Annotated in this window: 36 protein-coding genes, 1 tRNA gene, 1 pseudogene and 1 riboswitch (1 of these 39 cut by a window edge); of the genes and pseudogenes, 7 read left to right on the top strand and 31 right to left on the bottom strand. The window is 42.2% G+C overall.

Annotation, left to right across the window (positions count from 1 at the left end; all coding sequences use genetic code 11):
• The first annotated feature begins 270 nt into the window (after nucleotides 1-270).
• Complete coding sequence (locus ACTNC0_RS09935) at nucleotides 271-561, top strand: nucleotidyltransferase family protein (protein ID WP_441087239.1); 291 nt, start codon at nucleotides 271-273, stop codon at nucleotides 559-561.
• The gene (locus tag ACTNC0_RS09930; protein ID WP_441087238.1) at nucleotides 548-958 is read left to right on the top strand and encodes an HI0074 family nucleotidyltransferase substrate-binding subunit; all 411 of its coding nucleotides are present in this window, start codon (nucleotides 548-550) and stop codon (nucleotides 956-958) included. Before ACTNC0_RS09935 ends, ACTNC0_RS09930 begins: the two co-directional genes overlap by 14 nt.
• A 196-nt stretch (nucleotides 959-1154) precedes the next feature.
• Here the strand turns inward: ACTNC0_RS09930 and ACTNC0_RS09925 are convergent, their stop codons facing one another.
• The 7 genes and pseudogenes from ACTNC0_RS09925 to ACTNC0_RS09895 form a co-directional block, all read right to left on the bottom strand.
• Nucleotides 1155-3419: a glucose PTS transporter subunit IIA gene (locus ACTNC0_RS09925; RefSeq protein ID WP_441087237.1), complete on the bottom strand. Its 2265-nt coding sequence runs from the start codon at nucleotides 3417-3419 to the stop codon at nucleotides 1155-1157.
• 394 nt (nucleotides 3420-3813) lie between these two features.
• A complete protein-coding gene (locus tag ACTNC0_RS09920; protein ID WP_441087236.1) occupies nucleotides 3814-4320 on the bottom strand; it encodes an ATP-binding protein in 507 nt (168 codons plus the stop codon).
• Nucleotides 4321-4404: 84 nt separating this feature from the next.
• The gene (locus tag ACTNC0_RS09915; RefSeq protein ID WP_441087235.1) at nucleotides 4405-5634 is read right to left on the bottom strand and encodes an MATE family efflux transporter; all 1230 of its coding nucleotides are present in this window, start codon (nucleotides 5632-5634) and stop codon (nucleotides 4405-4407) included.
• Nucleotides 5627-6376 (bottom strand): hypothetical protein, encoded by a 750-nt coding sequence (locus tag ACTNC0_RS09910; protein WP_441087234.1) that lies wholly within the window; start codon nucleotides 6374-6376, stop codon nucleotides 5627-5629. The genes ACTNC0_RS09915 and ACTNC0_RS09910 overlap by 8 nt, the downstream gene beginning before the upstream one ends.
• 11 nt (nucleotides 6377-6387) lie before the next feature.
• Nucleotides 6388-6894, bottom strand: a pseudogene (locus ACTNC0_RS09905) (GH3 family domain-containing protein); the annotation flags it as partial.
• A gap of 267 nt (nucleotides 6895-7161) precedes the next feature.
• The gene (gene ppdK / locus ACTNC0_RS09900; protein ID WP_441087233.1) at nucleotides 7162-9792 is read right to left on the bottom strand and encodes a pyruvate, phosphate dikinase; all 2631 of its coding nucleotides are present in this window, start codon (nucleotides 9790-9792) and stop codon (nucleotides 7162-7164) included.
• Nucleotides 9793-10143: 351 nt separating this feature from the next.
• A complete protein-coding gene (locus ACTNC0_RS09895) occupies nucleotides 10144-11400 on the bottom strand; it encodes a 6-phosphofructokinase (protein WP_117677056.1) in 1257 nt (418 codons plus the stop codon).
• A 558-nt stretch (nucleotides 11401-11958) separates the two neighbouring features.
• Here ACTNC0_RS09895 and ACTNC0_RS09890 point away from each other — a divergent pair.
• Nucleotides 11959-12837, top strand: coding sequence for an aldose 1-epimerase family protein (locus ACTNC0_RS09890; RefSeq protein WP_441087232.1), 879 nt, complete (start codon nucleotides 11959-11961; stop codon nucleotides 12835-12837).
• Between the two features lie 165 nt (nucleotides 12838-13002).
• On the top strand, nucleotides 13003-13875 hold the full coding sequence (locus tag ACTNC0_RS09885; protein WP_441087231.1) for a homocysteine S-methyltransferase family protein: 873 nt from the start codon (nucleotides 13003-13005) through the stop codon (nucleotides 13873-13875).
• A gap of 166 nt (nucleotides 13876-14041) precedes the next feature.
• On the opposite strand, the gene ACTNC0_RS09880 is transcribed toward ACTNC0_RS09885, so the two are convergent.
• The 13 genes from ACTNC0_RS09880 to ACTNC0_RS09820 all read right to left on the bottom strand — a co-directional run bounded on the left by ACTNC0_RS09880 (nucleotide 14042) and on the right by ACTNC0_RS09820 (nucleotide 31372).
• Nucleotides 14042-15175, bottom strand: a complete 1134-nt coding sequence (locus tag ACTNC0_RS09880) for a DUF362 domain-containing protein (RefSeq protein ID WP_441087230.1) — start codon at nucleotides 15173-15175, stop codon at nucleotides 14042-14044.
• Nucleotides 15176-15318: 143 nt separating this feature from the next.
• Nucleotides 15319-16947: a phosphoenolpyruvate--protein phosphotransferase gene (gene ptsP / locus ACTNC0_RS09875; RefSeq protein ID WP_441087228.1), complete on the bottom strand. Its 1629-nt coding sequence runs from the start codon at nucleotides 16945-16947 to the stop codon at nucleotides 15319-15321.
• A gap of 10 nt (nucleotides 16948-16957) precedes the next feature.
• Entirely contained in the window at nucleotides 16958-17992 is a 1035-nt protein-coding gene (locus ACTNC0_RS09870; RefSeq protein WP_441087227.1) for a polyamine ABC transporter substrate-binding protein, read from the bottom strand.
• Between the two features lie 89 nt (nucleotides 17993-18081).
• Complete coding sequence (locus ACTNC0_RS09865; protein ID WP_441087226.1) at nucleotides 18082-19926, bottom strand: extracellular solute-binding protein; 1845 nt, start codon at nucleotides 19924-19926, stop codon at nucleotides 18082-18084.
• Nucleotides 19927-19937: 11 nt separating this feature from the next.
• Entirely contained in the window at nucleotides 19938-20753 is an 816-nt protein-coding gene (locus tag ACTNC0_RS09860) for an ABC transporter permease (RefSeq protein WP_022381260.1), read from the bottom strand.
• Entirely contained in the window at nucleotides 20753-21799 is a 1047-nt protein-coding gene (gene potA / locus ACTNC0_RS09855) for a spermidine/putrescine ABC transporter ATP-binding protein (protein ID WP_020993963.1), read from the bottom strand. Before potA ends, ACTNC0_RS09860 begins: the two co-directional genes overlap by 1 nt.
• Before the next feature lie 99 nt (nucleotides 21800-21898).
• Nucleotides 21899-22672 (bottom strand): ABC transporter permease, encoded by a 774-nt coding sequence (locus ACTNC0_RS09850; RefSeq protein ID WP_008703473.1) that lies wholly within the window; start codon nucleotides 22670-22672, stop codon nucleotides 21899-21901.
• Nucleotides 22669-23532 carry an ABC transporter permease gene (locus tag ACTNC0_RS09845; RefSeq protein WP_441043392.1) on the bottom strand — a complete coding sequence of 288 codons (864 nt, stop codon included), beginning with the start codon at nucleotides 23530-23532 and terminating at the stop codon, nucleotides 22669-22671. Before ACTNC0_RS09845 ends, ACTNC0_RS09850 begins: the two co-directional genes overlap by 4 nt.
• Nucleotides 23519-24727: an ABC transporter ATP-binding protein gene (locus tag ACTNC0_RS09840; protein ID WP_441087225.1), complete on the bottom strand. Its 1209-nt coding sequence runs from the start codon at nucleotides 24725-24727 to the stop codon at nucleotides 23519-23521. Before ACTNC0_RS09840 ends, ACTNC0_RS09845 begins: the two co-directional genes overlap by 14 nt.
• Nucleotides 24728-24729: 2 nt before the next feature.
• Nucleotides 24730-25974: a glycosyltransferase family 2 protein gene (locus tag ACTNC0_RS09835; RefSeq protein ID WP_441087224.1), complete on the bottom strand. Its 1245-nt coding sequence runs from the start codon at nucleotides 25972-25974 to the stop codon at nucleotides 24730-24732.
• Nucleotides 25975-26002: 28 nt separating this feature from the next.
• Entirely contained in the window at nucleotides 26003-28342 is a 2340-nt protein-coding gene (locus ACTNC0_RS09830; RefSeq protein ID WP_441043396.1) for an FtsX-like permease family protein, read from the bottom strand.
• A gap of 5 nt (nucleotides 28343-28347) precedes the next feature.
• On the bottom strand, nucleotides 28348-29106 hold the full coding sequence (locus tag ACTNC0_RS09825; RefSeq protein WP_441034326.1) for an ABC transporter ATP-binding protein: 759 nt from the start codon (nucleotides 29104-29106) through the stop codon (nucleotides 28348-28350).
• Between the two features lie 67 nt (nucleotides 29107-29173).
• Nucleotides 29174-31372 carry a glycoside hydrolase family 36 protein gene (locus ACTNC0_RS09820; RefSeq protein ID WP_441087223.1) on the bottom strand — a complete coding sequence of 733 codons (2199 nt, stop codon included), beginning with the start codon at nucleotides 31370-31372 and terminating at the stop codon, nucleotides 29174-29176.
• A 231-nt stretch (nucleotides 31373-31603) separates the two neighbouring features.
• On the opposite strand from ACTNC0_RS09820, the gene ACTNC0_RS09815 reads away from it, so the two are divergent.
• On the top strand, nucleotides 31604-31726 hold the full coding sequence (locus ACTNC0_RS09815) for a hypothetical protein (RefSeq protein ID WP_441087222.1): 123 nt from the start codon (nucleotides 31604-31606) through the stop codon (nucleotides 31724-31726).
• 192 nt (nucleotides 31727-31918) lie between these two features.
• Nucleotides 31919-32112, bottom strand: a riboswitch (cobalamin riboswitch).
• A gap of 167 nt (nucleotides 32113-32279) precedes the next feature.
• On the opposite strand, the gene ACTNC0_RS09810 is transcribed toward ACTNC0_RS09815, so the two are convergent.
• Nucleotides 32280-32352, bottom strand: a tRNA-Thr gene (locus tag ACTNC0_RS09810).
• A 60-nt stretch (nucleotides 32353-32412) separates the two neighbouring features.
• Complete coding sequence (glgB, locus tag ACTNC0_RS09805; RefSeq protein WP_441087221.1) at nucleotides 32413-34677, bottom strand: 1,4-alpha-glucan branching enzyme; 2265 nt, start codon at nucleotides 34675-34677, stop codon at nucleotides 32413-32415.
• Nucleotides 34678-34930: 253 nt separating this feature from the next.
• On the opposite strand from glgB, the gene ACTNC0_RS09800 reads away from it, so the two are divergent.
• Entirely contained in the window at nucleotides 34931-35905 is a 975-nt protein-coding gene (locus ACTNC0_RS09800; protein WP_062807758.1) for a carbohydrate kinase family protein, read from the top strand.
• 353 nt (nucleotides 35906-36258) lie between these two features.
• Here ACTNC0_RS09800 and ACTNC0_RS09795 read toward each other — a convergent pair whose 3' ends face one another.
• The 9 genes from ACTNC0_RS09795 to tgt form a co-directional block, all read right to left on the bottom strand.
• Nucleotides 36259-37422, bottom strand: a complete 1164-nt coding sequence (locus ACTNC0_RS09795; RefSeq protein WP_441087220.1) for a phosphoglycerate dehydrogenase — start codon at nucleotides 37420-37422, stop codon at nucleotides 36259-36261.
• The gene (serC, locus tag ACTNC0_RS09790) at nucleotides 37422-38504 is read right to left on the bottom strand and encodes a 3-phosphoserine/phosphohydroxythreonine transaminase (protein ID WP_118586458.1); all 1083 of its coding nucleotides are present in this window, start codon (nucleotides 38502-38504) and stop codon (nucleotides 37422-37424) included. The genes ACTNC0_RS09795 and serC overlap by 1 nt, the downstream gene beginning before the upstream one ends.
• On the bottom strand, nucleotides 38488-40179 hold the full coding sequence (gene ilvB, locus ACTNC0_RS09785; RefSeq protein WP_441087219.1) for a biosynthetic-type acetolactate synthase large subunit: 1692 nt from the start codon (nucleotides 40177-40179) through the stop codon (nucleotides 38488-38490). The genes serC and ilvB overlap by 17 nt, the downstream gene beginning before the upstream one ends.
• A gap of 178 nt (nucleotides 40180-40357) precedes the next feature.
• Complete coding sequence (locus ACTNC0_RS09780) at nucleotides 40358-41521, bottom strand: RNA-guided endonuclease InsQ/TnpB family protein (protein ID WP_441087218.1); 1164 nt, start codon at nucleotides 41519-41521, stop codon at nucleotides 40358-40360.
• Nucleotides 41484-42128, bottom strand: coding sequence for an IS607 family transposase (locus tag ACTNC0_RS09775; protein WP_227218858.1), 645 nt, complete (start codon nucleotides 42126-42128; stop codon nucleotides 41484-41486). Before ACTNC0_RS09775 ends, ACTNC0_RS09780 begins: the two co-directional genes overlap by 38 nt.
• Nucleotides 42129-42288: 160 nt before the next feature.
• Entirely contained in the window at nucleotides 42289-43962 is a 1674-nt protein-coding gene (gene ilvD / locus ACTNC0_RS09770) for a dihydroxy-acid dehydratase (protein WP_118521614.1), read from the bottom strand.
• Nucleotides 43963-44070: 108 nt separating this feature from the next.
• Entirely contained in the window at nucleotides 44071-45153 is a 1083-nt protein-coding gene (gene leuB / locus ACTNC0_RS09765; protein WP_118410587.1) for a 3-isopropylmalate dehydrogenase, read from the bottom strand.
• A gap of 165 nt (nucleotides 45154-45318) precedes the next feature.
• Complete coding sequence (gene yajC / locus ACTNC0_RS09760) at nucleotides 45319-45618, bottom strand: preprotein translocase subunit YajC (RefSeq protein ID WP_117844208.1); 300 nt, start codon at nucleotides 45616-45618, stop codon at nucleotides 45319-45321.
• Between the two features lie 248 nt (nucleotides 45619-45866).
• The gene (gene tgt / locus ACTNC0_RS09755) at nucleotides 45867-47018 is read right to left on the bottom strand and encodes a tRNA guanosine(34) transglycosylase Tgt (RefSeq protein WP_008703492.1); all 1152 of its coding nucleotides are present in this window, start codon (nucleotides 47016-47018) and stop codon (nucleotides 45867-45869) included.
• A gap of 295 nt (nucleotides 47019-47313) precedes the next feature.
• On the opposite strand from tgt, the gene ACTNC0_RS09750 reads away from it, so the two are divergent.
• On the top strand, nucleotides 47314-50951 hold the 5' portion of the coding sequence (locus ACTNC0_RS09750) for an acyl-CoA dehydratase activase-related protein (RefSeq protein ID WP_441087217.1). The gene runs 604 nt beyond the window's last position; 3638 of the gene's 4242 nt are visible here — the first part of the coding sequence; it begins with the start codon at nucleotides 47314-47316; its stop codon lies beyond the right edge, outside the window.

The following is a 50951-nucleotide window of genomic DNA, read 5'->3' as shown; positions in this document are numbered from 1 at the left end:
CCAGAAGTAAACATATGTTCTTTCTTTTAATAAAAAATTTGCGCGTCTAACTCATCACTAAAGTAACGAGAATGCGACGCGCAGTTATTCAAAATTTATTTGATTTACCTTATACAAGCATAAGTGTACCATATTTTCATCAGGAATCCTACCTGTCTGTTTCATTTACTTTATTTTTCTGGTTAACTTTCCTGTCATGGATTCCTTATAAAAGATTGTTAATTATCATAAAATATGCTATTCTAAGAGAAAATCGGGAGGTGACAGGACATGAAGCATAATCTTCCAGAAAGAGTTTTAAGAGAGATTTCTTCATTTGCCAGAAAGCACTCTGTTACAAAAGTTGTCCTCTTTGGTTCGCGTGCCAGAGGGACCAACACTGAAAGAAGCGATATAGATATAGCCGTATATGGTGGAGATTTTGATTCTTTTTACTGGGATATCAAAGAAAATGTACATTCTCTTTTAATGTTTGACGTGATTGATGCTGATTCCACTATTTCAGAAGAATTAAAAAAAGAAATCGAAAAGGATGGTGTCGTGCTCTATGAAAAAGCTTGATAATTTTTCAAATTGCCTTGCTATACTGAAAAGTGCAGATTTCAAACTTGCAGATAACAACGAAATATACAGAACAGGTATTATCGGGCAGTTTAATCTGACCTTTGAACTTGCATGGAAAGCTTTACAGGAAACATTAAAATTACATGGCGTAGAGGAGGCTTCTACCGGTTCCCCCCGTGAAATTTTACAATTAGGTTATAAAGTTGGTTTTGTAAGCGATTCATCCGTGTGGCTGCTCATGTTAAAAAAGCGCAATACATCCGTTCATATTTATAACGAGGACGAAATTGATGAAATGATTCTTCTCATACGCGACACTTTTCTTCCTGCTTTCACTATACTCGAAGAAACCTTAAAAGCTAAATTAAAAGAGGTCGAAAACGATTGGAATTGATTTTTTGTTTTTGCGGCATATAAAGAACAGCCAGATAATTCAGATGTTCTATATTCTCTGATTATCTGGCTGTTTTTTTATTTGTTCTGCGAATATCCGATTGACTTACTGAATCTGTATCTTAATTTACTGTAAACAGATATTTTCATTCAATGCAAGACATCTGTTTGCTTCAGTTTTCTCAAAACTATACTTATTATTCCAGTGTTTCTACCGCAAACAACGGTTCACCCGCTTTGATCTCACCGTTTGCGAGAAGTCGGATTCTCTGGTTGTCTTCCGGTTCGGTGTCAAGAATCGGGGAAACAAGGGATGGTGCATTGGCTGATAAGAACTCTAAATCAAGTTTCATCATCGGTTCTCCCATCTTTACTTTCTGACCTTCTGTTACCAGAATTTCGAATCCTTTTCCTTCCAGTTTCACAGTGTCAATTCCCATGTGAAGAAGCATTGGAATGCCGGAATCTGTCTGGAATCCGATGGCGTGTTTGGTGTCAAAAATGAACTCTACTTCACCGTCTGCAGGTGCATATACAGTTCCTTCTGTCGGTGTTACCACTGCACCGTCACCCATCATTTTTCCTGCAAATCCTTCATCCGGAGCGGTGGAAAGATCTGCCGCGATACCATTTACCGGGCTGTAAATGATGGCTGTTTTTCTGATTTTTTCCTCTTTTACAGGTGCTGATGTCTGTGCTGTATCGCTCTCATTTTCAGTTCCTGCAGCCTGATTCTTAGTTGCATTGCTGTTAGATCCGTTTGCAGTTTCTGCTGTATTATTTCCAGAATTTGCCGTATCATTTTCAACAGTATCTGCTGCAAATTCATTCGGAGCAGTTTCCAGATATTCTTCCAGTTTTGCTTTGATAACAGTTACATGAGGGCCATAAATGACCTGCACACCCTGTCCTTTTTTCACGATTCCTCTGGAATCTGTCTGTTTGAGGAGATCATCACTGACTCTCTCCGGCTCTGCAACTGTGACACGAAGTCTTGTCGCACAGCAGTCAACGTCTACGATATTTTTCTTTCCGCCAAGTCCCATTGTAATCAGTTCGCTTACCGGATCATTAGAAGTTGTTACAGTTGCACTATCTGTCTTTCCGGCTTCTTTTCTGGCGTTTACGTCAGCTTTTGTATAGAGCTTGGTTTCTGTATCATCATCCTCACGTCCCGGGGTCTTGAAATCAAACTTCTTGATCATAAATGTAAAGATTACATAGTACAGAATGAAATAAATAATACCAACCGGAATAATTCTCAGCCAGCTTGTCTTTTCATTTCCCTGCAGAATACCAAACAGGAACAAGTCAAGGAATCCACCGGAGAAGGTAAGTCCTACTGCGATATTTAACATATGTGCGATCATGTAAGCCGCACCAGCCAGGATTACCTGTACAACAAACAGTGCCGGAGCTACAAACAGGAATGAGAATTCCAGAGGCTCTGTAATGCCCGTAAACATACATGCAAGGGCTACTGAAAGAAGAAGTCCGCCTGCTGCTTTTTTCTTCTCAGGCTTTGCACAGCGATACATCGCAAGTGCCGCACCCGGAAGACCAAAGATCATAAAGATAAACTCACCGGAGAAATATCTGGTCGCATCAGCACTGAAATGTGCTACATTTGCAGAATCAGCAAGCTGTGCAAAGAAGATATTCTGTCCGCCCTGTACCATTTGTCCCGCAACTTCCATAGTACCGCCAACAGCAGTCTGCCAGAAAGGCATATAGAATACATGGTGAAGTCCAAATGGAATCAGTGCACGTTTGATAATACCGAAAATAAGAGTTCCAATGTATCCGCTTCCTGTTACCAGCCCGCCAAGGGCGTAAATACCATTCTGAACTACCGGCCAGATAAAGTACATCAAGATTCCCACAAACATATATGTGATTGTGGAAATGATCGGCACAAATCGGGAACCGCCAAAGAACGACAATGCATTCGGAAGTACGATCTTATGAAAACGATTGTGAAGTGCCGCAACACCAAGTCCTACAATGATACCGCCGAATACGCCCATCTGTAAAGACTGGATTCCACATACAGAAGTAATGGTTCCTTCCAGTACATCTTTTGCAATCTGTCCGTCAGCTGTAATCTCACCGTTGATAAGAAGCATGGCGCTGATGGCTACGTTCATAACGAAATATGCGATCAATGCTGAAAGAGCCGCAACCTCTTTCTCTTTTTTTGCCATACCTATGGCAACGCCAACCGCAAAGATCAGCGGCAGGTTGTCAAATACCGCACTTCCAACCTTATTCATAATGATCAGAAGGGAATTAAGTAAAGTACCACTTCCAAGGATTTTCTGTAATCCATAGGTTGCGATGGTTGTCTCATTTGTGAAGGAACTGCCGATACCAAGCAGCAGACCTGCGACAGGGAGGATTGCAATCGGAAGCATAAAGGATCTTCCTACACGCTGCAAAACTCCAAAGATTTTGTCTTTCATGTTTCTTTGTTCTCCTTTTCCTGATAGTGTTGGCATAGTTATCCGTGATAACTGCCGGATTTCTCTGGAGATTAAAACCTTCTGACAACTTATTATTCGGAATTTTCCACAAAAAATACATCAAAAAAAGGCACTAACCCCCATAAATATTAAAAAATAACATTTATGACCGGTTAATGCCTGCCTGTCCAGTAACACACCAAATCTGTACTTAAATATAAACGATTTTTTGCTGTTTGTCAATCCTGTTTTTTTCAAAAGTAACGTTCTTCTGTTTCTGTTGTTGCTGTTCACTCCGTGCCCAGTAACACGCTTCTCTCTATTTAACCAAATCAAGTAAGTCCCCTGCTTCAATTGCGAAGAGCAATAAGCAGTGGGTGGGGACTTGCTTGTATCAGAAGGGGTACAAGCCCCTTCTGATAAACTGCGAAGCAGTTATTTGGTTATGAGCAAGTAGCGAAAGCGGATTGAGAATATCCGATTGACTAGTCAGATTCAGACAATTCATAGAAGCAACATAATGGTACTCTGCTTTTTCCGTAATTCCCCGTATAATGGTAATTCCATATTGTGTATTTTTATTCTTATATTCCAGTGGATTAAATTTTATCCCATTATCCCGAAATGACAGAATGCCGCTCCCGTTTTTGCTCAATGTGAACCGGATATCAATAAAACATCTTCCCTTTTTATTTGCAAACCCATGTTCCACAATATTTCCGGCAATTTCCTCTGTCGCAAGACAAATGCGAAATGATTTGCGATAATCAAGGTTTTTACTTTCACAAAATCCACGCAGTTTCCGGGTTGCTTGCATAACAGCTTCCGGATTTCCTTCAACAGAAATTTCATAATTTCCAATGATGGCATCTTCCAGATCTGTATTAATCGCCGCCCACATATCCCATCTGCTCTGCTCCCTGTATTTATGCAGGAAAGGAAGCATAACAAATAATGGCAAAAAACCGCTTACAAACCAGGAAAATCAAATTCCATTCAAACCCATAAACGCACTTAATATATACGCCGGAACAATGAGGAATACAAAATTATGTAAAACACAAATAAGACTTGAAAGTCCTGGTTTTCCTATTGAGAGATACTGATACAGTAAAATCTGTGCAAATATTTCTCCCGGAAGTGAAATTGCAAAAAAGCGAAGGCAGGTTGCGGCAACAGCCAGCGTTTCACTGTCGGCTTTCAAAATACACTCTGCCAGTTGCGGAGCAAAAACGAAAAGGATCAAACCACATCCGCCCGCAAGAAGCATTCCATATTTGCATGCCGTTTTAAAGGAAGTACGAACGGCATTTCTGTTTTGCTCACCATAAAACATACCACTGAAGATAGAAATTGTACCTGTCACTCCCATAAAGATGGCATCTACAAAATTTCCCAGCGTATTTCTTACCGAACAGGCGGATACCGCCATTTCGCCGGCACAAGACGTAAGTAGATGATTTAACACGATTGCAGCTGCACAATAACATATACGGCTGACCGCACTAGGCATGCCTGCCAATATGAGAGAAAAGCTTTTGTCAATCTGACATTTATATTTTACAAGGCGAAAAAGCCTGTTCGTCCTCTTAAAATACGGTAATTGGATCAAAACTGCGGCAAGATAACTAACAGAAGTGACAAGAGCCATTTCAAAAAGTCCGCCATGCCATACCAGGCCAACCATAAGATCAAAGCAAACATTAACAACTGACATAATGATTGCCCCGAAAAAGCCAAATATCTCCGCACCGTCAAGTCCAAGATATCCGGTTATTACCTGAAGAAGGATAATCGGTACGGCACCTGTCGCAAGCCCCAGGATATATTCAGCTGTCAGCGAAATCAATGCACCCTCAGCTCCCATAAAAGCGGCAAGACTTTCGGCTGACAAAAGGCACACGATCATAATCAGAATGCCAGCTGCTACCGACATCAAAAAAGCTCCGGTAAAATTCTCCCTTGCCTCTTCATAATGTCCCTTTCCCGTAAGAACTGCACACTGAGCCTTTCCGCCATTGGCGAAAACACCTCCAACAGCCGCCAGAAAAATAAAAACCGGCGAGGCATAGCCAAATGCTGTCATACATTCCGAAGACAGACAGTTTCCGATAATCACTCCGTCAATGACAGATCCGCACATAGCGACAACTCCGGCAAAAATCATCAATGTCATCATAGAACTGAACGATTTTGAAATAAGTTTATCATTCATGCTGATTTTCCCACTTTTCCTCAATCAATTTTGAAAAGAATCTGTAATGAAACTCATTTGTAATAATATGAACCGGTTTAATCTGTGCAGGATTTCGTCCCTTTAAGATCATAATATCCTGATATAGCATATAGGTTTCAGGCTGCAAAATATGAAGTTCTGTCGGTGCGCCGATACCTTTTTTACGATATGATTCTATATCCGGAGAGTATTTTTCAAGGTTATTATGTAATACAGAACGAATCTGCTCCTTTGTCATTTCATCAGGAATATCAGCCAGTTCCAGGAAAAAAACATATCTTGGCAGATCAGCGTCCCTGTCAGGATAAACTGAACAATCGACAAGATCCAGTCCAAGCTGCGAAACTGTATCAAGCACAGTCTGTGTAAAGTCAGCTTCTTCTGTATGGTCATCTATAATATCTGCGACCTGATCTAAACGATACTGAAACTGAATCAGCGGAAGTTCATTATACTTATCCATAATTCTGATGCAGTCACGCATACGGTAACGATACAATTCATTCAGATTCGTCATAATGATTTCATAGTCTTTTCCAATTTCTACTTTATCCAGTGTTACGATCTGTGAGAAATCATCATTTGCATCCACCTGAAGAAATTCATAAAACATACTCTCCGGAACGATTGCACTTTTCTTATCATCCATTGAAAGCGAAACAGAAAATAATCCTTCTGTGGAATTAAGTCCGGAGAAGTAAAATTTTACACTGTCGTCCACATAACGCCCTTTTATTTTTTCTCATAGATTTCAAATGCACCAGTACCCACACCACTAATCATTTCAAGGTTTTTCCATACCCTTGTTGCAAAAGGTTTATCAAAACCTTCCTTGAATATCCCGCGTAGTTCGGCAGCTCTCTCTGGCATTGGCACAATTTTTTTCGTAAGGCTCTCCCTTACTTCATCCGGCATTCGGATTTCACTGTTAATCGTTCCTTTTTCAATATCATCCACAATCATACGCCAATGATTTTCTATGTAACGAAGAAGCTCAGCTGCAAAACTTAAAAATGAACTTGCAATCTGCACCAAATCTACTGTGGCAAGTCCAAATCTCGCCTGAAGATATCTTGTATCGATATCTCCACTTGGAAAAATCGCTTCAATCGATGTACAGGAAATGAGCGGAAGAACATCTTTTGACTCCTGCATAAAAATTGCAGAAAGACTCCCATATTTTTTCCCTTTTTTCATTTCTACCATTTTCGATTCGAGTAATGTCAGAACGCGCCCTTTTTTCCATTCAGGACGAAGTGATTATTCTTTAGTCGCATCGCAAATTGAAGAATTAAAATAAGCAAGATTCTTTATTCCGGCACGAGTTGCGCACACAAGGTATGAAATGAACTTCCGCCTGTTTTTCTGATATAACAAAAAAGACCTCGAAGAACTGTATTTCTACAATTCTCCAAGGTCGATTTTTATGTTTGGACACTTTGGGGCTGGTTGGCTATTTTACCCCATCAGAGGATATTTCGCTTTGCCCCCTTGACAATATATTAATTATGCATTCTTCTCAGCGATAGCTGCCTGTGCTGCTGCAAGACGAGCGATCGGTACACGGAATGGTGAGCAGGATACATAGTTCAGACCAATCTTATGGCAGAATTCTACAGAAGACGGATCTCCACCATGCTCGCCGCAGATACCTACGTGAAGGTTCGGGTTAACCGGTTTGCCGAGTTCGATAGCCATCTTCATCAGCTTGCCAACGCCAACCTGATCCAGTTTTGCAAATGGATCGTTCTCGAAGATCTTAGCGTCATAGTATGCATTGAGGAATTTACCTGCATCATCACGGGAGAAGCCGTATGTCATCTGAGTAAGGTCGTTTGTACCGAAGCAGAAGAAGTCTGCTTCTTTAGCGATCTCATCAGCTGTAAGAGCTGCTCTCGGGATCTCGATCATTGTACCAACTTCATACTGAAGGTCAGAGCCAGCGGCTTTGATCTCAGCATCAGCTGTCTCAACTACGAATTTCTTAACATATTTAAGCTCTTTTACATCGCCAACAAGTGGGATCATGATTTCCGGTTTGATTGTCCAGTCCGGATGAGCTTTCTTAACTTCGATTGCTGCGCGGATAACTGCTGTTGTCTGCATCTTAGCAATTTCAGGATATGTTACAGCAAGACGGCATCCACGATGTCCCATCATCGGGTTGAACTCATGAAGAGAAGCGATGATAGTCTTAATCTGCTCTACAGTTTTGCCCTGAGCATCTGCAAGTTTCTTGATGTCAGCTTCATCTGTAGGAACGAACTCATGAAGAGGCGGATCCAGGAAACGGATAGTAACAGGGTTACCTTCCAGAACTTCAAAGAGACCTTTGAAGTCATCCTGCTGATATGGAAGAACTTTTTCAAGTGCTTTCTCTCTCTCTTCTGCTGTTTCGGAGCAGATCATTTCACGGAATGCATCGATACGTCCCTCACCGAAGAACATATGCTCTGTACGGCAAAGACCGATACCTTCTGCACCAAGCTCTACAGCTTTCTTAGCATCTGCAGGAGTATCTGCGTTTGTACGAACTTTCATTGTTCTGTACTTGTCAGCCCATGCCATGATGCGTCCGAATTCACCAGCGATAGTAGCGTCTACTGTCGGGATGATTCCGTCATAGATGTTACCTGTTGTACCATCGATAGAGATGAAATCTCCTTCGTGGAATTCTTTGCCAGCAAGTGTGAATTTCTTGTTTTCTTCGTCCATAGCGATATCTCCGCATCCGGATACACAGCACTCACCCATACCACGGGCAACAACTGCTGCATGAGATGTCATACCACCACGAACTGTCAGGATACCCTGAGCAGATTTCATACCTGTGATATCTTCAGGAGATGTCTCAAGACGTACAAGTACGACTTTCTCTCCTCTTTCAGCCCATTCAACAGCGTCATCAGCTGTGAATACAATCTTACCGCAAGCAGCTCCAGGAGAAGCGCCAAGGCCTTTGCCCATTGGTGTAGCAGCCTTAAGAGCAGCAGCATCAAACTGTGGGTGAAGAAGAGTATCAAGGTTACGTGGGTCGATCATAGCTACAGCTTCTTCTTCTGTTCTCATTCCCTCATCAACAAGGTCACAAGCAATCTTTAAAGCAGCCTGAGCTGTTCTCTTACCATTACGTGTCTGAAGCATATACAGTTTACCATGCTCTACAGTAAACTCCATATCCTGCATATCTCTGTAGTGTTTCTCAAGTGTTTCGCAAACCTGTTTGAACTGTACGAATGCTTCCGGGAATTTCTGTTCCATTTCGGAAATGTGCATAGGTGTACGAACACCGGCAACAACGTCTTCACCCTGTGCATTTGTAAGGAATTCACCAAACAGACCGTTAGCTCCTGTAGCAGGGTCACGTGTGAAGGCAACACCTGTACCACAGTCATCACCCATGTTACCAAATGCCATCATCTGTACGTTAACTGCAGTACCCCAGGAATATGGGATATCGTTGTCACGACGATATACATTTGCACGTGGGTTGTCCCATGAACGGAATACGGCTTTGATAGCACCCATTAACTGTTCCTTAGGATCAGTTGGGAAATCAGCACCGATTTTTGCTTTATATTCAGCTTTGAACTGTTCTGCTAACTCATGAAGGTCTTCTGCTGTAAGTTCAACGTCCAGCTTAACACCTCTGTCAGCTTTCATCTTATCGATAAGTTCTTCGAAATATTTCTTTCCGACTTCCATAACTACGTCAGAGTACATCTGGATGAATCTTCTGTAGCAGTCCCATGCCCAACGAGCATTGCCGGATTTTTCAGCAAGTACGTTAACAACGTCTTCGTTTAAACCAAGGTTCAGGATAGTATCCATCATACCTGGCATAGAAGCTCTCGCACCAGAACGAACGGAAACAAGCAGAGGATTTTCTTTGTCACCGAATTTCTTTCCGGTAACTCCTTCCATTTTGGTGATTGCTTCCATGATCTGAGCCATGATCTCTTCATTGATCTGTCTTCCGTCTTCATAGTACTGAGTACAAGCCTCTGTTGTGATTGTGAAGCCCTGCGGTACAGGAAGACCAAGGTTTGTCATTTCAGCAAGGTTAGCACCTTTACCACCCAGAAGGTTTCTCATAGTAGCGTTACCTTCTGTAAACATGTAAACCCATTTTGCCATTTTACATTTTCCTCCTAATTATTGTTCTTTCTTTCACACATAAGTAAATATATTAAATATGTTTCTTATACGCACATAATTATTTTATAGAGTTTGTGTCATTTCGTCAAGGTTAATCTGCTAAAATCAGGCATTTTTTTTATACATTCTGCATAATATGATTTATTTTGTCATTTCTATTATTGTCAAAGTTTTTACTGTCCTTTATTCTGGTCTGTATTTTTATCTGTAAAATTTTTTCATTTTATTAACAGATATCTTTCGCCCTCTGTATTCTGGCAAGATTCTGATAACGTAAAACCAGGCAGCCAAACACATATGCGCTTCGCTGCCTGATTGACTTTCAATTATTTATCTTTTTCTGCCCTTCTTCAGATTCAGTACCAGATGTCTCGGCATACCATTTACCATGATAGGCTGATAGTCTCCCTGGATCAGTGGTTTGATGTAATCTACAAAGTCTTTCGTTACATTTGTGGCATCTTTATTCATCCATTCTCTCGGAACGAGTTTTTCTTCGTTTGCGATTCTGTGTACATCATAAATACCAGTAGCTGCCATATATGGATCATCGGAAACACGATCGATAACAACCATCTTTCCTGTATCTCCTTCGTCAGCCGCTTTGACTGCTGCACCACCAACCATAAATGCTTCGTCAATATCTACTCTGGATGCCATGTGGGAAGCACTTCTCTGTAAAGTAGAAAGTTCTACTGCTCTTGTCTTGCAACCACATTCTGCTGCCAGGAAGTTTGCCAGATATGTTGCTGTTCCCTGAAGCTGCTTATGACCAAATGCATCCACATAATCACCTACACTTCCAAGTTCGCATACGTATCTGCCGTCTGCCAGCTTGATTCCTTCTGAAACTGCGATTACGATAGATGATTTCTTATTCAGAAGGTCTTTTACCTTTGCAAGGAATTTATCAACATCGAAAGGAACTTCCGGAAGATAGATCAGATCCGGTCCGTCACAGTCTTCGGATTTCGCAAGGGCTGTGGCACCTGTAAGCCATCCGGCATTGCGTCCCATGATTTCCATGATCGTGATCATATTTTTCTTATAAGTAAGTCCCTGCGCATCCCGGATTACTTCTTTTGTGGAAGCACCGATATATTTAGCTGCGCTTCCGAATCCTGGTGTATGGTCTGTCAGAGCAAGGTCATTGTCGATTGTTTTCGGAACACCGAGGAATTTCTGTGTCTGTCCGGTAAGAATCGCGTAATCAGATAATTTCTTGATGGTATCCATGGAATCATTTCCACCGATATAGATAAATGCGTAGATGTCTAATTTATTCAGAATCTCAAAGATTTTCTCATAGATTGCTTTATCTTCATGAATTTCAGGAAGTTTATAGCGACAGGAACCTAAAAATGCTGATGGGGTTCTCTTCAATAATTCAATGTCCAGTTCTGAATGGATCTGTGTAGATAAGTCAATATACTGTTCATCTAACAGCCCCTGAATTCCATGAAGCATTCCATATACTTTGTCAAATCCACGTTCAATGGCATTCTTATAAACTCCGGCAAGACTGGAATTGATTACTGCAGTAGGTCCTCCTGATTGTCCAACAATGATATTTCTTTTTTTCGCCATAGTAATGACCTCCTTGTTTTCATGTTCTATTTTTGGATTTTATTTATCATGTTTTATATCCATAAGACTTATCGAGGTAAATTGTAACAAAATTTATTTGTTTAGTCAATATTTTATTGTCATTTTTATACATACGTTTTTTATTAAACATTATCTTGTTTTTGCATTTTTCGTTTTATATTTATCTATTTCCATCGTTTTTTGTACAAATAGCTCATTTTGTTATATTTTTATGCCTGTTTATATCTGTAATCTGCTCTTGGCCAATGGTTCTACATCAAATAACTACTCTATTTTTATCAAAAAATGTTCACGCTTTCAAAAGCGCAAAAGGACTCAGATACGAGAAGATACGTGAATTAATAGCGTTCTTCTTTATCTGCATTTGTACTCCTTTATACATTGTGATATACTTATAGCAACGATGTCAATTGCAGATATTTCCTTTTACTGAAAACGAAATAGTTACTGTTGACTCCATTTTCAGTAATACGAAATAAGAATAACTGTTTTCTTTCATGGCATCCTGTCAATATTTATATCAAGGAGGACACACTTATGATTCATACAATTGAAAACGACTATCTGAAAGTATCCGTAGATGATCACGGTGCTGAACTATGCAGCATTTTTGATAAAGTACATAACAGGGAAGTAATCTGGCAGGCAGATCCGGCTTACTGGAAACGTCATGCTCCTGTTCTTTTCCCCAATGTAGGACGTCACTTTGAGGATCACTATCGCATCAATGGCACTGAATATCCTTCCAAACAGCATGGTTTTGCCAGAGACAGTGAATTTACCTGCGTAGATATGACTGCGGATTCTATTACACACAAATTAAAATCCTCTGATGCTACAAGAGAAAATTATCCATATGATTTCGAATTAAAGATCAAGCACGTTCTGGATAAAAATCAGGTCAGCGTATGCTGGGAAATCGTCAATCACAGCAATGAGCCAATGTACTTTACAATTGGCGGACATCCGGCATTCAATGTTCCTGCTGACGGCAGCACTGACAATAAAGAAGATTACCTGCTGACTTTTGACGGACAGGAATCTCTTACTTATCTTCTTCTGGATCCAGCTTCCGGAACTGCTCTTCCTGATCAGACACAGACACTTGAACTTACGGATGGTACCTGCAAAATCGATGCACACATGTTTGACCATGATGCGCTGATCTTCGATAATCAGATTGAAAAAGCCGGCATTGCTTTCCCGGATGGAACTCCATATCTGGAGCTTACCTGCCATCGCTTCCCGAACTTCGGCATCTGGTCCGTACCTGGTTCCTCTTTCGTATGCCTGGAGCCATGGATGGGAAGATGTGATGACTGCGGATTTAAAGGTGACCTTTCAGAAAAGACAAATATTAATGTATTGAATGTGGATGAGATTTTTAACGCCTCTTATGAGATAAAAATTTATTAATTTTTTCCACTTCTTCTGATAGTTGTGCTATAATGTTGGGTAGCATTTGTCCGATGGTTAGCCAGATGCAGATTGCCGGAAATGGCAGTCGTATTGTAAGCTGTATGAATCAGTAATACAACATGTTTATAACCATACGAAACAACTAAACAGGAGGAAATTCCCATGACAAAAGAAGAATTTCAGAAGCTGACACAGAATGTGGTATTGCTTGACGGTGCTACCGGTTCTAATCTGATGGCATCCGGTATGCCGAGGGGAATCTGTACGGAAGCATGGATCATGGATCACAAAGCAGTTCTGCAGAATCTTCAGAAAGCTTATGTAGAAGCAGGAAGCCAGATCGTATATGCCCCTACTTTTGGCGGCAACCGTTACAGTCTCGGACTTCACGGATTGCAGGATAAGCTTGAAGAGATGAACCATGCACTGGTAAATATTTCCAGAGAAGCCGTAGGACACAGCGTCTATGTTGCCGGTGATATTACCACAACCGGAAAGATGATGGAGCCTGCCGGTGATCTCACTTATGAGATGGCATACGAAGCATACTGTGAGCAGATCAAGGTTCTTGAGGATGCAGGTGTTGATCTGATCGCTGCGGAAACTATGATCAATATCGAAGAAACTCTGGCTGCACTGGATGCCGCCGCATCTGTAAGTTCTCTTCCTGTAATGTGTACAATGACCGTAGAAGCTGACGGAAGCATTTTCAGCGGAGGGAATGCTGTGGAGGCTGCGATTGCCCTTGAGGGTGCAGGTGCCGTAGCAGTTGGTATCAACTGTTCTGTAGGACCTGACCAGCTGATATCCGTTGTCCGCAATATCAAAGAGAACGTATCTATTCCTGTCATCGCCAAGCCTAATGCGGGCATGCCGACAATCGATGAGCAGGGTAATGCCATTTACAACATGAATGCACAGAATTTCGCAGAGCATATGAAGGTTCTGATTGAGAACGGTGCATCTGTCGTCGGAGGATGCTGTGGCACGACTCCGGAATATATCAGAGAAGTAAATAAAATTCTGGGCAGATAAAACAATCTAAAGAAGCACATGGTCAGGAAACTGAGAACTTTCTTAGTTTCCTGTCATGTGCTTTATTGATTGCAGAAAATCACTCTATACTATTCCCACGATATACCAGAATGTATTTGTCCCTACGGGCAAAACCATACTGTAATAGAGAAAACTATAATATTTTCTACTTCACTTTAATGGCTTTCTTCGGACACATTTCCTGACAGCAGAAACATCGGATGCATTTCTTATAGTCGTATACCGGCGGTTTGTCTTTTCCCTTTCGGAAATCTACGGCTTTACCCGGAACCGGACAACTCTGTACACATATTCCACAGTGAACGCACTTGTCATTTTCTATATACGGTTTTTTCCGGAAAATATTTAATGCTCCGGCCATTCTCGTCCAGATATTCTTTCTCACTTCTGTACGATCTACATTAAATTGGGGATTCCCATACCTTTTTACTGCCTCTGACATGGAGATTTCTCCATCTGGAGTAAGAAGAGTAATCCCCTCTTCTTTCCATGTTCCAAGCCCCATTTTCTCACCATGATAGTTTGTTGGAACCATCTCTGGTTTCAGATAAACCAGACGGCTGAATACACTATCCAGCGCAACAGGATCTGTGGACATAAGCATTACATTCATCTGAACAGGATCCCCTGAGCCGGGGCCGTTTCCTTCCATCGCTACAATACCGTCCATCACATACAATTTCGGGGCAACGCATTTGTTCAGATCAATCAGCATTCTGGCAAAGCTGTCCGCACTCGGGTACTGTGTGTGACCTTTCGCTTTGTGAAAGCCATACACAAATCCATAACTATTCTTAACCGCACCTGTGATTCTCTCCAGGGCATGAGTTTTCATTTTACTCAGAGAAATCACGCAGTTCTGCTCCAGCAATTCCTTTGGCAGAATAAATTCTTTTGCCTGAATTCCCTGCGGGTAGTCCACTTTTATCCCCTCTGAATAGTCAATCGCCGGAATCTGATATTTTTCCAGATAAGTATCCATTCCTGTTCCGCGAATCACTGCCTGAGTCGTCCCATGTCCGCAGGAATCAGCAAGAACGATCTGCTCATATCCATTTTCTCTCAGGATTCTGGCGAACGCACCGACCACTACCGGATGCGTGATAACTGCCTTCTCCACTTCCGCTCGTTTCAGCAGATTGGGTTTCAGCAGAATCTTCGCATCTTTTGGAATCAGAGCTTCCACTCCACCCACCAGATACAGTCCCTGCTTCAATAATGTATAAACTTTTTCCTCATCATATTCTCCGCAAGGAAGTAATACTACTTTACTTTTCATTAAATTTCTCCTCAATACAAGCACTCCATCCACAGTTCATTACTCTTCATAATCGAAGCAGACGGCTTGCCTGATTCAATAAAAAACTCTAAATATGCCAAAAAGCCATTCGCATTCTTACGATATGGCTTTCTGACTACTTTTTATTTCTTCTCCTGGGACAGATCAACCTGCCTCAATGCTTTTCTTACTGGCAGAATACATGCCGGAACGACTGAAAGACAATCAACTCCCATTTTCAGGAACTCTTCTGTCAGAGCAGTATCAGCTGCAAGTTCTCCACAGATACAGACACGTTTATTCTCCGCATGTCCCGCTTCAACGACCATTTTGATCATACGCAGTACTGCCGGATGATGATCATTGTATTTATTTCTCAGCAACGGATTCTGTCTGTCCATCGCAAGCGTATACTGACTCAGGTCATTCGTTCCCAGACTGAGGAAATCCACTCTTCTGGCAAGTTCCCGGCTGATCATTACTGCAGCCGGTGTTTCGATCATAATGCCCGTCCTGATATTTTTATATGGAATTCCTTTCTCCTCCAGCCCCTGGACAACTTCCCGGATAATCGTTTCGATCTCATCCATCTCTTCCTCCGAAGTGATCATCGGATACATCAGCGCCAGATTTCCATAAGCGCTTGCCCTGAAAATCGCACGAAGCTGTGCCTTAAACATCTTCTTTCTGTCAAGGCAGAGACGGATTCCTCTGTTTCCCATGATTGGATTCGTCTCATCAGGAATGTTCAGGTATTCTGCCTGTTTATCAGCTCCCAGGTCTGCAGTACGGATCACTGCCAGCCTGTCACCCATCGTCTCCGCAATTTTCTTATATGCCAGAAACAGTTCATTCTCACGAGGATAATTCTCTCTTCCAAGATACTGAAACTCACTTCGCAAAAGCCCGATTCCTGCAGCGCCATAATAAAGAACACTGTTTAAATCATCCATGTTTCCGATATTGGCATAGATTTCAATTCTTCTGCCATCTTTTGTAACATCTGGCTTCTCTCTTAATTTCAGAAGTTCTTCCCGTTCTTCCATATCGGCCTGCCTGCGGATCTCATATTCTTTTCTTACTTCTTCATCAGGGTTAATATACAGACATCCTGTATATCCGTCCACAATCCCCTGTTGTCCATCCCATTCTGAATCCGTGTCAATCTCAATCAATGCCGGAATATTCATAGTCTTTGCCAGAATCGCAGCATGGGAAATATCGGAACCATGGTGTGTAACGATCGCCATCAGTTTATCTTTGTCCATCTCCATCAGCTCCGTCGGCGTGATACTCTCTGTGACAAGAATCACTGGCTCATCACCAAGATCGATTCTCGGGGAAATACCCCCAAGTTCACTGATCAGACGGTCAGAAATCTCACGTATATTTTCCAGTCTCTCCTTGATCGCAGGCTCCTCCAAAGTTCGAAAAGTAGAAACCATCTCATCTCTTGTAGTCATTACTGCATAGGCAGAATTTACTTTTTCATTCTGAATGATACTCTCAATCGCACGCTGGAAAGTCTTTCCATCCAGCAGATTCTTCTGCCGGAGGAAAAGTTCCGCCTGGGATTCCTGAATCGTGCAGTTTTTCTCATAAAGTTCCGTCAGCTGTTCCATCACTCTGGCACGCGCCTGGCGAAAAACATTCAGTTCTTCCCTGACATCTGTGATCTCATATTGACGTATCTGATATTCACTCTTGTGGTAATAGAGTATTTTACCGATGGCGATTCCGGAAAAGGCACCGGTTCCCTTGTAAATATCCATGTTAAACTCCTTAGTCGCAGGCAGCCTTAAATTCAGTCCAGTTCTTCTGATACTGTGCGTCTGCGTCCTGGCTTACATTCTGGACGATCTCGCCCTTTGTAACGTCATCCGGAACAACAAGATCCGAATTTACCAGTTCATCTGCTGCTTTATTTGTACTGTAATATCCGATATAATCTGTGCATTTTGCCGCAACTTCCGGCTGCATGATATAATCCATAAAGGAATATGCTGCATCCTTATCCGGTGCTTCACTCGGAATAAACATTCCCATAATTCCAAATCCGAGTCCTTCTTCCGGATATACTACCTTCAGGTCCGGGTTCTCTGCGAGAGCTGCCGTTACCTGAGAAGTATAAAGAAATGCAACACTTGCCTCTCCGTTAAGAAGTGCATTCTGTGTGTTATCATCCTGAATCAGACGTACATTCGGAGCAAGCTCCAGAAGCTTCTCTCCTGTTTTCTTGATCACGTCCACGTCCTCTTCATTCATGCTCTCTCCCATGGAAAGCTGAGTGATACCATTGATCACACGATAATTGGCAGTCAATGCAATGCTATCCTCCAGAGACGGATCCCAGAGATCTTTATATCCTTTAATATCAATATCTACCTGCTCCGGATCATAAACGATCAGAGGAATACCTGCTCCATACGGAACTGTGTATTCATCATCCGGGTCATAAAACTGTCCCTGATATAAAGGATTGATATTTCCGATATTCTCCAGAGAATCCTTATCCAGTTTCTCAGCCAGTCCGTCTGCAATGGCAGTTTCCAGAATATAATCATCTGCGATTACAATATCGTAATCACCACCTTTTGCCATGGAGAGTTTCTCAAGCATAGTTTCGTCCGTATCAAAGTTTGAATAGACAACCTTAACACCTGTCTCTTTTTCAAAATCGTCCAGAACTTCCTGTGGGAACATTCCTTCCCATGTAAAAAGTACAAGTTCTTTATCATCTCCTGCATCCTTAAATCCGGTAAATACAGATCCGGCCATTAATGCACACATCACTACTGCAAGTACTCTTTTTTTCATAAATGATCTCCCTTCTTATGCTCTGCATTGTTGTCTGTATCAGTCACTGTCCACCTTCCACTGTATCGGCAGACAGCGGCTGTCCTTTTTTACTTTGCTTTTACTTTTGTCCAGAGTTCCGCAAATTTCTGCTTGATCTTTGGTTGCTGATAAGCAAAGATTTCGTTATTCGGGTTGGTTGTATCCGGAATATAAGAACTGATCCCGGCATAGTCCCCCTCCTTCATGGTTTCAAAAGCACTCTTCACTGTAGAAGTATACCCTACTTCTTCCGTATTGGAAAGAGCAGATTTATCACTGATCATAAAATCAATAAATTCATGGGCAAGCTGTACTTCGCTGCAGTCCTTTGTGATAACCATTGCATCATACCATCTGTTGGTTCCCTGTTCCGGTGTAAAGTAGTCCAGATTCGGATTTTCACTGATAATGTAAGATGCATCTCCGGAGTACACAACTGCCAGCGCTTTGTTTCCTGAAATCATGTTGTCGATCACATCATCGCCTGCATAGATCGGATCCATAGTGTCACGTTGATCGATCAGCCACTGATAAGCCTCCTCGATCTCAGACTCATTTGTAGTATTCATGGAATACCCAAGTGCTTTTAATGCTATCATAAAGGAATCTCTCTCAGAATCATACATGTAAATATTTCCTTTATATTTCGGATTACACAGAAGATTCCAGCCATCTTTCAGATCAGCCTCTTCTACTACTGTCTTATCATAAAGAATTCCTACTGTTCCCCAGAAATACGGACAGGAATAACGGTTGCCCGGATCATAGCTCTGGTTCATGACATCATTCAGCAGATTTTTCTTATTCGGAATTTCTTTCCAGTCAAGTGCCTGCAGATATTCTTCTTTGATCAGTCTCTCAATCATGTAATCAGACGGGATCAGCACATCATACGTCTCACCGCTTGAAAGCTTGGTGTACATCATCTCATTTGACTCAAAAGTCTCGTATACGATGGTACAATCATATTCTTTTTCGAAATCCTCCAGCAGGGAAAGATCCATGTACTCTCCTGCATTGTAAACTTTCAGCACATGAGTGGACTGTGCCACGAATCCCCATTTTATCAGCCCTGCCGTAACAGCAACAATCAGAACTGCAGAGACAATTTTTACTGCTTTCCTGTTCAGCTTCCTGGCTTTATTCTTAAACTTCGGAAGCAGATTGGCCAAAAGCAGTACCACGATAATGACTACGATCACGATAGTTGACAAAGCATTGATCGTCGGATTGATACGCTTTGTCATATTATATACAACAATAGAGATATTCTTTACACCATTTCCTGATACGAAATAGGAAATAACAAAATCATCAAATGACATGGTAAATGCAAGCAACGCACCTGCAAAAATACCCTCTTTGATCATGGGCACGATAACCTTTGTCAGAGCCTGAAAAGGAGTTGCCCCAAGGTCCATGGCAGCATTTGCCATATTCGGATCCAGAGCCCTTACCTTCGGATAAACGCTGGTAATTACATACGGGGTACAGAACGCAATATGTGCCAGCAGCATAGTCAGATATCCTTTTCGAAATCCCAGAGAAGAGAACAAGAGCATCAGACTGATGGCAGTTACGATCTCAGGATTCAGGATCGGGATATTATTAATATTCAAAAGCAGTTCCTTGATTACCTTCTTTGATTTGGATAAACCGATCGCTGTAATGGTTCCAAGTATTGTAGAAACAATGGTCGCAATGATCGCAATGGTAACAGATACATAAACTGCCTTAATTACTTCCCCGTTACCGAGAAGTTCCTGATACCAGCGCAGAGAAAAGCCTGTAAATCTGGTCAGTGACTTGGATGAGTTAAAGGAAAAGATCATCGTCACCAGAATCGGCAGGTAAAAGAAAGCAAGGCAGAGTACTACATATAACATTGAGAAAAATTTATTATTACGTTTCATGCCGTCCTCCCTTATTCATCTTTATCCATCTTCTTCATCAGGCTCATAAAGATCAGAATGAGCACAGCCAGAATCAGAGAAATCGCACTTCCGAAGTTCCAGTCGCCAACAGAGATAAACTGAGACTCGATCAGGTTACCGATCAGCATGTACTGTCCGCCTCCGAGAAGTTTCGGAATAACGAATGTGGAAATAGACAGCAGGAATACCATCATGATTCCATTAAGCACACCGGGGATGGACAATTTCCAGATAACCTTTGTAAAGGTCTGGAATTTATTTGCCCCCAGGTCATAGGCAGCCTCGATAAAGGATTTATCCATTTTGCTCAGGGATGTATGGATCGGGATGATCATAAACGGCATAAAGTTACAGACCAGACCAACCACTACGGAAAAGTCCGTATACATCATTGTCACCGGGGAAATCCCCAGTAATCCAAGCAAATGGTTGATGATACCATTGTCCGACAGCAGGTTCATCCATGCATAAGTACGCAGAAGCATATTGATCCATTCCGGAATAGTTACCAGCAGGATCAGAAGACTCTGGGATTTTTCCGGACATTTGGAAATAATATATGCCAGCGGATAGCCAAGTCCCAGACAGATGACCGTCGTCAGGATTCCAAGCTTAAAGGACTTGAAAATAACGCTCATATACGTAGCTTCCAGGAATTTGCGGAAATTCTCCAGGGTAAAGGAGAACGTCAGCACCTCGTTTCCATCTTCTGTAAATGCATATAATGCGATCAGTATCAGCGGGATGACAATGACCACAAATGCCCACACAAGATATGGTTTGATAAGATTTCTGTACTGTTTCATCAGTAGCTTCCCATCTTACACATAACATGGATGTCTTCAGGCCCGAATTTCAGTCCCACTTCCCTTCCGACTTCCGCATAATCTGTGGTATGAACCATATAAGTACGAAGCTCTGTCTCGATCAGGATCTCATAATGCACGCCCTTGAAGGTAATATTGCGCACGATTCCCCTGATCTTTGCCTGACCGGGATCTACGATATCCAGATCCTCAGGTCTTAATACAACTTCAATCTCTTCATTATCCTCAAATCCCTTATCCACACATTCAAACTCAAATCCGTCAAAAGCAACCAGATAATCACGGATCATGGTTCCCTCGATAATATTAGATTCACCGATAAAGCCTGCAACAAAACGGTTTTCCGGCTCATTGTAGATATCTGTAGGAGAGCCAATCTGCTGAATCTCACCGTTATTCATAACAACAACCGTATCTGACATGGACAGGGCTTCTTCCTGGTCATGGGTAACATAAATAAAAGTGATGCCGACTTCCTGCTGGATCTTCTTTAATTCTACCTGCATCTGTTTACGGATCTTTGCATCCAGTGCACCCAGGGGCTCATCTAAAAGCAGAACCTTCGGCTCATTTACCAAAGCTCTGGCAATGGCCACTCGCTGCTGCTGTCCACCGGAGAGCAGAGTTACATCTCTTTTCCCAAAGCCTTCCAGACCAACCATCTTCAGCATACGCTCCACCTTCTGGGCGATGACAGTTTTATCGACCTTCTTCAGGTTCAGCCCGAAACCGATGTTCTCCGCCACATTTAAATGAGGAAAAAGAGCATACTTCTGAAACACAGTATTAACCTCTCTCTTGTACGGGGGAAGCTTGGAAATCTCAATCCCGTTAAACAGTACTTCTCCGTCACTTGGTTCTTCAAAGCCTGCAATGATTCGAAGAGTGGTTGTCTTTCCACATCCGCTGGGTCCCAAAAGCGTCAGGAATTCCTTTTCGTAAATATCCAGATTGATGCCGCGCAAAACCTGCTGATCATCAAAATTCTTGGTCAGATTTTTTAACTCAATCAGTTTGTTCATCATCTTTTCCTTCCTCTGAATGTATTTTTCTCTGTTTTTTATAATCCGGCTGTTCCAAAAGCATTGACCGGCTGTTCAGAATGTTCCTAAAAGCTATATCATTTATTTTTTCTTCTTTGTTATCAGTGAATAAACAATAAAAATAACCAGTGTAGCTGCCAGCAGAATGGTACACAACGCATTGATCTCCGGCGTTACTCCTGTCTTCAGCTGTGTATACACCTTGATCGGCAGCGTAGACAGACGCGGTCCGTTTACAAAGATACTTATTACCACATCATCCATAGACATGGCAAACGCAAGCAGCGAACCTGAAATTACCGCCGGCATAATTAAGGGCAGCGTAATATCCCGGAAAGCCCGGAAAGGTCCCGCACCCAGATCTCTGGCTGCCTCTTCCAGTGCCGGATCCATGCCTGCCAGTCTTGCCTTCACTTCCATCAGAATATAAGGCACACAGAATACCGTATGACCTATTAACAGTGTCAGCATGCCAAAGGGCAGGTTCAGCATATAAAAGAACGCCATCAGCACCATACCAAGGATGATCTCCGGTATCATTAACGGCAATATGGAAATGTATTCCAGCGCCCCTTTTGACTTCCAGTGAATCCTTGATAACCCAACTGCACCCAGAGTACCGATCACTGCACTAACCAGACAGCTTAATACCCCAAGGATCAGACTGTTCACCAACGCTTCCAGCATTGCCCTGTCATGGATCAGTTCCTGATACCATTTCAGGGAAAAGCCCGTAAATTTCACCGGCAGTTTGGATTCATTAAAGGAGAAAACGATCACTACCGCGATAGGGAGATACATCAGAAAGAAAATCAGCCCCATATAAAATCCGGCAAATCTTGAATTCTTTTTCATCCGATTCCCTCCAGTTCTCTGGCATTTGTCACTTTCCTGTAGATCATGATCAGTATAGTTGTAAGTACCATCATCACCACAGCAAGTGCTGCTGCAAAGGGCCAATTACTTCCTCTTGTCATCTGATCCTGGATCAGACTTCCCACAAGTACCACTTTATTTCCACCCAGGATATCTGCAATAAAAAACAGTCCCATGGATGGCACGAAAGTCAGAATCACACCCGAAAGCAGCCCGGGCAGTGTAAGTTTCAGTGTTATGGTAAAAAATGCCTGCAGTCTGGATGCCCCAAGATCTCTGGCAGCCTCCACATAAGACCAGTCCAGCTTCTCTGCGCTGGAGTATACAGACATGATCATAAACGGGAGAAGTACATAAATCATACCGATTACAATTGCCGGGTAGCTGTACAGGATAGACAGAGGTTTCTCAATGATCCCAAGTTTCATCAATACAAAGTTCAAAAGTCCTTTTTTCTGCAGAATAATAATCCAGCCATACAGACGGATCAGGGAATTTACCCAGAACGGCGTAGACAACAGAAGCTGTGCCTTTTTCTTTCTGTGCTCCGGCAGCCTCGCCATGAAATACCCGAACGGATAGCCGATCAAAGCGATCACTATCGTACTGGTAAATGCCAGCTTCAGTGATTCCACAAATGTATTCAGGTATACAGGTTCCAGAATATTTCTGTAATTGTCCAGCGTAAATTTCCAGGTCACCCCAAATCCTCTGGAGGGCGTAGCAAAACTAAGCGCCACCATATAGATAAGGGGGCATACAACAAACACAATGGTAAAAATATACAGTGGAAGTGCCATCCATGCAGAACTGTCAGAACGGTTTCTACGCTTCTTCATGAATATCCTCCCTGTCTACCAGTACTGCATCTGTCGGCAGAAAACTGCATCTTACTGTCTGGCCTTCTGCGACGGATGCGTCGATTCCGTATCTGCTGGCGATCAACTGTGTACCATCACTCAGCTTCAGAGTTACACGAAGCTGACCTCCTGCGAAATTCTTCTCTGTAACAGTCGCCTGTAAACCTGATACACTATTCTTATTATGTGCATCCAGACTTCCGTCTGCCACACTTATATCAACAGCGTCTCTGTAATCTGTACCGGTATCACCGATTACAACAGTTTCCTGTAACAATATATTTTCGCTTCTCACAGCCAGAGTTACTTTCTCTCCTGCTGACAGGTATTGTTTTCCCCCTGTATCCTCTGTATTCTGCTGACTTGTTTCAAGCTTTACAATTACCCTGTCATTTCCAATCTTTACGATTGCATTCTCTCCCTGAATACTCTCTGCAACCCCATGCAGGATATTGGCATTTCCTACAAATGTTGCTACATAACTGGTTTTTGGATGATTATAGATCTCATCCGGTGTTCCGATCTGCTCAATACGTCCGTCCTTCATCACCGCAATCCTGTCAGACATGTTGATAGCTTCTTCCTGATCATGAGTGATATAGATAAATGTAATTCCCAGCTTCTTCTGCAGATGCTTCAATTCTATCTGCATCGCACGGCGAAGCTGCAGATCCAGTGCTCCCAGCGGCTCATCCAGAAGCAGTACTTCAGGATTATTCACCAGTGCTCTTGCAATGGCAACTCTCTGTTTCTGACCACCCGAGAGTTCGGAAGGCTTTCTTTTTTCATATCCTTCAAGCTGTACCAGTTCCAGCATCTGAGAAACTTTTTTCCTGATCTCACTCTTTGGAACTTTTTTCAGTTTCAGGCCATAGCCAATATTCTCCGCAACATTCATATGCGGAAAGAGCGCATAATTCTGAAATACCGTATTCACATTCCTCTGGTTCGGCTCCAAGCCTGTCACTTCTCTGCCGTCCAGCCAGACACTTCCTGCATCGGGCTGTTCCAGACCGGCAATGATCCGAAGTGTAGTAGTTTTGCCGCATCCAGATGATCCCAGCAGTGTAATAAACTCACCCTTGCTAATTTTGAGACTGATATTGTCCAGAACGGCTTCCTCTTCTGTAAAGCTCTTTTTTATTTCTTTTATTTCAAGTGAAATCTCTGCCAACTTTACTCAGCTCCTTTCATGTCCTCAATCTTTTTACTGCTGTTTCTTTTGGTCGGTTTCCATTCTATATCATGCTTAAGTACTGACACTATTGCCTCCCAACCGGATAATAACACCCAAAACGGAAACAGCAGCATTGCTTTCACACCAGGCCTGATCTGTAACGATTCTTTTTTTAATAAAAATAGTGCCATTAATTCAAATACCAGATATGTAATGATAAGTGCAATGGCACCATAGATCACCTGTCTCACCCGGATACCATGTAATATGGCATCCAGTATCCATAAAACCAATCCAAATGCTGTCAGAAGAACAACCGGATTCATCACCAGATCCATATACTGTTTCAGTCCAGACATTCCATGTGTAACAATTGCCTTACGAAAATCGTGTCTGTACTTTCGATAACACTGGGTATCACCAAACGCCCATCGTTGTCGCTGGATCAACGCATCTTGCATTTTTTCAGGCATTTCCGCATAAATCACAGCTTTCGGTGCAGCAACCAGTTTTGCCCGATTCAAAACCATAAGACATGAAAATTCAAAATCATCCACAATTGTATCAATCTGATGAAATAATCGCCGCCATGGGAATTTGAATGCATACCCACTTCCATAAACATTTACCGGCAAATTCAGCCGGTTATCGGCCATAGAATTACAGCACATAAGCACATGGTACAACATCCCTGACAACTGGGAAATTATATTCGTATCAAAATTTTTTGATGCATAATATCCGGAAGCGCAATCAGCTTGTGTACCATCCAGCACATCATTTATCTCTGCCAGAAAATTTTCATCCACAAGTGCATCTGCATCAAATACCGCAACATATTCAAACGCATCTCCATAACGTTCTTCCACTATATCAAGGCCATAGGATAACGCATGAATCTTAAACTCCCCATCTGCATTTCGAATGATTACTTCTGCCCCCGCATTTTCTGCCATTTCTGCCGTTTTATCTGTACAGTTATGAGCAACTACAAATATTTTATAGCATTCCTGTGGATATTTCTGTCTGTTCAGGCTATCAATTAACTGTACAATGACCTTTTCCTCATTTCTTGCCGGAATAATAACTGCAAAAGTATGTGGTCTGGCATGCGGATAGCTTTTTTCCGGAATCAAATTCCCGAATATTGCAATAGCTCCCAGCCATAGAGCATATAATGTAACCATAGAGGTCAATACCATTGCCGTAATGCGAATTACAAATAATATAATACCTACATCCATCTGCTTACCTCCAATACTTATTCCCACACTAATTTGAAAGCAAATCCCTGACTTCAATTCTTTTTATTTTTCCTGAAACAATCATTGTAAAAATACAACAAAAAATCACAACAGCTAATCCTATGCCGGCAATTAAAAGCCAGGGGATTTCAAAATTACATTTCTGAATACCAATCCCCATTAACAGACAACTCATAATTAAATTAAAAGTCAGACCTGAAATAACACTGCCAATCACAGTGGCAATTATAATTCCCGGCAAATAAGTCAATACAGTATGAAGCATCAAAGTTTTCGAAGAATATCCAAGCGCTTTCATAATACCATAATCATCTTTTTTACGTTCCAGCAGATTCTGGATTAAAATATACAAAATAAGAAAAACCATCACCAGGCTAATGGTAATCATCATTCCACAGAGCCATTTTATTCCTGAAAAATAAATTTGCTTAAGCCCTTCAAGATTAGATCGCATATCAGACAAAAACAGAATTGGATTATCTCTGGCAAGTTCTTTATTAAAATGCGCCACATCTGTATCCTTATCTAAATAAATATAATATCGATATGTCTGTAACGGGATAATTTGTTCACAACACTCTTTGGTAAGAGCAATATCATATCCAAGATACATGGCACTTTGAAGAAAACCACAAACTTTAAGTTTTGCCTGCTTTCCTGCTATGCTTACGGAAACAGTATCCCCTATCTCTATTCCATTTTCTTTTGCAAACTTCCCGCCAATTGCAGCTTCTCCTATAGAAGATGGCATTTTACCAAGATAACAATAGGCGGTATTGGTGAGCCGTTCTGCATCCTCTATCACAACTGCCGAAAGATATTCTCCTTCCTCACTGCCAGCCTGAATCACCTGATAACCGACATAATTTTTCACTTCCGGATTTCTATCAAGATTGCTGCAAATCTCTACACAGTCCCGATCAGAAATAACAATAGAGGAATCCGCAAATTCTCCCAGGACAAAGCTGGCAATTGTAACATCATTTATCAGAATATTCTGCAAAAGTGATGCACCAAATGTACATAAAAACACCGACAAAAACACAGCCACAAAAATTAATATATTCTGACTCCTGTTCGCACACATTGACTGTACCGGAATTGCGAGATTTAAGGGCAATCTCAGATTTCTGACTGTAATCTTATTTTGTGTCGAGTGAGAAGACGCTTTTGCCGAACGAATTGCATCAAGGGGTGTAATTTTATGAAGTTTCTGCATGGACAGAAATACCGAAAATGAAACACTGAAAAGCAACGTACCAATAGTAATTAACGCTGGAAGTAAAATAAAATGTTCCCGATAAGGCATACCTGTCTGAGTTTCCAAAATATGATTGAAAAGCGGAAAAAACAAATACGATGCGGCAATTCCCAAAACAGTCACAAAAAATACCAATAGTATGACTGCAGGAACAACAGAAAGAATCATGTCATGGCTGGTATATCCAATTGCTTCCAGAATTCCAAACATTGATTTATGATCCGAAATATACAAAGCTATATTAGATGAAACAATAAATACAGTCAGAACGATCAACAGTACAACCATTCCACCTATGATCGCCATACTTATTGTTTCCATAACATACCGCCCACCAAAAACAGCATCGTACTTATTGGTAACTGCAACTGTTGTTCCCGGTATTCCATTAGTTATCTCATCCGAAACAGTCATTTCCATTTTCCGATTGTCACCTGGACTTTTAAGACGAATACTACACAGCAGGCTTTCTTTTTCAAAATAATTGCTTACCTCAGTTTCCATCCCTTTTGAAAATAAAATTACCATATATCCACAATTTTGCGTTGCGGACATAGCATTCGAAAAAAATCCCACAACAGGCAATGAAAGATCGTGACTGCCATCAGACACTGTAAACAAGTCTCCAATTTTATAGCCTCCACCTATTTCAAAAATATAAGGCAGAATAACCCCATCTTTTCCATCTTCTCTGGAAAGAATTTCTATTTTTCCAATTTTCTTTTCTGTCCCTTCACCTTCTGGCATATAACATAAATGTGACTCTAACGTTTGCCCATCATAATCAAAATTACACCATGCATAATAAACTTTATTGATTTCTATTTCTGTCAGCTCTGATTTTTTCGATAAAATCCTACTTGTTTCACGCTCCAGCAAATCAAAATCTGCATTCTGCCCAACAAAAGAAATATGTTCTGCATGTAATGCACGATGCTGCCTTACAAAATTTTCCCGATAATCAGTCAATAAAATCAAGAATAAATTCATCAAAACTGAAATTAAAAAAACACATAATACAATAAACGCAATTTGACTTTTTATATTTTTAAAAAATGCTTTCAGAATCTTGATTCGTTTATTCATGTGTTTTACCACCTCATTGCTTCCAGGAATTCATTTACTTTATTAATTCTGCCAAAATCATCCATACCATATGGCTCTAAACGAAATTCCCCCACAATATTCCCGTCTTTTAGATACAAAATACGATTAGCACGAATGGCTGTCTTTATATCATGTGTAACCATAATAATACTCTGGCCTGCTCTGTTAAAAGATGTAAAAATATCCAGCACTTCTTTAGAAGACTGGGAGTCCAATGCACCCGTAGGTTCATCCGCGAACAGCAATTCCGGTGAGTTGATCAGTGCACGCACAATTCCTACCCTCTGAGCCATACCTCCTGAAATCTGAGAAGGATATTTTGTACGTGCATCCGGAGCAATTCCTACCTGATTTAATAATCTTTCTGCCGCATGAATTACCTCTTTTTTCTTGTTGCTGCCCAACAGACCACTAATCAATATATTATCCATTACATTCATACTCGGAATCAGACAATTATTCTGAAAAACAAATCCGCAATGTCTTTTTCTGTATTCTGCAAGTTGATTTACATTCATATTTACAAGATTCTTTCCGGCCGAAAGAACCCTCCCATCTGTTGGTGTATCCATTCCAGATAAAGCATATAACAACGTCGATTTTCCAGATCCACTTTCTCCCATAATGGCTGTAAAATCCCCCTGAAAAAAATCAACACTGATTCCTTTCAGAACCCGATGCATTCCATATTCTGTGCTGAAAGATTTCTCCAGATTTTCTGTTTGTAATATAATAGAATTCATATTAATATACTTTCCTTCTGATCTTAGATTTCAAGAACGATCATCCATCCCAACAGGCATTTGATCTCTAGAAACTGATTTCAAAAAGTCTTGCCATAACAGGTTTGTCATAATGAACAGTCAGTATATCTTTGTCAAGCTCAAAGGAAACAGGCTCCTTTTCCGGATATAAGCAGGATACCTTTAAGCCTTTCCCTGCAAAGGGAAGACTTCCCAACGGAATGGATAAGCTGTCCTCTGTACAGCTGATACCGGCATTCTGATATCTGTCATTATTTTTTCCTTCCATCTGACGTTTCCATACTGCAAGATAAGCTTTATTTTCCAGCTGTAGTCCACCGCATACCCACAAATCTTCATTATCTGCAATATCCAGAGGCCAGAAAGGCAGTGCCTGCCTGATATCCTGGCAAATGGTCTTATAGCAGTCAATTCCTTCTTTTACCAGTGCAAGACGTTCCTGGGAAAGCTCTGCCAGATGACCGCTCTGATGGATACGGAACAGCATGGCATTGACCATATTATAAATAACCTCTTCTTTGTCTCCCTGACGCATCGGATAGGACCAGATCGCAGCCTGCTCCGGAGTCACTCCAGCCGGAGAATTTGCTGCTATGGTAGCAAAATTGCGGTAATCCTCCTGGTCAGAGGTAGACTGGATACTGTATCTGGAAAGCAGTGCATAATCCATGCGAAGTCCTCCACTGGAGCAGTTTTCAATTACCAGATCCGGGTAGCGTGCAAATACACCATCCAGCCAGTTAAGATATGCTTTTTCATGCTCCAGGAGGCCCTGTCCCACGCTTTCTGCACCAATCTCTGTACCAATTCCAGGCTCTATATTGTAGTCCATTTTAATATACCCTACACCATATTCCTTCACTACACGGTCTATGACTTCATTCACATACTCTATGACTGCCGGGTTTCTAAAGTCCAGCTGATATCTGCTGCGGTCATAGACTCTCTTTCCATGGCGCACAAAAAACCAGTCATCCGGTACTTTTTTTGCCTTCTCACAGTTAATTCCCATAACCTCCAGTTCCAGCCAGACACCGGGAACCATTCCTTTTTTACGGATGTAATCTGTCACTTCTTTGATGCCATTTGGAAAACGGTCCCTGCATTCCTTCCATTCACCGACACTGTCCCACCATTCTCCCGGTGCATACCATCCGGCATCGATCACATAGTATTCACAGCCACATGCTGCAGCTGCATCAATAAGCGGAAGCTCCTTTGCAGTGGTAGGATCTCCAAACAGACAATTCATGTAATCGTTAAAGATTACCGGTAAATCCTCATCATCCTTATTCGGTCTGCGGATCATACGGCGATATCTGGTCAGCTCTCCCATTGCCTGTTCAAAGCTGTCATCTGCCACACCCACAGCAACCGGCACAGACTCAAAGGCTTCACCGGGTGCAAGGTTTTTGAACCAGTGGGACTGTATCTCCGTAGGTCCGCTGACACATACATAGAAATGGGTATTCTGATCACTGATTTCATAATGCCAGGAACCATTATGTTCAATCTGCCAAAATAAGCTGGTATGAGCTTCTTTATTCTCTACATAGCCTAATGGCAGGTACTTCTTTGTAGACCAGTGTCCGGTATTAGTCACCTCCAGAATCTGAGAGGTACGCTGATACACTCCCGGCTGTGTCTGTGCCAGTCCCACATCCCCAAATGTAAATTCCCCGATGCTCATTTCCTTCTGCCATCCATTATAAGGAATGCGTACTCTCATTTTGGCATCTGAATTGCTTTTGCCTTCTTTTTCAATTCCTGTATAACAAAAAGAGGAAAGATATTCCAGACACTGTGTGTCCTCACCTTCATTTATGATTCTGTTCTTCATGCGGACTACAGAAGTCCCTTTGTAAAACTGCATTTCTGTTTCCAGGCGAACGTGAGTCACTGTCCTGTCCTCCTGGTAAACAGTGATTTTACGTCCAATCTCATTGACACAGTCATCCATGCCTGCATATGTCAATAAATATCCCGGCGCAGTGCAGATATGTTTGTTTCCATGTTTTTCATAGGGCCTGTCATAGCCTGCCAGATTCACCTGTACAAGCTGAAAGGCCTCATCGATCAGCTGATCACGCCTTGCCAGATCCTCTGCTTTACATTCCGGTCCAAATTTACAGATATCCTCTTCACAAAAATCCGCCTTTGAAAAATGAAGCAGCTTAATCTGATTCCTGTCTGTAATTCCAAAAACAATATGAATCCCATTTTCATTTATTTTAATATACTTCATACTTGATAGTTTTCCCTTTCACTTATCTAATAGTGCCTATATGATGCAATATTATAAACTTCTGACCCAAAAATGTCTATGAAGAATCTATGATTTTGCCGATTTATTTTTTCTTTACAATATATTCCTTTTTTTGTTTTGATCTCTCTGTTTTTATTTATCTCAAAATGTTATAATTCATTTTGAAATATCCAAAACCAAGCATTCCAATTTAAGAAGGGAGACATTCTTATGGATTTCATAAAAGAAGCACTTTCCATGGGTTTCGCAGATGCAGCGATTATGGATACAAAAGATCTGGTATTTGTACCGGAATACAGACAATTCTGTGATGACAATCTCTGTGGAAAATAATCTCCTTCCTACATCTTTCGTGAATTAAACCAATACCGGAAATATTTCTGATCACTCCTGTTCAGTAACATGGAAAATCCCCCACAGGGAGTTGGTTTTCAGGCAAAAAAATAGCCCGCAATATGAAAACACCATACATACGGACACAAAATGACATGAAAAAAATATGCTTCCTATCTACCGTAAGAATCATTCCTATCCCAATTGCAAGCAGTTCTCCTGACTTAAATTCATCACTTCGAAATCACCTTCCCAGACCAACTTTAAAATCACATGGTCCAGTGACATCTTTCATTCCGAAGCTCCCTCTTACAGTGACGGGATCGTACCGGACTTACACCGGTTTCTCTATTAATCCTTGCGGAACTTACAACGACTGATTCAAAACCAATAAATGTTATTTAATTATTTACAGAAAATAATTATAAATGATATTCTGATCTTTGTCCATGAAAAAAGTTAGTTCGGGGTAATTGTATTCAAAAAAAATATAATTATGTATAAAAAGCTCCAAATCCTCAATTCATAAGGATTCAGAGCTATTTGAACGTCAAGCTGAAAATGAGACTCGAACTCACGACCCCTTCATTACGAGTGAAGTGCTCTACCGACTGAGCTATTTCAGCTTATGCTGTAATCTGTCAGAAATTGATAATTCTGACAGCCACAGCATTTAGTTTATAATATTATTTCTTCTCTGTCAAGTCCTTTTTGACCGGTATTTCAGATACTGTTTTCGTCACCGGTTTCACTGCAGTTTTTACAGCTGCTTTTGTTTTCCCGGCAGCCTTGCGTACAGTTCTTGTCTTGGTGATGGATTTCTTAATCTGGCCGTGCTCAGCAGCAGGCTTTTTCTCTGTTTCTTCCGGAGTGCAGGTAAAGACTGCCACCCCAAGTGCCGGAAGCTTTACTGTGATGGAGTACTCTCTCTCATCACACTCAGCCTTCTTCGCTGCTTTAACTCTCGTATTTACTACACCATTACCACCATACTTTTTATCATCACTGTTAAAGATTTCTTTATATTTGCCGGCAAAAGGAACTCCCACATTGTAGTTTTCATATGGGATTGCCGCGAAATTGCAGACAGCCAGAACAGTTTCTTCCGGTTTCTCTGTCTTTCTCATGAATGCGATCACATTCTCCTCATACTTCATCAGCTGAACCCATTCAAATCCATCATATTCATCATCCAGCTGATAAAGTGCAGGATGAGCAAGATACATATTATTGAGGTCTTTGACAAATACTTCAAGTTCTTTCGGCATATCTTTATCCGGTGCCATCATCTTGCATCCCGGATGAAGCATCATATAAGCATAAGCCTCTCTGATCTGCGCATTCTTCTGTTCTTCACTTCCTGGCAGCTTATCTGCGAAATCCTTCAATGTACCAACATCCCTGCTGCCAAGTGTCAGAATATAATGTTCGCAGTATGCATAGAGCATGGACATAGTCAGCTGATCATGGTAATTCTTTCTCTCAATAGGATCCTTGCTCAGATATTCAAGCAGATCTTTTGTCCATCCGCCACTCCATTTATAGTCAAATCCCAGATGGTCATTCTCCACACTGTCTGTCAGCTCCGGCCAGAGTCCGTTCTCCTGAGCAGCTAAAAGCAATCCGGGATTTCTCTCCTTTATCACAGAATTCAGATGCTTCAGAAATTCCAGAGCATCCAGGTTTTCATTGGTTCCGTAAATATTAGGTGTCCACTCTCCCGGATTTCTGCCATAATCCAGATACAGCATGGCATCCACATCATCCATACGCAGACCGTCAGCATGGTAAACCTCAGCCCAGAAGCAGGCATTGGAAATCAGAAAATCTTTCACCATCGGGCTTCCGTAATTATAGAGCAGTGTTCCCCAGAACGGATGAATCGCCTCTGCCGGATTCTGTCTCTCATAAAGAGGTGTTCCGTCAAATTTCTCCAGACCGGAGACATAACGTGGAAACTGTGCAGGTGTCCAGTCAAGAATCACACCGATTCCCGCCTGATGCAGCTCATCTACCAGCTTCTGAAAATCCGCCACGCTTCCAAATCTGGAAGTAGGTGCATAATATGCATATGTAGAATAACCACCTGTAATATCATCCAGGTATTCCATCACAGGATGGAGTTCCACATGGGTAAAATCTTCCTCTGTCAGAAATTCCACCAGCTCCTCAGCGGATTTCCATTCCTCCAGAGATGTTTCGTATATAGAAACCGGCTGTTTCCTGTCATCAAATCTGTGACGCTCTTTCATCCAGTCTCCGTCATTCCACTGAAAAGCACTTACATCTGCTACCACAGATGCTCCCTCAGGATCATGGTCTGCACTGTTCCCATAAGGATCAGCCTTTAACAGAACTTCGCCGCCTTTGACTTTAATTTCATATTTATAATGTGTCCCTGCCTCTACCCCGGGTACAAACAGCTCAAAGATACCGGACATAGGCATACGATGCATAATAGTCGCACGTCCGATCCATCCATTAAAATCACCTGCAATATTTACACTCACTGCATTCGGAGCCCAGACAGCAAAAAGAGTACCTTTCACTCCTTTAATCTCCACAGGATGAGCGCCCAGCTTCTTATATGCCTCATAATAAACACCTGCGCAGAAAGCCTTCTCCTCTTCCTCTGTGATCTGGCATGGAAAAGCATAGGGATCATAACATTCTGTCTCTGTCTCTCCCATTTTTATAAGAAATCTGTATTCCGGCACCTTGCGTACAGGAAGCAATACTGCAAAATATCCGGCCTCGTCCTCTTTCTCGCAGACATAGGTTTTCTTTCCGCTAATCACACTTACTTCCTCTGCATCAGGAAAAAATCCCTGAATAAGAACTCCGTCCTGTGTGATCCTTGGTCCCATCACATCTCTGGGAGCAGTTTCCTCTCCATACACAATAGCTTCAATTCTCGGCCAGTCCATATAGTCGTATACTTTTTCGTCCATAGCTGCGTTACCTCCCCGATTGTCAGAAATACGATGATCGGTTACTCTTACCGGCAACGTATTTATGGTACATTAAACGTCACCTGTAAACAATAACAAATCAAGTTATGTTTATTTTAGCATCTTTGCACAAAAAAATAAAGAAAATTGTTTGACAAATTCCCTTTCCTGCGCTAAATTTATGTTATTAACCATGGAAAGAATCTTGTTCCGGATACTATGCTTCTTTCCATCACAACAAGGAGGATACAAAATGGGAAACAGAGCCTTTGACGTAACCGCATTAGGCGAATTATTGATTGACTTTACTGAAAACGGAAGCAGCGCACAGGGAAATCCGATGCTGGAAGCCAATCCGGGCGGTGCTCCATGCAACGTGCTTGCAATGCTTGAGAAGCTTGGCAAAAAAACTGCATTCATCGGCAAAGTCGGAAACGACATGTTCGGAACCCAGCTTAAGAATGCTGTAGAGGAAGTAGGGATCGACACCCGCAACCTTGTGATCGACAACGAGGTACACACAACACTTGCCTTTGTACATACTTATCCTGACGGAGACAGAGATTTCTCCTTCTACCGTAACCCGGGTGCAGATATGATGCTCACCAAGGATGAAATCCAGGAAGACCTGATCAGAGATTCCAGAATCTTCCACTTCGGAACTCTTTCTTCCACTCACGAAGGAGTACGCGAGGCAACCCGCTATGCCATCGACGTTGCAAAAGAAGCCGGATGTATCGTCAGCTTCGACCCGAACCTTCGTCCGCCATTATGGAAATCTCTGGATGACGCAAAGGCAGAAATCGAATACGGCCTTGGCAAATGTGATATTCTGAAAATCTCAGATAATGAAGTTGAATTCCTGTTCGGAACTACAGACTATGACAAAGGCGCCGCACTTCTGAAAGAGAAATACAATATTCCGCTTATCCTCATCACACTCGGAAAAGACGGAAGCCGCGCTTACTACAAAGACATGAAAGTAGAGGCTGCTCCTTTCCTTCAGGAAAAGACTATCGAGACAACAGGTGCAGGCGATACCTTCTGTGCAAGTTCCTTAAACTATGTTCTGGAACATGGTCTGGACAATCTGACAGAAGAGAACTTAAAAGAACTGCTCACATTCGCAAATGCGGCAGCTTCTCTGATCACCACACGTAAGGGTGCTCTTCGCGTCATGTCCACCAAAGAAGAGGTTCTTGACTTTATGAAATCAAGAGGATGCTGATTTAACATCATAATTTTTTAAGGAAGCCCAGTCTGGCGGTGCCAGAGGGCTTCCTTTTTTTATCATAAAAATCAAAAAATATCTCCTGGCGATTGAAAATCTCAATCAGACAGGAGATATTTTAAATATATAAATCTCTATTACAAATCAACAGTCAGTCATTATAAAAATAGTCAAGCGGATATTCGCAATCCGCTTCGCTACTTGCTCATAACCGAATAACTGCTTCGCAGTTTATCAGAAGGAGCTCGCACTCCTCCTGATACAAGAAAGTCCCCACCCACTGCTTATTGCTTTTCGCAATTGAAGCAGGGGACTTACTTGATTCGGTTAAACTGTTAACTTGTATCTTACTATTTTACCACACGAACTCTGGAAACGCCTTCAATTGCTTTCAGCTCATCCAGTGCTTCTCTGGAAGCTGTGCTTTCCAGATCAATGAGAGTATAAGCGTATTCGCCTTTGCTCTTGTTTGTCATATCTGCGATGTTCAGACCTTCTGCACCGAGGATCTTGGTGAACTGGCTGATCATGTTCGGGATATTTTTGTGGCAGATGGCAATACGTCCTACTGCCGCGCAGGTTCCCATATCACAGTTGGGGAAGTTTACAGAGTTTTTGATATTTCCGTTCTCAAGGAAATCTCTTACTTCTTTCACTGCCATTACTGCACAGTTTTCTTCGGATTCCTCTGTGGATGCTCCAAGATGTGGAGTTACCAGGATTCCCTTATGTCCTGCTACTGTATGGTTTGCAAAGTCTGTCACATATTTCTTCACTTTTCCGCTGTCTAATGCTTCGATCAGAGCATCCTCATCAACCAGAAGATCCCGGGCAAAGTTCAGAAGTACTACGCCGTCTTTCATCTTGTCTAATGCTTCTTTGTTGATCATCTCTTTTGTGCTGTCAAGAAGAGGCACATGGATGGTGATGTAATCACACTGGGAATAAATCTCATCCAGGCTCTTGATATGCTTGATGGTACGGGAAAGATTCCATGCAGCATCAATGGAGATGTATGGATCATATCCGTATACTTCCATTCCAAGTGCAGAAGCAGCGTTTGCCACCATTGCTCCGATGGCACCAAGACCGATGATACCTAACTTTTTGCCCATGATCTCACATCCTGCAAACTGTTTTTTCTGTTTCTCAGCAAGTTTATCGATGTCTTCCTGGTCTTTCTCTTTGGCAACCCATTCGATACCACCTACGATATCACGGGAAGCAAGGAGCATACCTGCAAGTACAAGCTCCTTAACACCGTTTGCATTGGCGCCCGGTGTGTTAAATACTACAACGCCTTTCTCTGCACAGTCCTTTATAGGAATATTGTTGACACCTGCACCTGCACGTGCGATTACCTTTACGCTCTCAGGAAGCTCCATGTCATGCATTTTTGCACTTCTTACAAGGACTGCATCGCACTCCTGCAGATCTTCGCTTTTCTTATATTCTTCATCAAATAATCCCAGACCTTTTTCTGCAATGGGATTCAGGCAATGATACTGAAACATTATGCATTCTCCTCCTCAAACTTCTTCATGAAAGCAACCAGTGCTTCCACACCTTCTTTTGGCATAGCGTTGTAGATACTTGCACGCATACCGCCCACTGTACGGTGTCCCTTTAAGTTTACAAGTCCTGCCTCTTTTGCTTCTTTTACAAATTTGGCATCCATGTCCTTGTCACCTGTTACAAATGGTACATTCATAAGAGAACGGTCTTCCGGTACAACAGTTCCTTTGAACAACTTGCTCTGATCAAGAAAATCATAGAGGATTTTCGCTTTTTCAATGTTACGTCTCTGCATTTCTTCCAGTCCGCCCATTTTCTTCAGCCATTTGAAGACCTTACCGCATACATAGATGCAGTAGCAGTTTGGAGTATTGTAAAGAGAACCTGCATCTGCCTGTGTTTTGAATTTCAGCATAGTAGGTGTTCCTTCCAGAACATCATCTGTGATCAGATCTTCGCGGATGATGGAGATTACCATACCTGCTGGTCCGATATTCTTCTGTACACCGCCATAGATGATGCCATATTTGGATACATCAACAGGCTCAGATAAGAAGCAGGAGGAAACATCTGCTACCAGAGTTTTTCCTTTTGTGTTAGGAAGCTTCTTGAATTTTGTTCCGTAGATTGTGTTGTTTTCACAAATGTATACATAGTCTGCATCCGGGCTGATCGGAAGGTCGCTGCAGTCAGGAATATAGGAGAAAGTCTTATCCTCGGAAGAAGCGATCTTGTTTGCTTTTCCATATTTCTGTGCTTCCTGGTATGCTTTCTTTGCCCACTGTCCTGTTACAATGTAATCAGCAACCTTGTTCTTCATAAGGTTCATAGGGATTGCTGCAAACTGCTGGGAAGCTCCGCCCTGAAGGAATAATACCTTATAGTTATCCGGAATCTTCATCAGATCACGAAGATCCTGCTCTGCCTCGTCAATGATCTTCTGGAAATCAGCACTTCTGTGGCTCATTTCCATTACAGACATACCGGATCCCTGATAGTCCATCATCTCATCTGCTACTTCTTTCAGTACCTCTTCCGGCAGTACAGCCGGTCCTGCAGAAAAATTATACACTCTGCTCATTGTTTTTCATATCCTCCTCATCAAAAATATCATCAATGCTTGCGCCTGCCGGTACCATCGGGAATACACTGAGATCCTGATCGATCATACAGTCAAGTACGATAGGTCCCGGATATGCCAGAGCCTCTTTTAATGCAGGCTCTACCTCTTCCATCTTTGTGATACGGATTGCTTTTGCTCCCATGGCTTCTGCCAGCTTCACAAAATCTACTGCATCATTTAAAATTGTATGGGAATATCTGTGGTCGTAGAACAGTGTCTGCCACTGACGTACCATTCCCAGTACATGATTGTTCAATACAATTTCAATTAAAGGTCTGCCACAGCGGACTGCTGTTGCAATCTCATTCATATTCATACGGAAGCAGCCGTCACCTGCAATGTTTACCACAGTTTTGTCCGGTCTTCCCATCTTGGCACCGATGGCTGCACCAAGTCCATATCCCATAGTTCCCAGGCCACCGGAAGAAAGGAAAGTTCTTGGCTCTTTGTATTTGAAATACTGAGCTGCCCACATCTGGTTCTGTCCTACCTCAGTTGTAATGATCGCATCTCCTTTTGTCAGCTCATAAAGTTTCTCGATAATATATGGACCTGTAAGCTGTGAATGATCATATCTCAATGGATATTTCTCTTTCAGTTCAGCAATATGTGCAGTCCATTCCGGATGTCTCATTTCCGGAACCTCTGCCAAAATACGTTTGAGAACTTCTTTCTCATCTCCTACGATGCTTGCATCTACAACGATGTTCTTGTTAATCTCTGCAGCGTCTACATCAATCTGGAGAATCTTCGCATTCTTTGCGAAAGTCTTTGTGTTTCCTGTGACACGGTCACTGAATCTGGCACCCAGTACAATTAGGAGATCACATTCAGAAACTCCCAGATTGGAAGCCTTTGTTCCGTGCATTCCCAGCATTCCTGTATATAAAGGATCTTCACCGGAAAATCCACCTTTCCCCATAAGGCTGTCACATACCGGAGCATCAATCTTGTGAGCAAGCTCTGTCACTTCTTTAGATGCTTCTGAAATAATGGTGCCACCGCCTGTAAAGATAAACGGTTTCTTCGCATCTTTGATCATCTGGACTGCTGTTGCAATGTCCTCATCTTTAATTGTGTCAACCTTTGGTGTGACAGCTGTCGGCTGACATGGTTCATATTCGTATTTCGCACCGGTTACATCCTTTGTTACATCTACAAGTACAGGACCCGGGCGGCCGCTCTTCGCAATATAAAATGCTCTGCGGATGGTATCTGCCAGAGTCGTAATGTCTTTTACGATAAAGCTGTGCTTTGTGATCGGCATTACGATTCCGGTAATATCAACCTCCTGGAAAGAATCCTTTCCAAGAAGCGGTGTTCCTACATTACATGTGATGGCTACCATTGGTACGGAATCCATGTATGCAGTTGCAATTCCTGTTACCAGGTTTGTGGCTCCAGGACCGGAAGTTGCAAGGCATACGCCAACTTTTCCGGTAGCTCTTGCATATCCGTCCGCTGCATGGGATGCTCCCTGCTCATGGGAGGTCAGCACATGTGTGATCTGGTCTTTATATTCATAGAGGGCGTCATATACATTCAGGATGGCACCGCCCGGATATCCGAAAACGGTGTCAACGCCCTGTTCTTTTAAACATTCAACGATGATTTCAGCACCTGTAAGCTGCATCTTTACGTATCCGTTACTGAAAACTTATAAAAAGTTATAAACTTCTATGTTTCATTCCTACTTCAACGAGTATGCTTTTGATGATATAAATATCTATCTACTCACAAGTTCTTGTACTCTCCATAGGCGTAAATTCCGGACTAACGTATCCGTACATATTTGCATTAACGTTTCAGTGTCAGCTTGCAAATTGTTCTCCATAAGTCTTGAGATTTATAGATGCCTGGAAATCTCTGTCAATCATATTCCCACACTCACATCTATAAACTCTGTCAGATAACTTCAAATCTTTTTTGATATTCCCACAACAGCTGCAAAGTTTTGATGATGGATAAAACCGATCAGCCACAATAAGCTGAATCCCTTTATCGCTGCACTTATATTCAAGCTGTTTTCTAAACCAAAAAAATCCCTGTTCCTGGACTGCTTTGGATAAATGTCTGTTTTTCATCATTCCGCTGACATTCAGATCTTCAATACATATAAATCTTGGTTTTCGATTTATGATCTCAGATATGGTCTGATTCAAATAGTTTTTACGGATATTTGTTAATCTGTGATCTCGTTTTAATAAAAGTTTTTCCTTTTTGATTACATTATTTGTTTTACAGTAACTTTCTCCTTTTTTATTTTTCTCGTAAGAACGAGAGATACTACGCTGTAATCTGCGTTTCTGTTTTTCTAATTTCTTTATTTTCTGACTCTTATTGATGTTCTTATACTTAGTTCCATCAGAGCAGACAGCCAGATCTTTGATTCCCAGGTCTATGCCGACTCCGTCATCATTAAGTGTTTCCCTGCAGTCAGGAAATTCTACACATACACTGATCCACCAGTTCAATCCGTCAAAGGATATTCGCGGATTCATATATTTAGCATTTGTCGGAATTCGTCCATGTTCTGCAAGTCTTACCCAATTCATTTTTTGTTTGTTGGCTTTCCTGCTGGAGGAAAAGCCTTCAAATTTAACATGGGTATTACTGAATCGTATCTTAACGTTGTCCTGATAGAACTTCGGCATTGACCTCTTTTTTGACTTGAATCTCGGGAATTTCTGCAAACCCCTGAAAAAGTTCTTATAAGCAGTACAGGCATCTTTGATCGCCTGTTTTGTTACATTATTTGAAATATTCAATAACCATGTATATTCATCAGAATGTCTAAGCTTTGTAAATTCTTTTCTGAGTTCTGCATCTGAAATGAATTTTCCGCCTTTTTCATAGTTTTCTATTTCCCTTGCCAAAGCCCAGTTATAGGCAAATCTTGAAGCACCGGCGTACTGAAACAACTTAGTTTTCTGCACGTTATTTGGTATCAACATTACTTTTATGGCTTTTACCATCTGCTTCCTCCTGTATCAATTCCCGGATAAGTTTCTTAGCTTTGTTTGCTCGTTTTCCTTGTAATTTGCAACTGAATACAGTGATTATCTGAACCAGATCTTCAACAAGTTCCTGCTGTTCGGAGTTTTCAGTATTATTAATAATCTCAATCTCACAATTATAAAGTGAAGCGATATATTCTATCAGCTCAAAACCAAATCGCAGTAACCGATCTTTATACAAAACAACAACCTTTTCAACCTGATTTTGAGATATTCGCCTGATCAATTCCTGGAGCCCTTTTTTCTTATAATTAATTCCGGAACCGATATCACTTATTATCTCAAACGGCTGTCCTTTTGCCAGAAGATATGTTTTAACATTATCAATCTGTCGTTCCAGATCATCTTTTTGTTTATGACTGGAAACACGACAATATCCAATTGTAATGCGGTTTTTAGGCTTTACATTTATTACCTGGTTGAGTTGCTCATCAGAATAATATCTATAGCCACTTACTGTAGTATGATGCGGATGAAGTTTTCCATTGGCATCCCAATTTCGTAATGTCTGGGCAGATACGCCTATAATTTTTGAAAATTCATGTATAGAATAATATTTACTCAAAGTATCAACTCCTTTCAATAATATTCTACTCTAATATCTTATAAAACTCAACATATACTTATATAATTTTATAATTTATATTTAACTGTTAATTCCCTCCTAACTTTTCAGGCAGGAATCACAGGTTATGCCGCAATTCCCGCCGGGTACTTGTTCATCTTTATTTTGCTTTTGGTACCTCAAGGATCGCTCCTCTGTTTCCGGAGGTTACCATGGCAGCATATCTTGCAAGATATCCTGTTGTTACCTTTGGCTCACGAGGCTGCCATTTAGCTTTTCTTGCCTGCATTTCTTCATCAGAAACCTTGATCTCCAGTTTCAGTTCCGGAATGTTAATACTGATGATATCCCCTTCTTCAACAAGTGCGATCGGTCCGCCGACTGCTGCTTCCGGTGATACGTGTCCGATGGATGCTCCTCTGGATGCACCGCTGAAACGTCCGTCTGTGATCAGTGCTACAGAAGATCCCAGTCCCATACCTGCGATCGCAGATGTAGGGTTCAGCATCTCTCTCATACCAGGGCCGCCTTTCGGTCCTTCGTAACGGATAACTACTACGTCACCCTCTACGATCTTACCGCCTTTGATAGCTGCGATTGCGTCTTCCTCGCAGTCAAAGACTCTTGCAGGTCCTTCATGGACCATCATCTCTTCTACAACTGCAGAACGTTTTACAACACCACCGTCCGGTGCAAGGTTACCCTTAAGAACTGCAAGTCCGCCTGTCTGGCTGTATGGATTGTCGATCGGTCTGATAACTTCAGGATTTAAGTTTACACAGTCTTTGATGTTCTCGCCTACTGTCTTGCCTGTAACTGTCATGCACTCAGTATGAAGAAGTCCCTTCTTATTCAGTTCGTTCATAACTGCATATACACCGCCTGCTTCGTTCAGGTCTTCCATGTATGTCGGGCCTGCAGGTGCAAGGTGGCAGAGGTTTGGAGTCTTTGCACTGATTTCATTTGCAAAGCTGATATCAAAGTCCATTCCGATCTCATGAGCGATAGCCGGAAGGTGAAGCATACTGTTTGTGGAGCATCCAAGTGCCATGTCTACTGTCAGGGCATTGAGGATTGCTTCCTTTGTCATGATATCTCTTGGACGGATGTTCTTTCTGTACATTTCCATAACCTGCATACCTGCATGTTTTGCAAGACGGATACGTTCGGAATATACAGCAGGGATAGTTCCGTTTCCTTTCAGGCCCATACCAAGAACCTCTGTCAGACAGTTCATGGAGTTTGCTGTGTACATACCGGAACAGGATCCGCATGTAGGACATGTTTTCATTTCACATTCTGTCAGGCCGTCCTCATCAAGCTTGCCTGCTGCGTAAGCACCAACTGCCTCGAACATACTGGAAAGACTTGTCTTGTGTCCGTTCAGATGTCCGGCAAGCATTGGGCCGCCGCTTACAAATACAGTAGGAACATTCAGTCTGGCTGCTGCCATCAGAAGTCCGGGTACGTTCTTGTCACAGTTTGGAATCATTACCAGTGCATCAAACTGATGCGCCATTGCCATGGCTTCTGTGGAATCTGCGATCAGATCTCTGGTGACCAGAGAATATTTCATTCCAACGTGTCCCATTGCAATACCGTCACATACTGCGATTGCCGGGAACATAACAGGTGTACCGCCTGCCATTGCCACACCAAGCTTAACTGCCTGTGTGATCTTGTCAAGGTTCATATGGCCCGGTACGATTTCATTGTAAGAACTTACGATACCTACCAGGGGTCTGTCCATTTCTTCTTTTGTCATTCCAAGAGCATTAAACAGGGAACGGTGAGGTGCCTGCTGTGTGCCTGTTTTTACTGCATCACTTCTCATTGTTTTATTTCCTCTTTTCTTACTGTTTTATTTATTTTTTAATGATTCAACCGGAATTCCTGACCCCGTAATCTGCCTGCGCCGGCTGAATCCTCTTAATATCAATTCTTACAGAGCTGCTGCGATCAGATCGCCCATCTCTTTTGTTCCTACAAGTTTGCATCCCTCTGACATAATATCACCTGTGCGGTATCCCTCTGTCAGGACTTTCTGCACTGCTGCTTCCACTGCATCTGCTTCTTTATCCATATCAAGGGAGAAACGAAGCATCATTGCTGCGGAAAGGATGGTTGCGATGGGGTTTGCCTTATCCTGTCCTGCAATATCAGGTGCTGAACCATGGCTTGGCTCATAGAGACCGAATTTTGTTTCATTTAAGCTTGCAGATGAAAGCATTCCGATGGAACCTGTTACCATACTTGCCTCATCTGAAAGGATATCTCCGAACATATTCTCTGTAAGGATAACATCGAACTGTTTCGGATCACGTACAAGCTGCATTGCGCAGTTGTCAACCAGCATATGCTCTAAGGTAACATCCGGATAATCTCTGGCAACTTCCTCTACCACTTTTCTCCAGAGTCTGGAAGAATCCAGAACATTTGCCTTATCTACGCTTGTCACTTTATTTCTTCTCTTACGTGCGATCTCAAATGCTTTGATGGCAATACGGCGGATTTCGTTTTCATTATAGGAAAGTGTATCAATTGCTTTCTTCACACCATTCTCTTCAATAGTCTGACGTTCTCCGAAATACAGACCGCCTGTAAGCTCACGTACAATGATCATGTCAAATCCGTCTCCGATGATCTCATCGCGGAGAGGGCAGGCTTTTCTCAGCTCATTGTAAAGGTAAGCCGGTCTTAAGTTTGCAAAAAGATTTAATGCCTTACGGATTGCAAGAAGTCCTGCTTCCGGGCGTTTGGACGGCTCAAGCTTATACCATGGAGAAGTTTTTGCATCTCCGCCAATAGAGCCCATCAGTACGGCATCTGATGATTTGGCAGTAGCAATTGCCTCATCAGTAAGGGGTACGCCGTGTACATCGATGGATGCGCCGCCTAACAGAACTTCTGAATAGGAAAAGCTGTGTCCATATTTCTCGCATACCTTGTCCAGTACTTTCTTTGCTTCTCTTACGATTTCCGGTCCGATTCCGTCGCCGGGGATCAATGCAATCTTATAATCCATAATAATTTCCTCCAAAATACTCTAATTGCGTAATTGTTATTATAATAACGCACTTTCCGACAGATTTCAACCTATTAAAGTGAAAAAATGCAAAAGTGCCAATCAAAAAAACAGAACCACAGTCATCACTGACTATGTGTTCTGCTTTTTATCATTTCACTTTCATTATTCTGCGGCGCTTCCGGCTTTCTCAACTTCAGCGATTGCCTGTTTTCTCATAGGAATACGGCAGTTTTTGTTATTACCGAATTCTACGATCACGTCTTCTTCTGTCATATCAATGACAACTCCATAAAAGCCGCCGGTAGTAACAATGCTGTCGCCAACCTCCATGTCATTTAACATTGCCTGAAGTCTCTTCTGCTCTTTTTTCTGAGGGCGAAGCATTAAGAAGTACATAATTCCGAACAGTACTACCATCCAGACAATAGCGCCAACCATACCCATTCCGCTTGATGCGTCCATTTTGATTCCTCCTGTAACTTTTCCTGTTATTCTGCATATTTGCAGTCCATCATGTATTCACAGACCGTCCTGACGGCTGCTCATACTGAAGAGCTGCTTTGCGATCCACTTATAATCTCCGTTACCTTCTGTATGAAATCTTGTTTTCATGCAGAACAATCTGATTAAAGCGTCACTACACATCATACACAAAAAAACGCTTTACTTCAAGAGTTTTTGGCATATTTAATAATTATTTTATATACAGATTATCTTTTCGAGTTAATTTTGCCCTCTTCAAAGCCTTCCAGCCGCATTTTCTTATATTCTGCGAAGTTTCCTGCATCAAGAGCATCTCGGATCTCTTCCATCATATGATTATAGAAATACAGATTGTGAAGTACACAGAGACGCATTCCCAGCATTTCCTTTGCTTTCAGAAGATGACGGATATAGGCTCTGCTGTAATGCTGGCATGCAGGACACTGACAGCCTTCTTCGATAGGACGTGTGTCCAGTTCATATTTTGCATTGAACAGATTCATCTTTCCATGATTGGTATATACATGTCCATGGCGGCCGTTACGGCTTGGATATACGCAGTCAAAGAAATCAATTCCTCTCTCAACACCTTCCAGAATATTTGCCGGTGTTCCCACACCCATCAGGTAAGTAGGTTTATTCTGAGGAAGATAGGGGACTACCGCATCCAGGATCCTGTACATCTCTTCATGGGTTTCTCCAACTGCCAGACCGCCGACAGCATAGCCATCCAGATCCATTTCAGAGATCGCTTTGGCATGCTCAATACGGATATCTTCATAAACAGCACCCTGGTTGATTCCAAACAGAAGCTGTTCTTTGTTAATGGTATCCGGCAGACTGTTCAGTCTCGCCATTTCCGCTTTACAGCGGGCAAGCCATCTTGTGGTCCTGTCTACAGATTTCTGCACATAATCCCTGTCAGCCACACTGCTGGGACATTCATCAAATGCCATGGCAATGGTGGAGGCAAGATTGGACTGGATCTGCATACTCTCTTCCGGTCCCATAAAGATCTTATGCCCGTCAATATGGGAATTAAAATAAACCCCCTCTTCTTTGATCTTTCTCAGCTTTGCAAGGGAAAACACCTGGAATCCGCCTGAGTCTGTAAGGATTGGTTTGTCCCATACCATAAATTTATGAAGGCCGCCTAACTGCTTTACTATTTTATCACCCGGGCGCACATGAAGATGATAAGTATTTGATAATTCTACCTGTGTTCCGATCTGCTGTAAATCCATGGTGGATACGGCACCCTTGATTGCGCCAATCGTTCCCACATTCATAAAAACAGGAGTCTGGATCGTGCCATGCACTGTATGAAATTCTGCACGCTTGGCACGGCCTTCTGTTTTAAGAAGTTTATATTCTGCCATTTTTTCTCTCCTCTTGATAAAAATCGCTTTTTCTATTATATCCCGAAATAGCTGAATTTTCAACTGCAAATAAGGTAATCATTGGTAAAGTTTCATATTGTCTTTTTCAGGCCATTAGCGTATAATATTACGGAATATCCCATATCTGGAAACAGATATTTAATAGGAAAGAACAGGATAGATTTTTACTGTTTACTTCGTGTCCGGCAGCACGCTTTGCATGATATCAGCAGCAAACAGTAAGGAAAAATTCAACTTTGTTTATATACAATACGAGGAGGCTTGAATTTACTTTATGAATTACAAAACACTTGGAATTGACATTGGTTCCACTACTGTAAAGATTGCGATCTTAGATGAGAATGAAAATCTCATTTTCGCGGATTACAAGCGTCATTTTGCGAACATTCAGGAAACCCTTGCAGACCTTCTTCAGGAGGCCTTTGACCAGTATGGCGAGATGACTCTCCATCCTGTGATCACAGGTTCCGGCGGTCTGACCCTTGCCAACCATCTGGGCGTTCCTTTTACCCAGGAGGTTATTGCAGTTTCTACTTCTCTGCAGAAGCTGGCACCAAAGACAGATGTTGCCATCGAGCTTGGCGGTGAGGATGCCAAGATCATTTATTTCGAAAACGGAAACGTAGAACAGCGTATGAACGGTATCTGTGCAGGCGGTACCGGTTCTTTCATCGACCAGATGGCTTCTCTTCTCCAGACAGATGCCACAGGTCTGAATGAATATGCCAAAGATTACAAAGCGCTCTACCCGATTGCTGCACGCTGCGGTGTTTTCGCCAAAACGGATATCCAGCCGCTGATCAATGACGGTGCAACCAAACCGGATCTGTCAGCTTCTATTTTCCAGGCAGTTGTAAACCAGACCATCTCCGGTCTTGCCTGTGGAAAACCCATCCGTGGACATGTTGCATTCCTGGGTGGTCCGCTTCACTTCCTGTCCGAACTGAGAGAATCCTTTATCCGTACTTTGAAGCTGGATGAGGAACACACCATCATTCCGGAGAACTCCCATCTTTTTGCAGCCATCGGTTCTGCATTAAATGCAAAAGAAGACAACTCCATTTCCCTGACAGAAATGAAAGACAGACTCCGCAATTCCATTAAGCTGGATTTTGAAGTAGAACGTATGGAACCACTTTTCGCTTCTCAGGAAGAATACGATGCATTTGCAAAACGTCAGAGTTCCTACAAAGTAAAAACAGGAGATCTGGCTACATATAAAGGAAACTGCTATCTGGGTATTGATGCAGGTTCCACCACAACCAAAACTGCACTGGTAGGCGAAGATGGAACACTTCTCTATTCCTTTTACAGCAGTAACAACGGAAACCCGTTAAAAACTACCATCCGTTCTATTAAAGAAATCTATGAACTGCTTCCCAAAGACGCAAAGATCGCTTATTCCTGTTCTACAGGTTACGGCGAGGCTCTGATCAAAGCGGCCCTGCTCCTGGATGAGGGCGAGGTTGAGACCGTATCCCATTACTATGCAGCTGCATTCTTTGACCCAGAGGTAGACTGTATCCTGGATATCGGCGGACAGGATATGAAATGTATCAAGATCCGCAACAAGACCGTTGACAGCGTACAGTTAAATGAAGCATGCTCCTCCGGATGCGGTTCCTTTATTGAAACCTTTGCCAAATCCCTGAATTATACAGTACAGGATTTCGCAAAAGCTGCTGTTTTCGCACAACATCCTATTGATCTTGGTACCAGATGTACTGTTTTCATGAATTCCAAGGTAAAGCAGGCACAGAAAGAGGGAGCTGAGGTTTCCGATATTTCCGCAGGTCTTGCTTACTCTGTTATCAAAAATGCACTCTATAAGGTTATTAAGGTTTCTGATGCTTCCGAACTTGGCAGACACATCGTTGTACAGGGTGGTACCTTCTACAATGATGCGGTTCTTCGAAGCTTCGAAAAGATTGCAGGCTGCGAAGCCATCCGTCCGGATATTGCCGGAATCATGGGTGCCTTCGGTGCCGCACTGATTGCCCGTGAACGCCATCAGGAAGGCGCAGAAACGACTATGCTCTCCATTGATAAGATCAACGAGCTGAAATATACAACTTCTATGGCAAACTGTCGTGGATGTACCAATAACTGCCGTCTGACTATCAACAAATTCTCCGGAGGCCGTCAGTATGTAAGCGGTAACCGCTGCGAGCGTGGTATCGGTAAGGAAAAGAACAAAGATCATATTCCGAATCTTTATGAATACAAATATAAACGTATTTTCTCCTACACACCGCTTACTGCTGATAAGGCATCCAGAGGTAAAGTAGGTATCCCGCGTGTTCTGAATATGTTTGAGAATTATCCTTTCTGGTATACTTTCTTTACAGAACTGAAGTATGAGGTTGTGCTCTCTCCTACTTCCACCAGAAAGATTTATGAGCTGGGTATTGAATCCATTCCAAGTGAATCCGAATGCTACCCTGCCAAGCTCGCACATGGCCATGTAACCTGGCTGATCCGCAATGGCGTGAAATTTATTTTCTACCCATGTATCCCATATGAACGTAACGAGTTCCCGGATGCAGTCAATCACTATAACTGCCCGATTGTTACTTCTTATGCCGAAAATATCAAAAATAACGTAGACGAATTAAATGATCCGTCCATTACCTTCCGCAATCCCTTCCTTGCATTTACTTCTGAGGAAATTCTGGCAAATCGTCTGGTAGAGGAATTTAAGGATATCCCGGCAGGAGAAGTCAAAGCTGCTGTGCATAAGGGCTGGGAAGAAATGGCTGCTGCACGCCGCGATGTACAGAAAAAAGGGGAAGAAACCCTGAAATATCTGGAAGATACAGGACGCCATGGTATTGTCCTTGCAGGACGCCCATACCATATTGACCCGGAAATCCATCATGGTATCCCGGATCTGATCAACAGCTATGGTATTGCCGTACTTACTGAGGATTCCATCTCTCATCTGGCACCTGTGGAACGCCCGATCCGCGTCAACGACCAGTGGATGTACCACTCCAGACTGTATGCTGCCGCAAACTATGTAAAGACACGCGATGACCTGGATCTGATCCAGCTCAACTCTTTTGGATGTGGTCTGGATGCAGTTACTACAGACGAGGTTTATGAAATCCTTGACGGAAGTGACAAAATCTATACCTGCTTAAAGATTGACGAGGTAAATAACCTTGGTGCTGCAAGAATCCGTATCCGTTCCCTGATCGCAGCGATCCGTGCGAAGAAAGCACAGGGACAGAAACGTACTGTCAAACCTGCTTCCATTGATAAAGTATCCTTTACAAAGGAAATGAGAAAGGACTATACCATCCTCTGCCCGCAGATGTCACCGTTCCATTTCAGCCTCCTGCAGGCAGCATTCAATTCCTGCGGATACAACCTGGAGGTGCTTCCGAATGACAATAAGCATGCAGTGGATGTTGGTCTGAAGTATGTAAACAATGACGCCTGCTATCCGTCTCTGATCGTTGTGGGACAGATCATGGATGCTCTGCTTTCCGGTAAATATGACCTGAACAAAACGGCCGTTGTCATGTCACAGACAGGTGGCGGATGTCGTGCTTCCAACTATATCGCATTTATACGACGCGCATTAAAGAAAGCCGGTATGGAACAGATTCCGGTTATCTCTGTTAACTTAAGCGGTCTGGAAAGCAATCCCGGATTCAAACTTACGCTTCCATTAGTGAAGAAAGTTGCTTACGGTGCCGTATTCGGAGATATCCTGATGAAATGCGTATATCGTATGCGTCCTTATGAACTGGAAGAGGGAATCGTAAACAGAAAACATAAAATCTGGGAACAGCGTGTGATCTCTTTCTTAAGCGGAAGCAGTGTCAGCCACAGCCAGTTTAAGAAAATGTGCCGCGAAATGGTTCACGAATTTGATACCATTCCGATCAGTGATGTGAAGAAGCC

Source organism: Blautia sp. HCP3S3_B11 (assembly GCF_052064435.1).
GTDB lineage: Bacteria > Bacillota > Clostridia > Lachnospirales > Lachnospiraceae > Blautia_A.
This window is presented reverse-complemented; position numbering and strand designations above follow the sequence as displayed.

Coding starts and splice junctions, on each gene's coding strand:
- ACTNC0_RS09935 (WP_441087239.1), top strand. CDS start 271: ATGAAGCATAATCTTCCAGAAAGAGTTTTAAGAGAGATTTCTTCATTT.
- ACTNC0_RS09930 (WP_441087238.1), top strand. CDS start 548: ATGAAAAAGCTTGATAATTTTTCAAATTGCCTTGCTATACTGAAAAGT.
- ACTNC0_RS09925 (WP_441087237.1), bottom strand. CDS start 3,419: ATGAAAGACAAAATCTTTGGAGTTTTGCAGCGTGTAGGAAGATCCTTT.
- ACTNC0_RS09920 (WP_441087236.1), bottom strand. CDS start 4,320: ATGTGGGCGGCGATTAATACAGATCTGGAAGATGCCATCATTGGAAAT.
- ACTNC0_RS09915 (WP_441087235.1), bottom strand. CDS start 5,634: ATGAATGATAAACTTATTTCAAAATCGTTCAGTTCTATGATGACATTG.
- ppdK (WP_441087233.1), bottom strand. CDS start 9,792: ATGGCAAAATGGGTTTACATGTTTACAGAAGGTAACGCTACTATGAGA.
- ACTNC0_RS09895 (WP_117677056.1), bottom strand. CDS start 11,400: ATGGCGAAAAAAAGAAATATCATTGTTGGACAATCAGGAGGACCTACT.
- ACTNC0_RS09890 (WP_441087232.1), top strand. CDS start 11,959: ATGATTCATACAATTGAAAACGACTATCTGAAAGTATCCGTAGATGAT.
- ACTNC0_RS09885 (WP_441087231.1), top strand. CDS start 13,003: ATGACAAAAGAAGAATTTCAGAAGCTGACACAGAATGTGGTATTGCTT.
- ACTNC0_RS09880 (WP_441087230.1), bottom strand. CDS start 15,175: ATGAAAAGTAAAGTAGTATTACTTCCTTGCGGAGAATATGATGAGGAA.
- ptsP (WP_441087228.1), bottom strand. CDS start 16,947: ATGGATATTTACAAGGGAACCGGTGCCTTTTCCGGAATCGCCATCGGT.
- ACTNC0_RS09870 (WP_441087227.1), bottom strand. CDS start 17,992: ATGAAAAAAAGAGTACTTGCAGTAGTGATGTGTGCATTAATGGCCGGA.
- ACTNC0_RS09865 (WP_441087226.1), bottom strand. CDS start 19,926: ATGAAACGTAATAATAAATTTTTCTCAATGTTATATGTAGTACTCTGC.
- ACTNC0_RS09860 (WP_022381260.1), bottom strand. CDS start 20,753: ATGAAACAGTACAGAAATCTTATCAAACCATATCTTGTGTGGGCATTT.
- potA (WP_020993963.1), bottom strand. CDS start 21,799: ATGATGAACAAACTGATTGAGTTAAAAAATCTGACCAAGAATTTTGAT.
- ACTNC0_RS09850 (WP_008703473.1), bottom strand. CDS start 22,672: ATGAAAAAGAATTCAAGATTTGCCGGATTTTATATGGGGCTGATTTTC.
- ACTNC0_RS09845 (WP_441043392.1), bottom strand. CDS start 23,532: ATGAAGAAGCGTAGAAACCGTTCTGACAGTTCTGCATGGATGGCACTT.
- ACTNC0_RS09835 (WP_441087224.1), bottom strand. CDS start 25,974: ATGGATGTAGGTATTATATTATTTGTAATTCGCATTACGGCAATGGTA.
- ACTNC0_RS09830 (WP_441043396.1), bottom strand. CDS start 28,342: ATGAATAAACGAATCAAGATTCTGAAAGCATTTTTTAAAAATATAAAA.
- ACTNC0_RS09825 (WP_441034326.1), bottom strand. CDS start 29,106: ATGAATTCTATTATATTACAAACAGAAAATCTGGAGAAATCTTTCAGC.
- ACTNC0_RS09820 (WP_441087223.1), bottom strand. CDS start 31,372: ATGAAGTATATTAAAATAAATGAAAATGGGATTCATATTGTTTTTGGA.
- ACTNC0_RS09815 (WP_441087222.1), top strand. CDS start 31,604: ATGGATTTCATAAAAGAAGCACTTTCCATGGGTTTCGCAGATGCAGCG.
- glgB (WP_441087221.1), bottom strand. CDS start 34,677: ATGGACGAAAAAGTATACGACTATATGGACTGGCCGAGAATTGAAGCT.
- ACTNC0_RS09800 (WP_062807758.1), top strand. CDS start 34,931: ATGGGAAACAGAGCCTTTGACGTAACCGCATTAGGCGAATTATTGATT.
- ACTNC0_RS09795 (WP_441087220.1), bottom strand. CDS start 37,422: ATGTTTCAGTATCATTGCCTGAATCCCATTGCAGAAAAAGGTCTGGGA.
- serC (WP_118586458.1), bottom strand. CDS start 38,504: ATGAGCAGAGTGTATAATTTTTCTGCAGGACCGGCTGTACTGCCGGAA.
- ilvB (WP_441087219.1), bottom strand. CDS start 40,179: ATGCAGCTTACAGGTGCTGAAATCATCGTTGAATGTTTAAAAGAACAG.
- ACTNC0_RS09780 (WP_441087218.1), bottom strand. CDS start 41,521: ATGGTAAAAGCCATAAAAGTAATGTTGATACCAAATAACGTGCAGAAA.
- ilvD (WP_118521614.1), bottom strand. CDS start 43,962: ATGAGAAGTGATGCAGTAAAAACAGGCACACAGCAGGCACCTCACCGT.
- leuB (WP_118410587.1), bottom strand. CDS start 45,153: ATGGATTATAAGATTGCATTGATCCCCGGCGACGGAATCGGACCGGAA.
- yajC (WP_117844208.1), bottom strand. CDS start 45,618: ATGGACGCATCAAGCGGAATGGGTATGGTTGGCGCTATTGTCTGGATG.
- tgt (WP_008703492.1), bottom strand. CDS start 47,018: ATGGCAGAATATAAACTTCTTAAAACAGAAGGCCGTGCCAAGCGTGCA.